Raw genomic sequence first — 57671 nt, 5'->3', positions numbered from 1 at the left:
CCAAGTAACGGAGAAGTCCCAACCACGGACATTCGCCGATAAAGGAAAAAGATCTTATTCAGGATTATCGGGATCTGCCGATATGAAGAGTAAGATCTTTTTTATTACCGGAAGGATGGTTCCTTATGCTTAAGCGATTGCGATTCAATAACATGCCGCTCAGTTTCAAAATGTTCCTGCCTCTTGCCCCTCCTCTGCTTGCGCTCATCTTGTTGGCGGCCCTATCGGTCAGCCTGGTCTCGCAGCTCTCGGACCGCCTGATCGATCGGTTGTACAACGAAGCGCATGAGAGCATCTCCTGGCTGCTTAATGCGGACCGCGACTTCTATCAGGCGCTGACCGAACAGCAGAATATGGCGGCCTCCGCCGGTGAGCCGTCTGCGGATCTGCAGGCGAGCTTCGACGAAAATGTAGCCCAGACCGAAGAACGCGTCCTTAAAGCGGAAGCGATCATGAAAGCGAATGCGCAGCGGTTCGAAGGCTACACGCACCCGGATTCCGGCAAGACCGCTTTTGCCTTGTTCGACGATTTCAAAACGCAGTTCGCTGCCTGGAAAGCAAACGGTGCGGCAGGCTCGATGGAGCAGTTCGACGCGGCCCGCGACGATATCAACCAGATCGAAGAAATTCTGGATCTGTACAGTGTCGATATCATTGCCGAGAGTACCGCGTATCAGCAGCAGATTCAACGGACGATCTGGATTGTTCTGGCAGCGGCCATGGTTGTCTCGGCTGCCGTAGGCGCTCTGGTTATCCGCAATGTCCGTCTGCGCACCCGGATTGCCGTCGGTCTAATCCGCAAGACGGCGGATCTCGATCTGAAGTACGATAACAGCTACGAACGCTTCCTGGAAGAAGGCGACGAGTTCGCCGTGCTGATCCAGGCAGAAGCCGAAGCGCGCAAACAGTTCCGCAGCATCATCGAAGATGTACGGCGGGAAAGCCACGACATCGAGCATGTGATGGAAGGCGTCGCGGTGCGGATGAGTCAGCTGGACGACAGCGTGCAGGATATTTCCGCGACGACGCAGCAGCTGTCGGCAGGGATGGAGCAGACGTCGTTCTCGACGCAGAACATGAGCGGAACTTCGTCGGAGATCGGACGTGCCCTGGAATCGATTGCGGTCAAAGCCCAGGAAGGCGCCCGTACCTCGGAACAGCTGAGCGTCCGTGCCGCAGAGCTCAGGGCGACGTTCCAGCAGTCGTACCAAGAAGGCACCTCTTCGTATGAAGAAGTCAAAGTCAAACTGGAAAAAGCGATGGAAGAGTCCCGGGCGGTCGAGCAGATCACCCTGCTGGCCGAGTCGATTCTCCAGATTACGGCCCAGACCAATCTGCTGTCGCTCAACGCTTCGATCGAAGCGGCAAGAGCGGGCGAAGCCGGGCGCGGATTTGCGGTCGTAGCGGCGGAAATCCGCAAGCTGGCGGAAGATTCCAAGCAGGCGGCCGACAAGATCCAGGAAGTGACCGGAGCCGTGCTTCATTCGGTTGGAAGCCTGAAGTCGAACTCGGAAAGCCTGCTGGTCTTTTTTGCCGAGAGTGTCCAGCACGATTATGCCCTGATGCTGCGGGCGACCGAAGAGTACGCCGAAGGAGCCGTCGATACAGAGGCCTCTTCGACCGATCTCAGCGCCACCACGGAAGAGCTGCTCGCGTCGATGGAAAGTCTGGTCAAATCGACGGACGAAATCGCCATGTCCGCAAGCGAAGGCGCGAGCGGAACCGGTATTATTGCGGAAAAAGCAAGTCTGGCCGCAGGCAATGCTTCCGATGTGCTGGGCGGCGTCCGTTCTTCGAAAGAAGGCATCGAGGCGTTGGCGCGTTCGGTCGAGAAGTTCAAGCTGTAGAAATGATTCGGCTGCGGGGAACGGGGAATCCGAAACCGGCAGTGATGGAAAGAGCGCCTTCGGGCGCTCTTTTTTGTGCGAACGGTTCGTTTTGTTCCCACCAATCTTTTAGAGGCGTCATAATAGAAAGATTATAGTTATATTTAGCTAGAATAGAGGGATAAAAAGACCTTTCACAACGTATAAGCAAAATTAATACGATAATAATACGTCATATATGTTTCATTTATATGATTAATGTCGCATTATATAACTACGCAGAGAGGCGCTTCGATTCTCCCGCAAGAACGGGAGTGAAAGTTCGAAGCCGCTTCTCGAAGCGAAAGCAGGAAAGCGGAGGGTAGCCGTGATTGAATTGACGGCAAGACAACTAAAGATCGTAGATATCGTCAAAAAGCAGGCCCCGATCACCGGCGAGCAAATCGCGGAGAATCTGGGGTCGTCCCGTCCGACGATCCGTTCGGATCTGTCGCTGCTGGTGATGCTGGAGTATATCGACGCCAAGCCGAAAGTGGGATATTTTCCGGGCCGTAAAGCGGCCGGCGGCGGAGACGGCGGCGACCGGATCAGGGAAGCGAAAGTCAGGGATATCCAGACCGTCCCGATCATTATCCGGGAGACGACGACCATTCAAGATGCGGTCGTCACCCTCTTTTTGCAGGATGTGGGGACACTCATCATCTGTGACGCGGAAGGCCGGCTGACGGGCGTGGCTTCGCGCAAAGACTTTCTCAAGGTGACGCTCGGCAATCCGGGTTCGGCTTCGATGCCGGTGAGCATGGTCATGACCCGTATTCCCAAAGTCGTGACCACGTCGCCGGATGAACCGGTGCTGGAAGCGGCGCACAAGATGATTATGCACGAGGTGGACAGTTTGCCGGTGATCAAGGCCGACCCGGAAGAAGCGGGCGGCAGGCCGGCTATCGTAGGACGACTGACGAAGACGGCCATCGTTCAGCTTCTCCTCGACATCGAAATGACAAGATAACGGGAGGATATGCACACGATGGGACAGGATGCGCCATTCATTACAATCTGCTCGGACTCCGTCGGCGACACGGCGGAAGCCGTCGTCCAGGCGGTTATTCACCAGTTCGAGCACCGGGACGTTTCGATCAAGCGCTATGGCAACGTCCGGCATGAGGACGAGCTGCGCAGGCTGATGGAAGAAGCGGCCGAGCACAAAGGCTTTGTGGCCTATACGCTGGTTCAACCGGAACTGCGCGAGACGATCCGGGAAGAAGCGGTCCGGCTGGACGTACGCATCGTCGATATTATGGGGCCCATGATGCAGGCGTTTATCGACACCTTCAGCGGAGCGCCGCCGACGCGGCGTCCGGGCGTGCTGCGCCGAATGGACGAGAATTATTTCCGCCGGATGGAAGCGATCGAGTTTACGGTTGCCAGCGACGATGGACGGGATCTCGGCGCGATGCTGGAAGCCGATCTCGTGCTGATGGGCATCTCGCGGACTTCCAAGACGCCGCTGGGTATTTTTCTCGCCCATCGGGGCCGGAAAGTCGTGAATTATCCCGTTGTCCCGGAGATCGCGCCGCCGCAGCAGCTGCTTGCGCTGCCGAGGGAGCGACTGGTCGGTCTGACGATTGCGCCGGAAGCGATGCTCAAGATCCGGTCCGAGCGTCTGAAATCGATGGGTCTGCCGGTCGGTTCGCAGTATGACAGCCTGGAGCGGATCAAGGAAGAGCTGGAGTACGCCGAAGCGCTGTACGCCCGGCTCGGCTGCCTGGTTGTCGATATCACGGACAAAGCGATCGAAGAAACGGCCAGCCTGATTCTGGGCCATTTATAAACATTTATAAAGAAGAATCTATTTTTAAACGCGGGATACGGCTCAAGGCTGCCCGACGAACCGACTGGAGGGAATAGGAAATGGAACGTGAATTGACACTGGAAATTGTACGCGTAACGGAACTGGGTGCGCTGGCGGCGGCAAAGTGGGTAGGCCGGGGAGACAAAAACGCGGCGGACGGTGCGGCCACGACCGCGATTCGTTCGATGTTCGATTCCGTCTCCATCGACGGTACGGTCGTCATCGGCGAAGGTGAAATGGACGACGCTCCGATGCTGTATATCGGCGAGAAAGTCGGCAGCAAAGACGGCCCCGCCGTCGACGTCGCCGTCGATCCGCTCGAAGGCACGGAAGTTGTGGCCGCAGGGCTGCACAACGCGCAGTCGGTTATCGCTATCGCGGAGAAAGGCAGCCTGCTGCATGCTCCCGACATTTACATGGAGAAGCTGGCCTGCGGGCCGGAACTGGCCGGCAAGTTGAGCCTGAACGATCCGGTCGAACTGACGCTGCAAAAAGCCGCGCATTATACCGGCCGCGCTTTGTCGGACTTGACCGTCATGGTGCTCGAGCGCGAGCGCCATGCCGATCTGATCGCCCGCCTGCGCGGCGCCGGCGTTCGGATCAAGCTGCTCGGCCACGGCGATGTGGCCGGCGCGATCGCGGCCGCGCTGCCGGACAGCGGCGTGGACTTGTACCTGGGCTCCGGCGGCGCGCCGGAAGGCGTGCTGGCCGCCGCAGCCATGCGCTGCCTCGGCGGCGACATGCAGGGCCGTCTGCTGCCGGACGGACCGCTTGAAGAGCAGCGCTGCGTCTCGATGGGGATCGAAGATCCGTCCCGCGTCCTGACGCTGACGGATATGGCGGGCACGGGCGATGTGCTGTTCGCGGCTACCGGGGTGACAAGCGGCGAGTTCCTCGACGGCGTTCGTCTGATCGGCAAAGACCGCGCCGAGACGCATTCCGTCATCATGCGCGCCAGCAGCCGGACGGTGCGTTATATCCGCAGCATGCATTATCTGCCGCTCAAGCAGTTCCCGGCCGGATTGGCCGAACTGCCCGAGATCGGCCGGGCCGCTTCGCTGTAACGTTCCGCTGCCTCTTGCAGGATTCAAGAGCGGCCGCATATCCCCTTCGTCCGCGGGGCTCCGCTTCGTGCGAAGCTCCGTCAAGCCGCCCGCGCGGCATCTCTGTGGTCGACTTTATAACCCCGCATTCCGATGCGGGGTTTTTCTTTTGGGATGAACCGAGGTATCGCTCCTTGCATCGTTGCCCAGAGTCAACAAAGTTTGGCCGCTAACAGACTATTAGACCGGGCTTACAACGTTCCCCCGCGGCTATAATGTTTCTCTAGACCCACTGCAAACCGGCTTGTTATGATGGAACAGGTTCAGGAGAAGCGGGTTTGGAGGCTGTGCGCATGGTAGATGTATACGAGAAAATCAAAGAAGGCGAGCGGGGAGCCTGGGTCAGTATTTTTGCTTATCTGATTCTGGCCGCACTCAAGCTGTCGATCGGCTATCTGTTTCTGTCCAGCGCGCTTCAGGCGGACGGATTAAATAATCTGACGGATATCGTGGCTTCGGTTGCGGTGCTGATCGGACTCAAGATTTCGCGCAAGCCGCCGGATGCCGACCATGCGTACGGCCATTTTCGCGCGGAAACGGTAGCGGCGCTGATTGCGTCGGTCATCATGGTTCTGGTCGGATTCGAAGTGCTGCTCGGCGCGGCCCGAACACTGACAGCCGGAAGCGGCGAAGCGCCGCAGGCCTGGGTGGCCGCCGTAGCCTTGGTGTGCGCGATTGCGATGTACGGCGTCTACCGGTATAACCGGGACCTGTCGCTCAAGACGGGCAGTCAGGCCTTGATGGCGGCGTCCAAAGACAATCTGTCGGATGCGCTGGTCAGTCTCGGAGCGGCGATCGGGATTCTCGGTTCGCAGCTCGGCATGCCGTGGCTGGATGTCGTGACGGCGTTTGTCGTTGGCCTCATCATCTGCAAGACGGCCTGGGAGATTCTGCGCGATTCGCTGCACCGCCTTACCGACGGCTTCGACGAGAACGAACTGGCCGAGATTCGAGGCACGATCGAAGCGGTGAGCGGCGTGGAAGAAGTCCGCGAAGTCAAAGCGCGTGTCAACGGCAGCCAGACCGTATTGGACGTTGTCGTCGAAGTCCCCCGCGATCTCAGCCTGGTCGAAGGGCACGATATTGCCGACCGGATCGAAGCGGAGATGAAAGACAAACACGAGATTAATTTTGTCAGCGTGCACGTCGAGCCTATGGATCGGCGCACCGACAGAGGAGATCTCGGCGAATGAGGGCTTCTCCATTGCCGTGGGATTCTTGTTGGGCAGCCGTTTGGCGGTGCCAGGTGGCACGATATAGCAAAAGGCTTCCGATTCCCCGCCGGGTTGGCAGGGGATCGGAAGCCTTTTTGCTTGGAAAAGCGGGGCAGCCCGCCGTCATTCATGGCAGACCCGGCGCCGCAATCGGACCGGGTGCTGCCTGCGATCCGTCTTGACCGGCTGCCGGGTCTTAGACGTTCTCGACCGATTTGACTCCGCTCAACCGTTCGGCCCGTCTGCGGTCGCTTCGTCCGACGTACAGGACGAGCAGGAAGCAGAGGAAGAGCACGATCGCGGCGGAGGCGTACGGATAATTGATATTCACATCGAACAGCGTACCGGCTACGATCGGTCCGGCAATATTGCCGAGACTGCTGTAAGAGGAATTCAATCCGGCGGCGAATCCCTGCTGATCGCCTGCCCTGCGCGAGATCTGCGTGCCGATCGCCGGACGTAGGATATCGATTGCCAGGAATACGATAAAGGTCACGGTAACGATCAGCCAGTACTGATGCACGAACAAGGTCAGCAGCACGAACAGCGAAGCGGCAGCCAGACACAGCGAGATAACGAGCTGTTCGCCGAAACGGTTCAGCAGCCAGCCAAAAGCCGTGGCCTGGACCACTGCCCCGGCAATCGAACCGAAGGTAATGATAATGGCGATGTCACGCGCGGTGAAGCCGAACTTCTGGTCGACGAACAGTCCGAATACGGTCTCGTAGTTGGCAAGTCCGAAAGCGCTGACGAACACGATGACAAGACTCAGGAAATAAGGCGTCCGGTAGGAAGTCAGAAGCTGCTTGAGCATGCTGTCGCGCGGACCGGCCGAAGAAGCGGCAATCTCGGCGCGGCGCTCCGTACTAAGCGACTCGGGAAGCACCAGCAGGGTGACCACGCCGGAGATCAGAGCGGCAATACCGGCGGCGAAGAACGGAACGCGAATCCCGAATTCGACCAGAAATCCGCCGATGCCCGGGCCGATAATAAAGCCGGTCGTGATCGCGGCGTTGATGAAGCCCATGCCTTTGGCGCGTTCTTCATCCGAGGTGATATCGGCCGTGTAGGCCATAACTGCGGGCATAATCAAGGCCGCGCCCACGCCGCCGAGAATACGCGAGACGAACAGCAGCCACGGCGCATTCGCCATGCCGAACAGGAATTCCGATATGGCGAAGATCAGCATACCGGCGATAATGACTTTTTTGCGGCCCAATTTGTCGGACAGGCGTCCGGCCATAGGCGAGCAGATCAGCTGGGACACCGAGAAGGTGGCGACCAGCAGTCCCACGATACTTCCGCCGATATGGAGGGTGTTCATGTAGGTCGGCATGATCGGCACGACAAGCCCGATTCCGGTAAAGACGAGGAAAATATTGAACATGAGCAGCAGCAGGGCGGCCCGGTTGCGAAGCATCAAAGACATGAGAAAGGTTCCTCCGTATTCATTGTGTGGGTGATGCAGGGGTAATCAAGTTAAAAATTTGAAAGACTGAACGTTCGGTCTGTAAAAAAGCGGGCAGCTGCCAACGGTGGATTCGATAGGCTCGCGCGCCCGACTCCGATCCGTCGACTCAAGCCGCAGCTGCCCGGCCGAGCCTCGCCGCGCTAGGTATGCGGAGCCTTGGCCAGACCGTTCAGCAGAACATCCACGGCGAGGCGGTACGTACTCAGCGCTTCATCGATGTTCGAATTCGAGCGCCGCGAGAGGCGGCTGAGTCCGATGACGAGTCCTTCGAGCACGATCGCAAGCTGCTTGGCGTCGCCGGCTCTGAATTCGCCGCTGTCCATGCCCGACTGGATCAGCTCCTGGTTGAAGCGCAGATGGTCGGCCGTCATGACGGACAGTTTCTCTATGATGTCGCTCTCGAACTCTCCGCCAAAAAACTCGTCCGCCGCCTGGGTCAGCGGATGGTTGAGATCTTCGATGACGAGCAGCTCGGCGAAGCCGTGCATTTTCTCGGCGGCGCTGCCGTACAGATGCTGCTTGTCCCGCCATTTATCGAACCAGTCCCGATCCCACTCGTCGAGCAGGTAGAGGAACAGACCTTCTTTGCTTTTGAAATGGTAATAAATATTGCCTTTGCTGCTTCCCGTCGCGGCGGTGATATCTTCGATCGAAGTCGCTTTATACCCTTTTTGCACAAAAAGATGCCGGGCCGCTTCGGCGATGCGTTTGCGTGTCTGCTCGCTCTGAAGCTGTTTTTTATTCAAATCCGCTAACCTCCGTTTACTGAACTTTCGTTCAGTATCTTATCATATCCGCTTCGGATTTGGCAATGGCCCGAACACCCGGAGTTTTGCCGAACCGCCGCTTTTTTTCTATAATGGACAGAATGGACGGCCGGCTGCGGCAGGTCAACGAGCGATTCAACAGGAGGGTAACGGGAATGAAGCTGCTGCACCGCGAACAAGACAAGGGAAGCGTGATTACGGTCCGCGAGACGGAAGAGTTGTATGGGGAACAAGGCCGCTTCCGCGTGCTGGAGTTCGCCAACGGAGACGCGCAGGGGGCGCTGGATCTGAACGACCCGGGGCGGATTGTGCTTGAATACCCGCGCGCGATCGTGCATCTGATGGAGCATAACGACCCTTCGTTTGAGCGGGCGTTCGTGATTGGGCACGGGATCGGCACGATCTCGCGGCATTTTGCGGACAAGGCGATTCGCACGGCGGAGATCAGCGGGAAGATTATCCAGCTGAGCCGCCTGTATTTCGGATACGACGGACAAGCGGAGGTCGGCGACGGACGCGATCTGCTCTCGCGGGAACCGGACGGCCTGCTGGATTATGTCGTGCTGGATGCCTTTACGGAAAAAGGCGTGCCGTGGCATCTGTTTACGCGGGAATGCTTCCAAACGGCGGCGGACAAACTGGATGAGCACGGCGCGATTCTGATCAACATGTTCGGCCGGGGACGGCGCGATGTGCATACCGAAGCGGTCTGGGCGACGCTTGCGGACGTGTTTCCCCATAGGAGGGGATTCGCGCTGCCGCAGGAAGATCCGCGCGATCCGATGAACCGGATTCTGGTCGGATCGAAACGGCCGATCGAAGCCAAAATGCGGCAGATGGCAGGTTTTGTCGAAGACGAACCGGAGCGCGGGACGATACTGGATGACGATATGTTCGGCTGAAAGGAGGAGTAACCGTGACGAGGAAGCGCGAGAACCTTGGACATGCGGGCAGGCAGATCGCAAGACTCGAGTTGCACGATCCCGAATGGAGGCTTCTCATTACGGCTTATGGAGGCGGGGGCGAGGCGGCCGAGGAACTTGGACGCATGGAAGCGGCGAAGGACGACGCTGAACTGCGGCAGGAGCTGTTCGGACTGCTGCTGCATCAAGAGACGATCTATACCGCTGCTCTCGCTGCGCTGCCCCATCTGGCGAATCTGGCGGAGAAAGCGGAAGAGCGGGAGACGCTGACCGACCTGTACATCACCTGCGGGTGGATGGAAGCGGCGAGAGAAGCGGGAGCCGATCTTAGGGACATCGCGTCTTCCGGGGAGTTTCGCAGAGAGCGGCAGTCGGAACTTGCGGCGGATACCGTGCAGCGGATCGCGGAGGGATACCTGGACGGACTTGGGCGACTAAGCCGATTGTACGGGCGAATAGTCGATCTCGCAGCCGCGGATTTGGAGATAAGCCGGCAGGAGGGGGAGGACGCCGACTCCGTTTATCTTCTGGCCGCCTATGCGGCTTATGCCGGGAACCGCGCCGCGGCCAGGCTGTTGTTCGCTTATCCGGAAGGCGACGAATACATGGGCACCTGCCCGAACTGCGAAGCGGATTGGTATCTGTGGCCGAAGGAGGATTCGCCCGGAGCCTATGTCGTCTACGGATCGGATCCGGTAACGGAAGCACAGACGGACGCTTCCCCGTCAGCCGTGCTTCCGGCGACAGATTCCGCCCTCCGCTGGGAACTGCGTACGCTGGAGCGCGAAGCGCGGCGGTGCGGGTCACTTCGGTTGGCGGCCGCGATTCCTGCGCTGGACGGCCGAACCTTTTGTCCATCCTGCGGACATGAAGGTTCGGTATGGGAAGCGCTGCAGGCCGGCCTAGGCTGTAGGAAGTCGGAATAAGCGGCGCTGCGGGCAGAACCAACGGAACCAACGGAAAAAGCGGGAAACCAAAAAGCCTTTCCCCTCGGCAGGAGGGGAAAGGCTTTTGCCGGTTATGGACACGCTGCCTGGATCGACCGACCTTGCGGCCGGAAAGGATGGCGGTGCCGAACTTCGGATTATTCGATTTCTTTGGTGCTGACCAGCTTGTGGGCTTTGAGCATGCCGTCGATCACGCTCAGCGTGTAGACGGAATTATAACTTCTTGCCTTGCCTTTCATGTCCTTGTTGTAGATGATGTACGATTCCCGTGTGTTCACGGTGTAGGTCGAATCGCCGTTGTCTTTGAAGCCGGTGACAACCGCGTTCTCGAAGCTTTCCGTAATGCCTTTCGATTCCAGGTACGGAATGTAATCCGACGACTCTTTGGCAGCCGGACCGTCCGGATCCATATAGGGCGCGGCATAACTGAAATCCCTGGAATTGATGGCTTCGACGGAAGCGCTCAGGTAATCGACCATGAACGACTGGGCCTCATCCTGCGTAAACGCGGCGGAGCCGGAAGCGGCTGCGTCTGCGGCTTCGCTGCCTTCGTCCGTGAGAGCGGCTTCTTCCGAAGCTTTTTGGGCTGCGGCATACAAAGCGGTGCTTTCTTTTTTGAATTCGGCATTTTCCCGCGTGATATCGGCATCCGATTGCTCGACATAAGCCGAGTCGTAACCTGTGATCCACCAGGTTTCTTTGCCGCTTTGCGGAGCGATTTCAAGACGGAACGCCATATCCTGTTCTTCTTCCGAATAATTGGCGTCCACATAGGTATAACTGATATCTGCGGTCAGATAGTCTTTTTCGAAACGAATAGTGGACGGGTTGACGACGACTTTGTTCAAGGCGAAGCGGCTGTCCGGACTATTTTCTATCGCCCAGGTCAGATACTCGGCGAATGTTCCCTGCGGATCGTAACCGGTCAGCAGATTTGCACGGCCAGCGTTCGTGGCTTTGGCCCAACTCTCCAGCGTTTTATACGCCAGATCGGCCACTTTCTCCGAAGCGGTCTGCTGCAAAAGGCCTGCGATTTCATAATCCGTGTCCTGCGCGGTATCCACAGTCGTTTTGCCGCTTAGGGAAGCGCCGTAAGCGTCGGTGGATGCGGTCAGTTCGACCTTTTGCGGAACCGGGCGGAACGTAGAGTATTCGCCTGGCGTTCCGGTTACTTCCTTACCGTTCAAAGTCACTTTCGTCTCGACGGAAGGGAAACGCAGTGTCAGGGCATTTGTCTTGGACACGTCGAAGACGACATCGGCAGGCTGCGGGTACTGGTAAGCTTCTACCCATCCGTCGTAAGCGCGGCTGCCGTAAGCACCGGTCAAAGCGCCCGTATAAGCATAGGAAGACGGCCAGAGATTCTCAAGCAGCCCATTGTCCGACTTCAGATTGCCGATCTGGATCGAGCTCGTGACGCCTTCGGCCGAATCGGAGCTTCGGGCGGAGAGACCGACCGGAATAACATGGGCGCTCCAGCGGCTGCCTCGCCAAGAACGTTCTTCGGCAAAAGTAATCCAGTAAGGCGCGAGAGCGGCATCCGATTTCTCGAGTTCCTGTCTGAGCCGGCTGCCGAACGAACCGTCGTCCCCGGAGGTTTCGGTCGTCTCCGCCAGCTGGATCGCATTCAAAATGCCTTCTTTGTACGTTCTGCGTACGTCTTCGTCTTCGAGGGAAGTCTTGAAAGCCTGGAGGCGTTCTTCATCCAGAAGCGGTGAATCCGAATCGTCCAGGTAAGAGGCCAGGGCTGCCGGATCCTGCGCATCGACGGCCGCATTGAGCTTCTTGGCCAGCTCGTCGGGCGTGGACGGTCCGTAGGTCATGCGCAGAATCAGGAAAGCCGCGGCGAGCAGCAGTACGGCTCCGCCGATGCTGCCTGCCCAAATTTTATTCTTTTTGGACAGGGGACGCTTCGGCTTGGCGGGCACAGCCTGCATGCTCTCGTCCGAAGCGCTTATAAAAGGCGCAGGGCTGGCCGGAGCGGCTTGAGCGGAGGACGCTTCGAGCGGCGCTCCGCATTTCTCGCAAAATTTCCAACCGGGATTGGCTTGGGTTCCACATTTTTGACAGTACATGGATCGATCATTCCTTTCCTTGAATTAAAGTTACAGGAAGTCGCCCAAAGTCGATCCCAGCAGATTTTCGATTCCGGCCTGAACCTGGAGATTGAACGTGATTGCAATCGCGGCCACCATGACCAAAGCGAACAAAGCGACCATAGGCAGCATCCGTTCGGAGGAGACGCGGAACAGTTGAACGGAAGCGAGCAGGGTGAGCGCCCATGCGGACAGCAGGGCAACGATCAGCAGCAGCAGTCCCAGACGGAGCGAGACGAACATCATCAGGGCGCAGGCCAGGAAACCGGCACCGATTGCCAGTTGGACCGAACCGAGTTTGGCCAACGCTTCTTTGCCGGATATTTTGTTCGTGCCGAGCCAACTGCCGAGCCCCAGGGCTCCGACGATCAAAGCGATCAGGGAAACGAGGCCGATGACGAACAGCGGACTCAAAATGGCGAACTGCTTACTGATTTCGCTGTAGCCGTCCCGCCATTCGGAGCTCGAACCGCCGCCCGACATTTCGAACAGCGTGTGCAGCAGGTTGCGCTTGAAGGACCAGGCCCAGAGCATGTACCCGATCAGCGAAGCGGCGAGTCCCATCAGACCGTAGCGCAGATCCGTTTCGCCGCGCAGCTGCAGAGCCGACATCGGATTTTTGAGCAGGCCGAGCAGCGTGCCTTTTTCGAACTTGGACAATTCGCCTTTGACCAGGGTGCCGTAGTCTTTGGCGGTACTGCCGGCCGAAGACGGGGGCGTGTGCGCAGGGATCGGTTCCGAAGAAGGAATCGGATTCGGAGCCGGGCTTGGAGATGAAGAAGATGGAAGCCCCGTAGAAGAAGCCGGAGCCGCCGGGCAGACGTGCGTTTCGCCTTCTTTGATTGGATTTCCGCAGTTCGTACAAAATAACATGAATTTTACCCTCCCGTATTAGGTTACATAGACCGGATGAATTTGCCTTTTTTTATGTATTCAGGCACCTTGTTCATATTATCATATGACTTGGTAGGCGGCTAGCGGGTTTTTTATTAAAAACAAATCAAAAAAACGAACAAATTCCGACAGAAAAAAGCCGGAATTTGTTCGTTTGGATAGAAGATGGCGGCGATAGGCCGTATTTCCGTATTGCCTAATTACACGTTCGTCTGAAGTTTCGCTTCTTTGCGCTTGCGCGCCCGGTCGGCCGATGCGGTAAAGAGCACGTCCGAAGAAGAGTTCAGAGCCGTTTCGCAGGAGTCCTGCAGCACGCCGATGATAAAGCCGACGCCGACGACCTGAATCGCGATTTCGTTCGGGATGCCGAACAAACTGCAGGCCAGCGGGATCAGCAGCAGGGATCCCCCGGGGACGCCCGATGCGCCTGCGGCGGCCACCGCGGACAGAACGCTGAGCAGCAGCGCCGTGCCGAAATCGACGGGAATTCCGAGCGTATGCACCGCGGCAAGCGTGAGCACGGAGATCGTGATCGCCGCGCCCGCCATATTGACCGTAGCGCCGAGCGGAATCGAAACGGAATAGGTTTCTTTGTCCAGTCCCAGTTTCTCGGCCAGTTTCATATTCACCGGAATATTGGCGGCGGAGCTGCGGGTGAAGAAGGCCGTGATTCCGCTCTCTCTCAGACAGCGGAGTACGAGGGGATACGGATTGCTGCGGATCGTCGCATACACGATCAGCGGATTGACGACCAGCGCCATAAACAGCATGCAGCCGATCAGTACGGCGAGCAGCCTACCGTAATCGGCCAGCGATTCCAGACCGTTCTCGGTGATCGAAGAGAACACCAGGCCCAGAATGCCGAATGGAGCCAGGTTGATGATCCAGCCGACGATACGTGTCAGCGCATCGGACAGGCTTTCGATGACATCCTTGACGCCTTCCCGCGAATGGCGGAGCGCCGCGCCGAGCAGTACCGCCCAAGCGAGAATCCCGATATAGTTCGCGTTAATCAAAGCGTTGACCGGATTGTCGACCAGGTTAAGCAGCAGAGTCCGGAGGACCTCCGTGATGCCTTGGGGCGGAGTAAGTCCTTCGGTCGCTTCGACGAGGGACAATCGGACCGGAAACAGGAAGCTGATGGCGACGGCCGTCAGTCCCGCCAGGAACGTCCCGGTCAGATACAACACAATAATGGACTTCATATTGGTTCGTTGACCCTGGCGATGCCGCGATATAGCGGCCGTGACCAGAAGAAGAACCAGAATCGGAGCGATGCCTTTGAGTGCCCCGACAAACAGGGAGCCCAGCAGCGAGATCCATTTGGCGCCCGGGAACACCAGAGCGAGCAGGATGCCGATCGCCAGACCGATCAGGATACGTTTTACCAGACTGATTCGATTCCATGTTGAGTACAAGCTGCGCATAAGTTCCCTCCGCTATCGAATAATGCCATGCCCCGTCTTTTTTTCGGTTCGTTCCGAAAGAGAGCGAGTTATAGATTTCATAGTTTAACACGGAAAAGCGGTGGTGTCTGTATGCAAAAACGTTTCGACTGAAAAAAAGAAGGTCTGCTGCCTGCGATCAGTTCTTGAAGCTGTGAATCGGAGCCGGTACCCGTCCGCCCCGGTTGATAAACGGCGCACAGTCGAACCGGTTGACCGGCATGACCGGCGCATAACCGAGCAGGCCGCCGAATTCGGCGATTTCGCCTACGCCTTTGCCGATCACGGGAATCAGGCGAACGGCGGTCGTCTTGTTGTTGACCATGCCGATCGCCGCTTCGTCGGCAATGATGCCCGCGATGGTCGAAGCGCTTGTGTCGCCCGGAATCGCGATCATGTCGAGACCGACGGAGCAGACGCAGGTCATGGCTTCCAGCTTCTCGAGCGTCAAGGCTCCGCGCTGGACGGCTTCGATCATCGCCTGGTCTTCGCTAACCGGAATAAACGCGCCGCTGAGACCTCCGACGTACGAAGAAGCCATGACGCCGCCTTTTTTGACATTGTCGTTCAAGATGGCGAGCGCCGCCGTGGTGCCCGGGGCTCCGGCTTCTTCGAGGCCCATCACCCGGAAGATCTCCGCGATCGAATCGCCGACGGCCGGCGTCGGCGCGAGCGACAGATCGATGCTGCCGAACGGTACGTCCAGACGTTTCGCCGCTTCCTGGGCGACCAGTTGGCCGGCGCGCGTGACCTTGAACGCCGTCCGTTTGATCGTCTCGCACAGCGTCTCGAAATCGGCATCCTTTACTTCTTCGAGCGCCCGCTTGACCACGCCCGGCCCGCTGACCCCGACATTGATCTCGCATTCCGGTTCGCCCGGCCCGTGGAAAGCGCCCGCCATAAACGGATTGTCTTCGACCGCGTTGCAGAAGACAACCAGTTTCGAGCAGCCGATCGAATCCCGCTCCGCCGTCAGTTCGGCGGTCTGCCGGATAATTTCGCCCATTTTTTTCACCGCGTCCATATTGATGCCGCTGCGCGACGATCCGATATTGACGGACGAGCAGACGCGTTCGGTAACCGCCAGCGCTTCCGGAATACTGTCGATTAGAATGCGGTCGCTGTTGGTGTAGCCTTTCTGCACAAGGGCGGAGAAGCCGCCGAGGAAGTTGACGCCGACTTCTCGCGCCGCGCGGTCGAGCGTCCGGGCCACTTCGACGTAGCTGCTCGCTTGGACCGGACCGGCCGCAATCGCGATCGGCGTGACGGAGATCCGCTTGTTGATGATCGGAATGCCGAATTGGCGCTCCAGATCTTCGCCCGTTTTGACCAATTTTTCGGCCAGTCGGGTGATTTTGTCATATACGTTTTGATTAAAAATCTTGAGATCCGGGTGTCCGCAGTCCATTAAGCTGATTCCCATGGTAATCGTTCGGACGTCGAGCTTCATTTCGGAAATCATCGTATTCGTTTCTTGTACCTCGAATTTTGAAATCATGTACAGGCGGTCCCCTTTCTAAATCCGGTGCATGCTGTTGAATATGTCTTCGTGCTGCAGCTTGATCTCCACTCCGATTTCGAGCCCCAGCTCATGCAGGTCCGCGATCAGATCTTCGAACGCTTTGGCCGGCTGCGAAATGTCCACGATCATCATCATATTGAAGTAATCCTGAACGATGGTCTGCGAAATATCGAGAATATTCACGTTCTGCTGGGCGAGATAGGTACATACTTTGGCGATAATGCCGACCTGATCTTTGCCGAGTACCGTAATAATGCCTTTCAACGAAAAGCCCCCCTTGTTCAAACGCGCCCAAGCCTGCGGAATGCGGGAAGGATCGAGCATCCGGTGATGCGTCAGCGCGTTAAGTTATGCCCCATTATGTCAGATCGCGGAGCGGGGTTCAAATGGAGATTTTGTGTAGGGAATAAAGAAGAGATCGAAGGGAAGGATCGAAATAAGAGATTAAAAAGAAGAGATTAAAAGAAAAGATCATAAAGAAGAGATCGAAAGAAAAGTGACTTCGCTGCGCGGACTCCTTTTTTTTGCACACAGCTGTGAGGCCATAAAAAAGGAGTCTATTGTTCAGAAAATGTTCATTAGGGGGTGATACTGTGAAAGTGTTGCACCCGGTGGAGCCGCTATACGTTTCTCCGCCGGGCCCCTCAAGGCAGACCATTCCCCGCGATCCATCCTTTCGTTACGGCCGAAGGCATTCGCGTCCCCTTCTCCGCGCGGATGTCTTTTTGCTGTGCGGATTCGAAGATTCTTCCCGGATCGACGATCTTTTTCCGGAAGCTTGCTTGCCAAGATGCGCAGATGCGGGTAATGAGGAGTAGAGCCGCTGCCGCCTGAGCGGGAACCGGCTGATCCGACCCTTCCCCCCATTCCCAGAGAAAGGTGTGACCGCCATGACCCGCGTTTCCCGAGTGCTGCTGCTCGTCGTCTGGCTGGCCTTCATCGTGTACGCGCTGTTTTTTGCGCCCGGAGCGGGCGGTGGGGAAGATCCGTGGCTTCGTTCCCTACTCAGACTGCAGTCCGATGAACCTTCGCTGATGGCCATGTTTACCCTGCTCGGTCTGTTTCCGCTGACGTTTGCCTGCATGCTGCTGCGCCACGATGACCGCAAGGTACCGGCGTGGCCGTTCGTACTGCTGTCTTTCGCATTGGGCGTGTTCGCACTGCTGCCTTATTATATGCTGACTTCGGCGACGCATGCCGGTTCGCACGATCTGCGTCTGCCCGAGAAGCTGCGCCGCACAGCCGAATCGTCGGTCACGCACGCCATTCTGTTCGTATTGACGCTCTCCGTCATGGTCTGGGGACTTGCCCTGGGCGACCTGAACGTATATGCGGAAGCGTTCCGTACGTCGCATTTCGTTCATGTCATGACGATCGATTTCGGTCTGCTGACCCTGCTGTCCGTCTATGCGATCTATACGGGCTCGCGCCGGCGTTCGCTGCCTCAGGCGATGGCGCTGCTCGGCTTGATCCCGATTCTCGGTCTGCTCGTTTACGTCTGGATGACGCGCATGGATGAGAGCGTGTCGCCGTATGTGCCGTCCGAGACCCGCATGAAGAGCCGCCGCCGGGCCAAGAGCGGATAAGCGCAGCCGCTCCCGAGGCGCTGACGGCATCGATCGAATCCGAATTTTCCCTGCTTACGCCGAAACTTTTCCGGTAAAGCGGGGTTTTTGGCATGTCCGGATTCCCTGCACGCCTGCCGCTTACGTATCCGTTTCGCTTCGGTTGGCGCCGCCGGTGCGGTATACGACTTCCGTCGGCAGACTGCGGATATACTCCAGCAGCTGCCCGGCCATATGCTCCGGCGTATAGGCGTAGCCGCTTTTGATCCACTCCAGAATCATGCCCCAGATCGCGTAGGCCTGATACCCGGCGTACAGTTCGCGGTTGATCCGGGGGTTGTCGCCTTGGGCTTCGAGGTCGTGCAGGCTCAGCTCTTTGATGACGCCGCAGATCCGGTCCGCCAGGCCGGGCAGCGCCTGCGATTCGACGATCAGCGTGTAAAAAGCGGCGTGGCGGTGCACATGTTCGAAAATTTTGATGCCCGGCGCGGTCAGTTCTTTTAAGGCAAAAGAATCCGATCGCAGATAGGGTTCCCGGAACGAGGCGATCAGGTCGACCATGGCGTCTTCGACCGTCTCGGCCAGCAGCTGTTCTTTGTCCCGATAATGGTTGTAAAAGGTTCCGCGATTGAGGTCGGCGCCGCTTACCAGATCGGTAATCGAGATTTCCTTGAAGTCGCGTTCGTGCATCAGGGCGATCAGCGTTTCTTTGAGCGCCTGCTTGGACTTGCGAACCCGGCGGTCGGTCTGAGAAAGAGACCCGCTGCCCGCGGAATCCGTAAACCGATTTTTCATCGTTGTGCCTCCTTGATTGTATGGATGCCATCGCGCCCGTCTTCTAATGAACATTTGCCTGCCGGACTGTCCATTAATGTACAAAAGCGCTTTCTTTTACCGATTGTAGGCGCTGTCTATGATTGATTATACTGAATTTGCCGACATTTAATGAACATTTGTTGACGAACGATACTCACACAAGGAAACGGGAGGCCAAACGATGAAACTTCAGGGCAAAACGGCAATCGTAACGGGCGCGGCATCGGGCATGGGACGCAGCATCGCGATCTTGTATGCGGCAGAAGGCGCCAAAGTGGCGGTATCGGATATCAATCTCGAAGCGGCGGAGACGGTTGCGCAGGAGATCAAGGATGCGGGCGGCGAGGCGTTTGCGATCAAAACGAACGTCACTTCCGAAGACGATATCCGGCAGCTGATCGACCATACGGTAGAAAAATACGGCACGCTCGATATCCTGGTCAACAACGCGGGCATCATGGACGGCTTCACGCCGGCAGGCGACCTGACCGATGAGCTGTGGGAGCGCGTCTTCGCGATCAACACGACCGGTCCGATGCGGGCGATCCGCAAAGCGCTGCCGATCTTCCTCGAAAAAGGCCAGGGCGTCATCGTCAACGTCGCTTCGGCGGGCGGATTGAACGGCTCGCGCGCGGGAGCGGCGTACACGGCGTCCAAGCACGCGGTGGTCGGCCTGACCAAAAACGTCGGCTTCCAATACGCGGTCAAAGGCATCCGCTGCAACGCGATCGCTCCGGGCGGCGTGGCGACCAACATCTCCGCGACCATGGGCCAACCGAATGAATTCGGCATGGAGCGCGCCATGATCGGCATGGGCCTCAACCCGCGGATCGGCGAAGCGGACGAGATTGCCAAAGTGGCGCTGTTCCTCGGCTCCGACGATTCGAGCTTCGTCAACGGCGTCACGCTGACGGCGGACGCGGGCTGGACGGCTTACTGAGCTTAAGTTCGCCCACCCTTCCTTTAACAAGCAGGATGCAGGCTAAAAATCTCTTTGATCCGGGCAGGAGCTCCGTACAGGTCTCCTACCGATCAAAGAGGTTTTTTTGCGTAAAACAATATTATTCGATAATTATTTATTTCAAAACGATAAATATTGCGCTAAACTCAAAGCAAATCCAATCCAATTGACAAGTGAGGGAAAGGTTATGCAGCGAGGAATCACACTTTTTCTGAAGGCGGCCGTCATCCTGATCGGACTGCCGATTCTGGCCATTTATATTTTCGTGGTGCCGGAGATCGGGAATTTTGCGGCGGAATTGTATCCGGAGAGTTCTTCGATCCGAATCTGGGTCTGGATCGACCTGTACGCAACGTCCATTCCTTTCTACTGGGCGCTGGTCGAGTCGTTCCGGCTGCTGGTCCATATCGAGCGCAGGCGAGCGTTCTCGGATCTGGCCGTGCAGGCGCTCAAAAAGATCAAGTACTGCGGAATGGGCGTCGGCGGACTGTTTACGCTGGGCATGCCGCTCTTCTACCTGATGGCGGAACGCGACGATGCGCCGGGAATCATCGTAATCGGGATGGTGATCGTATTCGCGTCGCTCGTCATTGCCGTGTTTGCGGCGGTGCTCCAGAAGCTGCTTCAGGAAGCGATCGCGATCCAGCTTGAAAATGAATTGACGGTCTGAGGTGAAACCTATGGCGATTATTATCAATATCGATGTCATGCTGGCCAAGCGCAAGATGAGCGTCACCGAACTGTCGGAACGGATCGGCATTACGATGGCCAATCTGTCGATTCTCAAAAACGGCAAAGCCAAAGCGGTCCGGCTGTCGACGCTCGAAGCGATCTGCAAAGCGCTCGACTGCCAGCCCGGCGATGTGCTCGAGTACCGGGCGGACATGGACGAAGAAGCGGAATAAGCGAAATAAGCGGAGTAACGATCGGGGCGGCTGCCCCGTTGGATTTCAGCGGCCGAGTTTTTCCTGAAGACAGACAAGTCCCTTTTCGCTCGGTGGCGGAGGGGGCTTTTTTGCGCAATCCTTTTTTTACCTGCAATCCGTACGCCTGCCAGCCGATAAGTGAAGTAGGACAAGCTCAAGTATCAGGAGGGTTAGGGATGAATATTCACGAGGAATTGGCGGCCGTCACGGGACGGGAAAGCTTTATCGAGTTCGTACACCGGCTGACCGGGGATCTGGAACGGAATTCCGAAGATTGGGCGAACCTCACACTGAAAGACTATCTGTCGGGGATCGCTTCCTGGGTCGAAGACGGCGCGCACGGGCAGGAGGAGTCGGAGACCGGGGCGCCGGGATCGTCCGCAGCGCGCCGTTCGGAAGTGGAATGGGAGCGCTTGGCGTTTCTGCTGTTCGCGGCGGGACGTTACGAGTAGGCAAAACGGCGGCCGGGGATCCGCAAGAGGTACGCGCCGCCGTTGACCGAATAGGGCGCTTGGAGAATCTTTTTCGCAGGAGTACATACGCAAACGAACCGGACTTTCTCGGAAGGCGGGCAGCTTGGAGTTTGCGCATGTGCGGCGGAAACAGGTTCTTTTTTTGCGGTAAAATGGTATAGTGAACACGGAAACGATGCGGACGGACGTTGGACAAGCGATGCGAGCAGTATCCAATTTTAATATAGATGGAGAGTTAACTATAATGAGCGAAAAAAAAGAAAAATCAACAACCCCAAGCCGTAAGGAACGCAGGATTCTAACGGCCAAAGAAGAGAAGAAAAACAGCGGATCCGGCAAGAAGAAGAAACCGGCAGTCAAACGCAGCGCCAAACCGGAAAGCGCTAGAACGGAAAGTGCCAAACCGGAAAGTGCCAAGAGCGCTTCCGCGGGCAGCCGTCCGGCGCAGGGCGAGCGTACGGAATTGTCCGGCGCACAGCGACGGTTAGCCGGGGGCGCGGGAAGCGCCCGCGGCAGTTCGGCAGGCGGAAGCCGTTCTGCAGGACCGCGTTCGGCCAAGCCGGCGGACTCGGGCCAGCGCCTTACGCCAAGCGAGCGCTACGAGAAGCGTCAAAGCGAGCGGACCGCGGGCGCGCCGGTGACCGGCAGCACATCCGGCAAAGCGTATGCGGGCGACAAAGGCAGAGGTCCGACATCGGGCCAACCGTATGCGGGCGGCAAAGTGAAAGAAGCCCGCAGTGCGGCGCAGCGCGGCGAGAAACCGTCTACGGCAGCGGGCACCCGTCCGGAAGCGAGCGGATTCCGGGGTTCGGCCGGGGCGAGAGTCCAGGGCCTGCCCAAACCGGCGCAGCCGCACAGCGCGGCCGCCGTGCCGGGCAAGAAACCGTACGCAGGCGGGGCATCCAAACCGATGTCCGCTGCGTCGGATGCCGAGCAGGTGAAGTTGGGTGACGTCATCGTCGTCACGATCAAGCGGATCGGGATCAACGGCGAGGGCGTCGGTTACTTCCGCCGCAAAGCGGTATTTATCGACGGCGCGATCACGAACGAAGTGGTCAAAGCGGAAGTGCGGGAGACGCACGAGAAGTTCCTCAAGGCCAAGCTTGTCGAAGTGGAAAAACAATCGCCTGACCGGGTAGAGCCGCCTTGTCCCGTATTCGGGATCTGCGGAGGCTGCCAGATCCAGCATATTTCGTATCCGGGCCAACTGCGCGCCAAGCTTGAAATCGTGCGCGAAGCGTTCAGCCGTTATGCCAATCTGAAAGATCTCAAGATCAAGCCGACGCTTGGCATGGACCGTCCGTGGGACTACCGCAACAAAGCGCAGCTGCAGGTGGAGCGCCGCGACGTGAAGGGTTCCAAGAGCGAGATCGTCGCCGGCCTCTATGAGATCGGCAGCCACGAGATCGTCGATATCAGCGGCTGTCCGATCCAGCATCCGCAGGTCAACCGTGCGATCGACCGCGTGAAGGCCGTGCTCGGCGAGCTGAATACGCCGCTGTCCAAAGGCGACAGCCGCGGCGGTCGCAGCGATATCAAAGACAGCGGCACGCGCAAAGGCGTCCGCACCATCGTGGTACGCAGCGGCTTCCAGTCCGGCGAGATCCAGGTTACGCTCGTCACCGAGACGGCGGATCTTCCGCGTCAGGACGAACTGATCGAGCGCTTGCGCCTCGAACTGCCGGAAATGAGCGGTTTGTCGATCAACGTGAATCCGCTCAAGACGCCGCTGATCTTCGGCGAGCGCATGATCCATCTGTGGGGCAGCGAAGCGATGAACGAATCGCTCGGCGACCTGAACTTTACGCTGTCGCCGCGCGCGTTCTTCCAGCTGAACCCGGAACAGACGATTAAGCTGTATGAGACCGTCCGCGCCGCGGCCGCGCTCACCGGCAAAGAAACCGTCGTCGATGCCTACTGCGGCACCGGCACGATCGGTCTGTGGCTGGCGCCTTACGCCGCCGAAGTTCGCGGCATCGAAGTGCTGCCGGAAGCCGTCGCCGACGCGGCGCGCAACGCCGAGCAGAACGGCCGCGATAACGCGACCTTCTTCGAAGGCGAAGCCGAAGAACTGCTGCCGCGCTGGGCGAAGGACGGCCTGCGTCCGGACGTGATCGTCGCCGATCCTCCGCGGGCCGGCCTGGACCGTAAGTTCCTGGAGACGATTCTGCGCGCGAAGCCGAAGAAATTCGTCTACGTGTCGTGCAACCCGTCCACGCTTGCCAAAGACTGCAAAGTGCTGCTCGACGGCGGCTACGAGATCCAATCGGTACAGCCGGTGGATATGTTCCCGCAGACGAGTCAGGTGGAATGCGTGACGGTGCTGGTGCAGAAAGAAGCGTAAGGAGACTCGATCTTCTTGCGCAGGCACTGACGATCCGGAAGTATAAGCCCAAAAAGGAGCGTCCTCTAATGGACGCTCCTTTTTGGTTCGTTATAAAGTTAATCGTAGAGGGCTGCGGACTGCCAAGCCAAGAGGGCTTCTTCTAAAGGATCCTAATCTTCTAAAGGATCGTATATCCCTTAGAAAGGGATTTTGGGCACTGTCCGGATTTTAACGGATCGCAGCGACACTTAGCCGCCCAAACTCGGCTAAAACGATCGAAAATCACGATTTTTCACGCCTAAGCGCCGCCTCGTTCCGTTAAAAATCGAAAAAGGCCCAATTTCGATTTTAAGAGTCGTGTCGGTCCGTTAAATTTCAGGAAGCAGCCGGCACAGCGGTGTCGATCCGGATGACGAGAGATTACTATGATCCTTCTTTGATCATTCTTCTATAATCCTTCGAGGAACTCTGTTCTCAGGAAAATTCGGGAACGAATTCCCTTCGCAGCTTCAACAAATATTCTGTGAACAGGAACTTCTCAATACACCGCAATCGGCCCGTAAGGCCCCTCGATAATCTCGATCTTCGTCTCGAAGATATCCGTCAGAATCTCCGGCTGCATAATCTCCGCCACCGTTCCGTAAGCCGCGATCTGCCCGTTTTTCATCGCACAGATCCGATCCGAATATTTGGCTGCGAAGTTGATATCGTGCAGCACGGTCAGGATCGTTCGCCCGAACTCGGAAGCGGCGTACTTCAGATGCTCCATCATCTGAACCGAACGCGCGACGTCCAGATTGTTGAGCGGTTCGTCGAGCAGCACGTATTCGGTCTCCTGGCAGAGCACCATCGCGACATAGGCCCGCTGGCGCTGGCCGCCGGACAGTTCATCCAGATAGCGGTGTTCCAGCGCCGTCAGATCGAGAAAATCGATGTATTTGGAGATGATCTCTTCGTCCTGCTGCGTCAAGCGGCCTTTGGAATAGGGGAATCTGCCGAATCCGGCCAGCTGCCTCACGGTAAGCCGCGTGACGAAATGGTTCTCCTGCCGCAGAATAGTCAGGATTCTCGCCAGATCCCGTGATTTGGAGGTCGCGATATCCAGGTTGGCCACGCTGATCTGGCCTTCGTCCAAATCGAGCAGTCTGCCGATCATCAGCAGCGTCGTCGATTTGCCCGCGCCGTTCGGCCCGATCAGCGACGTCAGTCCCGCTTTGGGGATTTGGATATTCAGCGGCCCGACCTGGACGTCGGACGCATACGATTTTTTGACATTCTCGATTTGTATCATAGACTGCCCCTTTTTAGAATCACGATTAAAAACAGGATGCCTCCGAACAGCTCGATGATGATAGAGACGACGCCCTGCGCGTGGAATACATGATTCATAATGAAGTACGCGCCCGTAATGATCACAAACGCGATTGCGAACGCCATGGGGAACACATAGCGGTGATCGTAGGTCTGCGCGGCCTGGTAAGTCAGCGTGGCGACCAGGAATCCGTAGAACGTAAGCGGTCCGACCAGCGCCGTCGAGACGGCCATCAGGATCGACACGAGGACAAGCGTATAGATGACGCCGGCTTTGTGCCGGCCGCCGAGGGACGTCGAGACTTCCCTGCCCAGCGACAGCAGATTCAGACGTCTGGCGTGGGTTAGCAGCAGGAAGGCGGCGACCCCGACAATCGGAATCGCAATCGGGAAGTAAGCGGCATCCGCATTATTGACCGAAGCGAATAACCGGGTCTGCAGCAGATCGAATTCGGAGGGGGCCAGCACCCGCCGCATGAATGCGGAGACGGAGCCCAGACCGGTACCGAGAATGATGCCGACCAGCAGCAGAATTTGCAGATTCCCGTATTTTCCCGACAGCAGCCATCCGTACAGGATCAGACACATCACGACCATCGCCGCCACCTGATAGAGAAAAGAATCCACACCGCTGAAATTCACAAAAGCCGCAGCGCCGAAGAAAAAAAGCGTGCCGGTATGGATCGTAGAATACAGGGCTTCGAAACCGAGCAGCGACGGCGTAATGATCCGGTTGTTCGTAATACTTTGAAAAGAAACGGTCGCAAGACTCTGGCAGACGGCCGCGATCAGCATAGCGACGATTGCGACCGTTCTTCTACGCACAACCGGCACAAAAGAAGGGGAGGTCACGGGAACCGGATTGTTATAGACCAACAGTCCGTAAGCGGCAAGAAGGCCCAACAGCAGCAGCGTGACGAGCAGGATCCAATACTGCTTCGCTTCTTTGGGCGTACGAAAAGCTCCGGCCGCTCTTCGCCTGCGGGGCAGGGCGGCATCGGTTCCGACGAGAGGTGGATGGTTGGGTATGAGTTCGCTCATCGCGGGGTTTGTGGGGACCTCCTTTGCTTCAACAAGATCAAGATAAATACGACCGAACCCACCGTTCCGAGAATCAGGGAGACCGGAATTTCAAAAGGCATAATCAGCACCCGCGACAGGATATCGCAGGCCATGATCGTTCCCATCCCCAGCAGACACACCCAGGGCAGGTTGCTCCGCAGGTCGTCGCCTCTGAACATGGATACGATATTGGGCACGATCAATCCCAGAAAAGGCAGATTGCCGATCACCGCCGCAACGATACCGACCGCAAGCGAGATCAGGGCCGTACCGACGAAGATGATGCGGTTATAGTTGACACCCAGACTGGTGGCCACATCCTGGCCCAATCCGGCGAGCGTCAAACGGTCGGCACATACAAAAACCAGCACCGTGACCAGCACGATCAGCCATAGATACTCGTACCGTCCCATTTGAATATTCGAAAAAGAACCGATATACCAGCTCTCGATATTCTGGGTCATCTGGAACAGAAGTCCGATAAACGTAGAGACGGCGGAGATCACCGCTCCGAGCATCATGCCGATAATCGGCACGATCAACGAAGACCGCAGCCGGACTCTTCGCAGCAGCAGGAAGAACAGCATCGTCCCGATAAAAGAGAACAGGATCGCGCCCGTCATCCGCAGCAGCAGGCTTGGAGCCGGGAACAGCAGATATACAAACAAAAGGCCCAGGCCCGACCATTCGATCGTTCCCGTCGTCGTTGGCTCAACCAGTCGGTTCTGCGTGACCAGCTGCATGACGAGTCCGGCCATAGCCATCGCGGCGCCGGTCAGCATCAAGGAGGCCGTTCTCGGAACCCGGGTAGTGAAAAACATCTCCCGGCCGTCGGCTTGTCCCTGTATATCGTAAACGCCGGTGAACAGAGAAATCGCGCCCAACGCGAGTACCGCAATCAGGGCAGCGACAAAAGGCCAAGTCCATAACTTGTTGGAAAGATGCCGGGTTTGAAAAGATTCAAACCCGGCCGTTTGGGGCGCTGCATTTTTTGCCACGAAGCCGTGCTCCTTTTGGTTACTTGGCTAAAGCTGCCGAAAGGTTGTCGAACAGCTCGATATAAGTCTGGATCGACTCGTTGACGTACGTGTCGTTCGGCGCGTATACGATATGTTTTGCCGTAATGGCTTTGGTGTTTTTGAGGGCGGGCGCTTGATCGATAACATCCTGGGCCGGAACGGCATCGGTTTCGCTGGAGATCGCGGCATCGCGGTCCAGTACGAAGATCCAGTCCGGGTTGCTCTGCGCGATCGCTTCGACGGAAATGTCGTCCCCTTCGTGGTCGGAAGACGCGGCATCGACTTCCAACGCCGGAACCCAACCGAACATTTCGTACATCGGTCCCCACACCCGTCCGGAGTGCGGCGCCGAGAATCCGATTTCTCCGGCAGAGACGACAACGCTCATCACCGTGTCTTTTCCGTTGTAAGCCGTTTTGGCTTTTTCGATCGATTCGTCAAACGCGGCATTCAGTTGGTCGGCTTCGGCCGTTTTGTCGAAAATTTTGCCCAGGCTGACCGTCGAATCTTTGAGTCCGTTCACGAGGTTCGTTCCCGGCGTTTCCGAAGCATCGGAGACGTCGAAGCTGAAGTCGACAACGGTCGCATCGGGCACCAGCTTTTTGATGTCTTCGTAGTAGTCGGCGAATCTCTGACCCACAATGACTACATCCGGGTTGAGCGACGCCAGCAGTTCAAGATTGGGTTCCCGGTGATTTCCGATGTTCTGCACGGCTTCGTCTTGGACATAAGACGAATCGGCCGGCATGACGTCTTTGGGCACGGCGGCCAGTTTGACGCCCCAGTCGGACAGCGTCTCGAACGTGCGGTTATCCAGGGCGACGACCGTTTTCGGATTTACCGGAACCTGGACTTTTCCGTGGATATCCGTAATCTCGACAGTAGACGGAGTCTCGGCGGCCGGCGTTTCGGCAGCAGCCTTGGGCTGGGCGGCGGGGGTACTGGAGTTGGAGCAGGCGGTCAGCGTCAGCATAAGGGCAGTGATCAGAATAGACATCGATTTTAATACGGCGGATTTTTTCATCATAAACCTCCAAAGGATAGGGTGTAGGAAAGGCGAATCTCGATCGAATCGGATCGGGATCCTATGTATAGGCACGGATAAGCACAATCAGGACCGAAATGAATAACCCCCCTCTATCATTAACTAAAATGAAATAAATTACATACGATAACGATTATCATTATCATGATAGGGTTTATTATAGCAAAATCTTTCCGCGAATCAACCGATCAGCGCCTATTATTTTTAAAAGGGGTGTATATTTTTTGCGGAATTGATATGATCGTTGAGTCAACGATCATACGATAGAGAGGTTTTTCACATGACATCGAATTTTTGGCAGAACCTGCCTCGTCCCTTTTTTATTCTGGCTCCGATGGAAGATGTTACGGACGTCGTATTCCGCCATGTGGTGAGCGCGGCGGCGAAGCCTGACGTTTTCTTTACGGAGTTTGCCAATACGGAAAGCTATTGCCATCCGGCAGGGCGCCACAGCGTGCGCGGCCGGTTGGCCTTTACGGAAGACGAGCAGCCGATCGTCGCCCATATCTGGGGAGACAAACCCGAATATTTCCGCCAGATGAGTATCGGCATGGCGGAAGACGGCTTCAAAGGCATCGACCTTAACATGGGCTGCCCCGTGCCGAATGTGGCGGAGAACGGCAAAGGCAGCGGCTTGATCTGCCGCCCGGAGCTGGCCGCGGAGATTATTCAGGCTGCCAAAGCCGGCGGCCTGCCGGTCAGCGTCAAGACGCGGCTCGGCTTCAGCTCGCTGGATGAATGGCGGGACTGGCTGACGCATATCCTGAAGCAGGATATTGCCAACTTGTCTATTCATCTGCGGACCCGCGACGAGATGAGCAAAGTCGACGCGCACTGGGAACTGATCCCCGAGATCAAGCAGCTGCGTGACGAGATCGCGCCGCAGACGCTGCTGACGATCAACGGCGATATCCCGGACCGGCAAACCGGACTGGAGCTTGCGGAGAAATACGGGGTCGACGGGATCATGATCGGGCGCGGGATTTTCCATAATCCGTTCGCTTTTGAACCGGTACCGAGGCAGCACGAACCCCATGAACTGCTCGATCTGCTGAGACTGCATCTGGACCTGCATGACCACTATTCCGCAGAGCTGGAACCCCGGCCGTTCAAAGCGCTGCCGCGCTTTTTCAAGATTTATATCAAAGGCTTCCGCGGAGCGAACGAGCTTCGCACGAAGCTGATGGAAGCCAAATCGACAGAGGAAGTACGGGCGGGTTTGGCGGAGTTTGAGAGCCGATAAAGAGATTTTGTTTCTTTTGTCCGAAGATCCATAATTACCAAAAAAATGCTCTATGCGTTTGATACGCCAATTCCGACACTCATTTTCGACTCCGGATCACCAATAAATAGCCTGTTATGCAGCAGAATAGGGGGCGTATTTCAGTGATTGAATTCGATAATCCTTTAGCTTCTCTGACACACTCGATCAGCGGCAGCCATATCCTGTATTTGTATGAAGATGTGCAGCATTATGTGGACAGCGCGGCGGCTTATGCGATGACCTGTCTGAATCAAGGGCATCAAATCCTGATCATCGACAACGACTACTGCATTAAGGCGATCGAACGCAAACTGGCGGAGTCGTGGATCGACGAGAAGCTCGAGTATGTCCATTTTGTCGATAATTTCGATTTCTATCAGCGCCACGGCGAATTTCAGGGTTGTTTGACGCGCCGGCATTTTGAAGCGATCATGCAGCCTTTTCTGAATGACCGGTTGTCGATTCGAACCTGGGCGCATGTTCAATGGAAGCCGCAGCCGCATATTCAGGCCAAGCTGGAAGAGTTTGAAGTCATGGCGGACTGCAGCGTCAAAGAGCAGAACCTGATCTCGGTCTGTGCTTATGATGCCAACGAAATCTCCGCATCGCTGCAGCTTTCTTTGATGCGCTCGCATGAATATGTGATGACGGACCGGGAATTTATCGCTTCGGGTCTGTACCGGAATTCGAATGCCGAACGGAGGATTTCTCCTTCTATGTCCCTTCAGGAGAAGCTGCTGCTCGAGCAAAAACAGCTGCTGATCGACAAGGAAGCGGCCGAACGCGCCAATCAGGCCAAGAACGAGTTTATTGCGACGATGAATCACGAAATACGGACGCCGATGAACGGAGTGCTGGGCATGGCCGATCTGCTGGCCGAGACGGAGCTTGATGAAGATCAAGCGATTTACGTCGAAGTGATCCGCCACAGCGGCGCGTCCCTCCTGCAAATCGTGAACGATATTCTGGATTTCTCGAAGATCGAATCGGATCGTCAGGTGATGCTGGAAGAACCTTTGCGAATCCGCGAATGCGTAGCCGAAGTGGTCGATCTGCTTCAGGTGCCGAGGCTCGACAAGAATCTGGAGATCGATGTCACAGTCGACGAAGAGGTGCCCGACATGCTGATGGGCGATGCGAATCTGATCCGGCAGATTCTGCTGAACCTGCTTGGGAACGGGATCAAGTTTACGGAGCGGGGGCGTATCGGGGTGTCCGTCTCTTTGCTTCCGGGCAGCGACGGGAAGAACCGGAAACGGCTTCAATTCCGAATTCAAGATTCGGGTATCGGGATTCCCAGAGCCCACTGGAGAAAAGTGTTTCAACCTTTCTATCAGGTGGACAAAGGGCTCAGCCGTCAGGCGCAGGGCACCGGGATGGGTCTTGCGATCTCGAAGAAACTGGTAGAACGGATGAACGGACAGATCGGGATCGAGTCTTCGGCAGAAGCGGGCACGACGATCGTCTTCACGGTGGAACTGGACGAAACTTTTTCCCGCCTTCCGCATGAAGAACAGCCGGGAGAGGCTTTGTCGTAAAGCATTCCCCTTTTATTAACGAATATCGGGGTCAACGTACTAGGCAGCCTGAGGACCTTTAATCGAAGGTCCTCAACGTGTCGAGAAAGTCTGATTCTGAGAGAAGTGAGGAGGCGGAGGGAGAAATTCAGTGAAGGAACGATAGTGTTCGCCTTTGTGGTGCAAGTTCATCCAAAATCGGGATATGAACTTGCACCGTTAATCGGGAAAATTCCATTAAAATTTGATCGTTTTTCCTGATTTCAACACGCGACCGAAACGAATTTCTCCCGCAGCCGACGAGCTTCTACAACGAATAGGACTTTCTCGACAGCCTGAGGACCTTTAATCGAAGGTCCTTTTTGTGTTGCGATTTTCGATAAGCTGATTTATGATGAACGTATAATATATCTTAAAGATACATTGGATAGGGAGGTCCCTATGAAAAGAAGCTCTACCACCCACTTCGCCATACTCGGCCTGCTTCGGATCAAGCCCATGAGCGCTTACGAACTCGTGAAATTTTCCAAGGAAAGTATCGGTTTGTTCTGGAACGAATCTTACGGCCACCTCCACAAAAGCATCAAGCAGTTGGAGGCGGAAGGTGCCGTGTCGATCGTCGAAGAGTCCGAGACCGGCAGGCGCAGGATCGTGTACGGCGTGACGCCGCAGGGATGCGAGCAGCTCGATGTCTGGTTGACCCAAACTCCGGAAGAGTCCGTGATGCGAAACGAGCTGTTGATGAAGATGTTTGTCTCGCAGGAGCGGCAGATTCCCCAGTTGATCGCTTTTCTCGAGGCGGAGTTGGAAGAAAGCGCGCGGTCCGTTGCGATTCTTGCGGCGATCCGGGCGGGGGTTCCAAGCGGGCAGGGCAAATCATCGCAGCTCTGGCTGCTGACGCTCGATTACGGCGAACGGTATGTGCAGATGACGATGGAATGGTGCCGGCATGCTTTGGAAGTCTTACAGGCTCCAGGCAAGGAGGACGAACATGGATAAGAGGCTGAATTCGGGCGGCGAAAAAAGGTTGAATTCCAAACGGGTAGGCACGATTCCGATTCTGCTGATTACGCTCGTCGTGATTGCGTGTGCGCCGCTGCTGCTGTGGCTCAGAAGCGCTGCGCCGCTTGCCGTGGATCTGTTCCAAAACGAACGGTACAATCTGGAGACCGGTTATCAAATCACGGTGCTGGCGCTGGCTGTGCTTATGATCGGGCTTGTATACGCGCTGACGGGCAGGGAAGGACTTGCCTACTTGAACCTGAACAGGCGGGACGGGGCGATCCGGCCCGAACCGTGGATCGGCATCAAGCCGAAACAGGCGGAGTCGTGGAGACATCTGGGCCTGAACTTCGCGGTCGTGATTACGCTGGTGACGGCGATCGTTATCTACTTCCAGGTCGTCCATGGCAAAATCGTCAGCCTGGAGCTGTTTCCCGGCCTGCTTCTGATTCCCGTGTTTGCGTTGGCCAACGCGTTCTCGGAAGAGATTCTGTTCCGGTTCACGTTCGTCGCCGTTGTGAGCCGGTACGGCTTCTCTTCCTACTTGGCGCAGGGATTGGGAGCCGCCGTCTTCGGTATCGTACATTATTTCGGGAATCCGGGCGGAATCGTAGGCGTGCTGATGGCGGCCTTTATCGGCTGGTTTCTGGTCAAATCGATGTTGGAGACGCGGGGATTTTTCTGGGCGCTGCTGATTCACTTTTTGCAGGATGTCGTGATATTCAGCGCTTTGTTTGTAGGATAGTAGCAATCTGAAGTTCAAGGGGATTTGACGGTCAAAATTGGTGGCGGAAACTTGCTCAAATCGTTGGGCCGTCAGTCTTTTACATTGAATTTTCCGATCTTCACTACTATAATTATCCTACAAACAATTCAATGCAAAAGGAGTCGTGCTTGAACACGACTCCCGATGCAATAGCCGCTTTTAAGGGCGGTTGGCTTCAAGGATGAGATCCACGTTAATAGACCGCTACCTTTGGTGAGGGCGGTCTATTTCTTTTTGTGGAAAGAAAGAATCAGCACGACCAACGTTGCAAATGAGATCATCAACATTAGTGTTTGATAGGTTTCCACGGGCTTCACCTCCCTTCTAGGGAGATTAGCCGGCCGCCCATATAAGCCTTTCTATTGCTTGAACAGTATCACATGCGTCTATGTAAGTTGAATAGGTTAGACAAATAGGAACTCGCTTTCTCCAATTAACTTTGTGAACCTGTCCTCTTCGCAAAACGCCAGTCCTCATTTCTCCCGATCTGTGGTACGCTTATCGGATATCCGCAACAGCACCAGGCGAGACCGAAGGAGTTAAATCAAACATGAACGAGAACCAACCGAACAACGAAACCGTAAACGGAACCCATACAGAAAACGAACCGACGGCCTCGGCCGAAGTTTCCCAGGTCCCTTTTTCCACTTACGGGCTCAGTGAAGAAATTCTCCGCTCGCTCGACACGCTCGGCTACAAATCCGCGACGCCCGTGCAGCAGCAGGTGATCCCGCAGGCGCTGGCCGGCAAAGACGTCACTGTCAAATCCCAGACCGGCAGCGGCAAGACCGCGGCTTACGGGATTCCTTTGTGCGAGCTGCTCGACTGGGAAGAGAGCCGTCCGCAGGCGCTGATCCTGACGCCGACGCGGGAGCTTGCCGACCAGGTCAAGGAAGATATTATGAATATCGGCCGTTTCAAACGGATCAAGGCGGCCGCGATCTACGGCAAGCAGCCGTTCGACCGCCAGAAGCGCGAACTGATGCAGCGCAATCACGTCATCGTTGGCACGCCGGGCCGGGTAATGGACCATACCGAGAAAGACACGATCGATCTGGAACGCATTCAATACCTGGTGATCGACGAAGCCGACGAGATGCTGAGCATGGGCTTTATCGAGCAGCTCGAGAAGATCATCAAGCAGCTCCCGACGGAGCGCGTGACCATGCTGTTCTCCGCCACACTGCCAAAAGACGTCGAGAGTCTGTGCCACCGCTATATGCGCAGTCCGGTCGATATCGAGATCGGTTCGGCCACGGACAAGCGGCAGACGCAGATCCAGCATAAGCTGTACCGGGTCGGCGAGAAATCCAAAGCGGCGCTGCTGCAAAAAGTGACGGTCGTCGAAAATCCGGACAGCTGCATGATCTTCTGCCGGACCAAAGACAATGTGGACGCGGTAGCGATCCAGTTGGAGCGTCTCGGCTATCCGGTCAACAAGATCCACGGCGGCATGGAGCAGGACGACCGCAACCGCGTGATGAACGAGTTCCGCGCCGGGCAGTTCCGCTATCTGGTGGCGACCGACGTCGCGGCGCGCGGCATCGACATCGACCGGATCACGCATGTCATCAACTACGATCTGCCGATGGAAAAAGAAAGCTATGTCCACCGCACCGGCCGTACGGGGCGCGCGGGCCAGAGCGGCACGGCGATCACGTTCGCGACGCCGTTCGAAGACAAATTCCTCGGTTCGATCGAGCGCTATATCGGATTCGAACTGCCTCTCGCCGAAGAGCCTTCCGCTTACGCGGTGTCCGAAGCGCAGGCGGCATTCGATCGCAAACTCCGCGACCGCCCGACAGCCAAGAAAAGCCGGGGCGAAGAACTGAACGCGGACATCATGAAGCTTTATTTCAACGGCGGCAAGAAGAAAAAGCTGCGTCCGGTCGACTTTGTCGGCACCATCGCCCGGATCGAAGGGATCACGACCGAAGATATCGGGATCATCAGTGTCCAGGAGACGGTGACCTACGTGGATATCCTGAACGGCAAAGGCGCGAAAGTGCTCAAAGCGATGCAGGAGACGACGGTCAAAGGGAAGCTGCTGAAAGTGCAGAAGGCGCGGACGTAATACCTGTACCCGGTTTATGGGCAGGCCTTATATCGCTATCGCCGCGGACCAAGCGGCGGAAGCACCCAACCCCGACACAAACAACCTTTCGCCCATGGCGAAAGGTTGTTTTTTGCTGTCTTTGGACGGCGGGGAAGCATGATATAATGAAAGCGAATTCCGGCAGCGCCTTAAGCGCCGAAGACTGTTCAAACCAACTGTAGAGAGGATCGTGGGACGATGAACGTACAGGAAGTTCTGAGTGAACTGGAATCTCTCGGCACGGAACGCACGAAGAAAAGGTATCTGTCCGAAGGCGCGCGGGAGCCGGTGTTTGGCGCGGCGACCGGAGCGATGAAGCCGATGTCGAAAATAATCAAAAAAGATCAGGCGCTGGCCGAAGAATTGTACGCAACGGGCAATTACGACGCGATGTATCTGGCCGGCGTGATCGCCGATCCCGATGCCATGACGGAAGAAGATTTCGAGCGCTGGATCGATGCCGCCTATTTCTACATGATCTCCGATTTCATAGTGGCCGTGACGCTGGCGGAGACGAAGTTCGCGCAGGCGGTAGCGGACAAGTGGATCGACAGCGAAGACGAACTGCGCAGGTCGGCAGGCTGGAGCTGCTACTGTTGGCTGCTCGGCAGCCGCAAAGACGACGAGTTCGACGCGGAGAAGCTGGAGCGTCTGCTGAACCGGGTGGAACGGACCATCCATCAAGCGCCCGAGCGGGCCGTCTATTCGATGGCGAATTTCGTCTATACGACCGCCGTATCCTACACGCCGCTGCACCACCGCGCCCTCGAAACCGCCGACAAGATCGATTCGGTGGAAGTAGGAGGACCGGGAGGCAAACGCAAAGGGATTCAGACCTCGGCAAACATCCGCAAAGCCGCAGAAAAGAACCGGCTGGGATTCAAGCGGAAGTATGTCCGGTGCTGAGAAATTCCGACACTTCGCCAACGCCCGCCAACGCTTCGAGCAGGGCAAACGTCTCGCCGCCCCACTCGCCGTTTGCATCCCAGACCTGCCGTCCGATCCGGATCTGGCCTTCGTCCAGGTAAGGCTTCATGCGTTCCAGCGCCTCTTCCGCGAATCCCGACGGAAGAGGCTTACTGCGCTTCGCGGACCATTCCGTCAGGAAGGCCAGTCCGCGCAGCAGATCGTATTCGAAGAATCGCGGGAAACACGGCTTCAGCCAATCTTCGTGAATGACGTCTCCGCTTGATTTCGAACAGACCAGCCGATGCTCGATCAGGTAGCGCGCGCCTTCATCCAGGAACTCTTTTTCCCGCTCGGTAAACGGACGGTCCGTGTATCGCAGAATCGCTTCGAGCGGAGGAAGGGAGGAGACGATAGAGCTTTTGCGGGAATGCAGATAGGCGTCGGGATCGCAGTTCAAACCGCCGTCCGGCAGCTGATGCTTCAACAGCCATTCGCGAATCCAGGGCATCTCGTCGTCCAGTCTGCACCCGTAAGCCTGCAGGATCTGGTAGAATACGGCCAGCTCGCAGTGGCAGCAGTCCCATTTGCCCAGATCTTGGCCAAGGACCGGTCCGTCGCGGTCTTCGATCACAAATACCGGCCACACGCGGGTACGCAGCAGTGTTTGGGCTTGAACAATGGCGGATTCCGGAATAAGTCGGACTTGGCCTATCTCATAGAGGGCGGCCATATGCCACCAGGCACCGTCCCACTTGTGCCGGCTGCCTTCGTCGTGCGGCGGTTCAAGAGATGAAGTCGTCTTCAGGAAACGGATCGAAGCTTCGATGGCGGCAGAAACGGAGGGTCGTGCGGTCATAGGGATTCTCCTTTGGCGGTTGAAGGTTTTTTTCTCAGTATAAAGGATTTAGACGGAACCGTTTGGGAAGCTTTGTTTTCCAGTCTCTGGATGGGTATGCCAGATGTTGGTTCACTCTTGAAAACATCGTATTCATGAAAAGGTTTTTATTTTTAATAGACGGCTTATTTTGTTTGACAGGGTATGGAGTTTGGCACATAATCAATCCATACTAAATTCGTCAGAATTATGATGGGTACAGAAAAAGGGGGATTCAAGATGTCTCGATTCAATCAAGCGGGAGGAAAAAGATTCGGGTTCGCGCTGCTGTTCATGCTGCTTCTGGCGGTGGTTGCCGGATGCTCGGGAGCGGGCGGGAATTCGACCGCGCAGACCGGCCAGACGGGCGGCGAATCTTCAACCGGAGAACCTGCGGGCAGCGCGGAAACAGGCAAGACCGAGGCCGAACCGGCCCAGGCGGTGGAAGGCGGAACGTTCACTTATGCCCGTCCCGCATCGGTCACCTCGTTCGATCTGCACAACGAGATTACGGCGAACAACGCGTTTGCGATCGACAAAGTGTTCGAGCCGCTTGTCTCATTCGACAGCGAAGGCAAGATCGTCGATTGGCTGGCGGAGTCGCATGAAGTCAGCGCAGACGGCCTCACGTACACTTTTGTATTGAAAAAAGGTCTGAATTTCTCCAATGGCGACGTGGTCACAGCCAAAGACGCCGTGTTCTCGCTCAAACGTCATTTGACGATTGGCGGTCCGCTGGCGATCTCGGCCAAAGTGGACAAGGTCACGGCAAAAGACGACCGGACGCTGGTCGTTACGCTCAAAGAACCCTATACGCCTTTTATTTCGGAGATGTCCAACTTCTCGAACGGCATCCTGCCGGATAACTTCGGCGGCGTGCCGGAAACGGAATTTTTCAAAAAACCGGTCGGAACAGGCCCCTTCGTCGTAGAGAGCTGGGACCCGGCAGGCGACGTCACGTTCGTCAAAAACAAATATTACTGGCAGCAGGGCAAACCGTATCTCGACAAGTTGGTCTACAAGCTGATCCAAGACGACAGCCAGGCGATCAACCAGCTCAAAGCCGGCGAAGTGGACGGCATTGAATCGCTGGCGCTCCAGAATGCGGAAGAGATCAAGAGCGGAGACGGCACCGGCGTGGTAACGAACGGCAGTTGGGTAACGGAGCAGCTGTTCTTCAATACGCTCGATGAACATTTCTCCGATGTCCATGTTCGCCGCGCGATCGCGCTGGCCCTTGATCGCGACGGACTGACGAAGGCGCTGACCTTCGGTTATGCGCAGACGGCGAACTCGCTGCTGCCGACAACGATTCCGTACAACTCGAACGATACGCTCAAGCCTCTGAACTTCAATCTGGACGAAGCCAAGAAAGAGCTGGCCCAGTCCAAATTCCCGAACGGCTTCGAGACGACGCTTCTGGTCGCATCGGGCAACGATACCCGCGCGCAGGAAGCGCAGATCATCCAGGCGGCGGCGCAGTCGATCGGCATCAAAATGAAGATCGAATCGGTCGAACTCGCCGCCTTCCGCGAACGGTTCTTCGCGTACGACTTCTCTGCGATGCTCAACAGCGGACAGGCCGACTCGCCGGAAGCGAACTCGATTCTTGCGTTCCAGACCGATCCGGACGGCTTCAGCAAATCGTACTGGACGCATTACTCGAACAACAAAGTCACCCAACTGCTGCGCGAAGGCCAGAAGACGGCGGACGGAGACGACCGCCAGGCGATCTACGGCGAACTGCTCCAGATTCTCGCCGATGAAGTTCCGTATATTCCGCTGTACTACCCGGATATTCTGAAAGGCGTACGTTCTTCGGTAGAAGGGCTGACCGCTCTGCCGAACGGAAGCCTGCGCTTCGAAGACGTCCATATCGCCCAATGACGAAGACAAGCCCAACAGCCCGCCGAAAGGCGGGCTTTCCGCCTTCTTATCGGTGGCTTGCGATCGCCGCGCTGCGCGCCCTGATCGTCATTGCATGCGTCACGACGGCGGTGTTCTTCCTGATCCGGATCGTACCGGGCGATCCGGCCAAAATGATACTCGGCGAATACGCCACGGCCGAGTCGATCGCCGCGCTGCGCCGTACGCTTGGGCTCGACCTGCCGCTGTGGGAACAGTTCGTCCGTTTTCTGCACACGCTGCTGACCCAGGGCGATACCGGCCTTTCTATCGTATCGGGCGTTCCGGTCCGGCAGCTGATCGCCGAACGGGCACCGGTGACGCTGCTGCTGATCGCCTTGGCCTGTCTGTTGGCTGCAGCCGTATCGCTTGTACTTGCGGTGGTCGCGGCTACGAACAAAGACAAGCTGCTCGATCATCTGATTCGCATTTTCCCCGCGATTACGCTGGGTATGCCGGTATTCTGGGTCGGGCTGCTGCTGATCCTGCTCTTCGGTGTACATCTGCGCTGGTTCCCGGTCGGCGGAATCGGCGAAGGCTGGACCGGGATGCTGTACAGTCTGGCGCTGCCTGCGATTACGGTCGCTTTTTCCCAGATCCCGACGCTGGTTCGTTCGCTGCGCGCCCAGATGCTGGAGGTGCTGGAGTCCGACTTTGTCGTTACGCTGCGCGCCGCCCGGATTCCGCGCCGGGTCATCTTGTTCAAACACGTGCTGCGCAATTCCGCGATGCCGACGCTCATGCTGTTCGGCGTGAACTTGTCTTATCTGATCGGCGGAACCCTGGTGGTCGAGCAGGTATTCGGGATCAAAGGCATCGGGAGTCTGCTGTTCACATCGATTTCAAGCCGGGATTTCCCGGTCATTCAGGGTATTGCGCTGTACTGCGCGTTCGCCGTCGTCGTCATCGGTCTGCTGATCGAGATCGCCGCCTGGCGTCTGGACCCGAGAACGAAGGAGAAGCGATAAGATGAGCCACCGTTCGATATCGCCGGAAGCCGGTCCGCTGCCCGCAGGCCGGGGTTGGAGCCGGGTACGCCGGACTCCGGCGCTGCTTGCGGGCAGCTTCATGATGCTTGTCCTGATTCTGCTGGCCGTCTTCATTCCCTGGATCAGTCCCTACGATCCGATCGCCCAAGACTTAAGTGCTTTTCTCCGTCCGCCGTCCGCCGACCATTGGCTGGGCACGGATCAGCTGGGGCGCGATCTGTTTACCCGTCTGGTCTACGCCGCGCGGACCGATCTCGGAATCATGGTGCTGGCGGAGATTATTCCTTTTTGCCTGGGGATTACGATCGGTATGCTGGCGGGCTATTACGGCGGTTGGGTCGACACGGTCGTCTCGCTGGTCACGGATACTTTTATTGCGTTTCCGTTTTATTTGATTATCATTATTGTCGCTTTTGCCAGCGGGGCGGGCGCGCAGGGGATTTATATCACGTTCATGCTGGTCGGCTGGATCGTGTTCGCCCGCGTATCCCGGGGCCTCGCGGCTTCGCTGAAACGGCAGGAGTGGATCGCGTCGGCGCAGACTCTGGGATTGCCCGGCTGGCGGATTCTGCTGCGCCATCTGCTGCCGAATATTCTGCCGCAGGCCGTCGTGGTGCTGATGACGGACATGGTTGGCATACTGGTCGCGATCGTGACATTGGGTTATCTCGGTATCGGAATCGCGCCGCCCACGCCGGACTGGGGAACGATGATCGCCGACGGCCAATCGTTTATGACGACCGCTTGGTGGTTGTCCGCGATGCCCGGCTTGGCTGTCGTTTATACGGGCCTCGCGCTGTCGCTGATCGGCGACGGCTTGGCGGATCTGTGGAGGAGGAAATCATGAGCGAACGCGAAACAGCCGCTGCGGCGGGCAAAAACGGTGCGAAGATCGGAACAGAGCCGCGCAGGGTAGAGGAAGCGAATGCCGTGCACAACTCGAACTCGGGTACACCGGGAAATGCCGAAGCCCGGCCGGCGGGCCGCCCTGAAATTCCGACTGCGACTGCGGCTGCACAAGTCCGAACCACCGCGGCCGCCGATCCGATTCTTGTGGTTGATCGGTTGACGCTGTCGGTCGCTTCCGGACAGAATCTTGTTCAGGACGTCAGCTTCTCGCTGGGCCGGGGCGACAGTCTGGGCATCGTCGGAGAATCCGGATCGGGCAAGTCGCTGACACTGCGCGCCGTTCTGGGCCTGCTGCCTTCCGGCGTGAAGCGGACAGGCGGCGAAGTGCGGCATACCGTGCGCAGCGCCATGGTATTCCAGGATCCGAGAGGAGCGCTCGATCCGCTGTGCCCCGTCGTCAAGCAGGTGGCGGAAGTGGTCCGCTACCGGCAGGGCAAGAACCGCCGGGAAGCGCGTGCAGAAGCACTCAAGCTGCTGGGCCTGCTCGGACTGCCGGATTCGCTGAAACGGGAAGACCGTTATCCGAATCAGCTGTCGGGAGGGCAGTGCCAGCGGATCGTGATCGCTTTGGCGCTGGCCTGCCGGCCGGATATTCTGCTCTGCGACGAGCCGACGACGGCGCTTGACGTAACGGTGCAGCGGCAGATCATCGATCTGATCGCACGGCTTCAGCGGGAGCTGGGCTTTGCGTTGGTCTTCGTGACGCACAACCTGGCGATCGCGGCGGAAGTATGTACCCGGATTGCCGTGATGCGGCAGGGGCGCCTCGTGGAGGAAGGACCGTCGGTTGACGTTCTGGTCCGGCCGCGCGATCCCTATACGCAGATGCTGGTCGAAGCGGTGCTGCCGCTGCCGGAATTTGTGTCCGAATCCGAAGACCGGACCCGCGATTCCGGAGAAGGAGGCACGCGATGAGCACGGATTTGAAGTTGGAAAAAGTAACCGTTCGCTATGGGGGATTCACCGCACTGGATACGATCGATTTGGATCTGTCCGCGCGTACGACGCTTGGCCTGGTCGGTGAGTCCGGTTCCGGCAAGTCTACGCTTGCCCGTACAGTCGCGGGTCTCCTTGTTCCCGACGAAGGCGTGATGCGGCTCGGCGGCCGGATCCTGGAGAAGCGCAGAAGCCGTGAACAGCGCAAACAGATCCAGATGATCTTCCAGAATCCCGATGCTTCGCTGAATCCCCGGCGTTCCGTCCGGCAGATTCTGTCCGAAGCGCTGACCTTCCACCGGATGACGCGGGGACGGGCCGATACGGAGCGGCGCTGCCGGGAACTGCTCGAGCGGGTGCAGCTGGTACCGGGTTCGCTGGATCGTTATCCGCACGAGTTCTCGGGCGGACAGCGCCAGCGGATCGCGATCGCCCGCGCTTTGAGCGTGGAACCGGAGCTGCTGATCGCGGACGAGCCGACAAGTGCGCTCGATGTTTCGGTGCAGCGCAGCGTGCTCGAATTGTTCCGCGAGATCCAAGCCGAGCTGGATCTGACCCTGCTGTTCATCTCGCACGATCTGGGCGTTATTCACGCGGTCAGCGATAACGTTGCCGTGATGCGGCAGGGTTCGCTGGTCGAGATCGCATCCAGGGAGCGGTTTTTCTCCCGGCCGGAAACGGCTTACAGCCGCGAGCTGCTGGCGGCGGTACCGAAGATGCCTGCGGCCGCTGCGGGAGCGACGAAGTAAGGCGGCAAGGCGAATAGGGCTGTAGAATGATTGGGCCGAAAAAGAACGGAAAAGAAATCGATTCGACCGGGTGCTTGTTGAAAAAGATAGGGTTCAGAGAAGCCAAGACAGAACGGAGGAGAAATATGGATACTTTACAATCTTCAAACGGCGGTTCTTCGGGATTTGTGCCGCTGTCACGCACCGAATACGACACGCTGACGACGCAGCTTGCGAAGCTGCTGCATACCGAATATCCGCCGGTCATTGTGCCGGGCGAAGCGATTCTGGGTATCGAAGCGATTGCGGCAGGCATCGCCGCGCCGGGCAGACGTTTTCTGAATGTGGTCACGGGGCCTTACGGAACGCTGTTCGGCGAGTGGCTGGAGCGCGGCGGAGCCGACGTCGAAGAACTGCGGGTACCGTTCGATGAAGTCGTGACGGTCGAAGCGGTAGAAGAAGCGATCAAGCGGACGTCGCCGGACGCGATTTCATTCGTGCATGCCGAGGTGATCACGGGCGGTTCGAATCCCGCCGGAGAGATTCTGGAACTGGCGCGCCGTCACGATCTGATCACGGTGAGCGATTCCGTGTCTGCGGTCGGCGGCGAAGCGCTGCGCATCGACGAATGGAGCGCGGACCTGGTCGCGATCGGAGCGCAAAAAGCGCTAGGCGGGCCGAACGGCGTCAGTGCCGTCGCGGTCTCGCCGCGCGGATGGGCGTTTATCGAGTCGAATGCCCGTGCGCCGCGCAGCTCGATCCTGTCGCTGCTCGATCTGAAGCCGCCGCGCGCGGGCGAAGCGTTCCGCGTGCCTCCCTATATCCCGACGCTCGAAGCCCGGGCTTTGATCGCGGCGCTGGAAGCGGTCGAAGCGCAAGGGCTGGAACAGGTCATCCGCCGGCATGAGCGGGCCGCGGAATCGGCCGCCGCCGGACTGCGGGTTCTTGGCCTGGAAGGCTGGCAGCGGAATTCCGATCGGCGCTCGACGCTGACGACGACGGTACGTATCGGCGGCGAACCGCGCCTGCTGATTAAGCAGCCGATCGGTATTGTCGCTCCGGGCGACGGCGAATTGAACGGGCAGCTGCTGCGCCTCAATCATTTCGGCGCGAATGCTTCGCAGGCGGCGGTGGAAACGGCTATCTCGACGCTTGCCGGTCTGCTGGAACTTGACGCGGCCCAAGCGCTGGAAGCCGTGCGCAGCGTATGGGAGAAACGGTCATGATTCTCCAGCGGCCAATCCGCAAAAGCTTCCGGAATATCGCGATAGCCGGCATTTCCGGCCGGCGGTTCGATATCAAAATCGAACGCGGCCGATTCGTATCGGTCCGGGACGCCGCCGCGCAGGCTCCGGCTTCGAGCGCCTCCGAACCCGGCACCGCGGCCGTATTCTCGCACGAAGAGCTTCGGCTTCGGACGGCCGCCGAAGAAGTCGACGGTACCGACCTGTGGATCTCGCCGGGGCTGATCGATCTGCACACGCATATGGGCTGGACCGATTTCGATCATGCCGACCAGGCGAAGCGCGACTCCGCCGAAGTCGAAGCCATGCAGGCCGACGCGTTCGAAGCGACGCTTCGCACCGGCGTCACGACGGTGCGGGACGCGGGCGGGCTGCTGCCGGAAGCGGCGAAGCGGCTGATTCGCAAGTATGGGCATCCGCTGCGCGTGCACAACGGCAGCCATATGTTCGGCGCGGCCGATGCGCAGGGCCTTGATTACCTGAAACGGAAGATGGACGAAGTATTGGCTTCCGGTGCGGATTGGATCAAGATTATGGCGACAGGCGGCCTCGGATCGCCGACGGAGCAGGTGAGCGATCCTATTTTGTCGGATAAGGAATTCGCGTTCCTTGTCCGCTATGCCCATGAGCACGGACGCCGAGTCTTCGTGCATACATGGGGAGGGGTTACGGTGGATTGGGCTGCGGAAGCCGGAGTCGAATCGATTGAACACGGCATGTTTGTGACGCGGGAGCAGGCAGAGCGTCTGGCAGAACGCAATGTGGCATGGGTACCGACCGCTTCTATCTACCGAATCGCCGCCGATCCCGACGGAGTGCTTGGACTGCCGCCCGTTATTCAAGAGCGGGCGATGCGCGCAGTCGAAGCGCATGCCCATGCGGTCGGGTATGCCAAGCTTGCGGGTGTACGTCTGGGCTTCGGCACCGATTATGCGACGCCGGCCCTGCATGGGCGCAACCTGCAGGAGATGGACGCGCTGGCTTTGTACGGCCTGTCCCGCGCCGAGATCTGGCATTCGGCGACAACCGGGGCCGCCGAGATTCTCGGCCGCGCCCACGAACTCGGCCGGATCGGCGAAGGCCTGCTCGCCGATGCCGCCTTGTTCGCCGCCGATCCTCTGGCTGCGCGAAGCGAAGAAGAGCTTCGGGGCAGCATCGTATGCGTACTGACCGCTGCAGCCGCGGATGAATGGGCCGGCGGCTGATCGTTCTTCCGGTCCGCTCCGGCGGATAGAGCGGCAGGGTGCAGGGCAAATCGCACAAAACACAAAAAACACAAAAAACGTCTACGGGTTGGCCAAAATAACTGCATGAGAACAGTTATTCCGGCTGAATCCGTTCTTTTTTGCCAAATAGCTGCGCGCGAACACTTAATGGTCGGATAAGAAGCCGATTTTCGCTGAAATTCATCCAATAACGCTCCCTGTGCAGTTATTTGTCAAAGATCGGCGTGTCCGCGAGAATAACGGTTGTCAGGCCGTTATTTGACGGTACGCCTATGCGGGGGACGGCCGGAATCGTTCTCGCTGCTGTACGCGTATACTCGCGAATGCGTATACCGGCTGCCTATGAAGAGACGTTCCGCCGGGCGATCTGTTTTCAGGAAGAGCCTATGCGGGTGACGGGAGCGGAAAAGGGAATACAACTATGGAATACGAAAGAATCGCGCGAGATTCCGGACAGTTTGGATTGAGACCTGCATCATATTGCGCAACAAAAAGAAGCAAACCCGCTGTAGGGTTCGCTTCTCAGGCTGTCGAGAAAGTCCTATTCGTAAGAGAAGCTTGTCAGCTGCGGGAGAAATTCGTTAGCGGATGCTTACGATGTGCCTTTCTTCGAAAGGCTTTAGGTCGCGTGTTGAAATCGGGGAAAGGGATTGGAATTTAGCAGAATTTCCCCGATTTCAAAGGCGAACACTATCGTTCCTACACTGAATTTCTCCCTCCGCCTCCTCGCTTCACTTGGATTCAGACTTTCTCGACACGTTGAGAAGCGAACCCGCCGATGGGGTTCGCTTCTTTTTATAAGATGGACCGATGCTCGGACGAGTCGACCGGATCCAACGGATCGGCGACCGCAAGAGGCAGCGTCACCGTCACGGTCGTGCCGATGCCGTATTCGCTTTCGATCTTGATCCGTCCGCCGTGGAGCCGGACGATTTCTTTGCTGATCGCAAGGCCCAGACCGCTGCCGGACATCTTGGAACTTCCTTTGTAGAAGCGCTGGCCGATGCGTTCGAGATCGGCGGCCGGAATGCCTTCGCCGTCATCCTGCACGCAGACATGGACTTGAAGATCCGAACAAGCCGCGGTCAGCCGGACTTCGCCGTTCAGGTCGGAGAACTTGATGGCGTTGTCCAGCAGGTTGACGAAGACCTGTTTGAGCCGGTTCAGATCGGCATGCATCGGCATAGGTTCTTCCGGCAGCAGGGTATGCAGCTTCACGCCGCGTTTGTTGCCGGAGTGGGTATACTGCAGATCGAGCTGCCGCAGCAGGCTGTTCAGGTCGACGGGAACGGAACGCATCCGGATTTCGCCGGACTGGTATTTGGAAAAGTCGAGCAGGTCTTCGACCAGGCCGATCAGCCGGTCGGTCTCGCTGGTAATGACGCCAAGGCCGAGCATCGTCGTCTCTTCGTCGTCCAAACCGCCGACAAGCGTCTCGCCCCAGCCTTTGATCGAGGTCAAAGGCGTGCGAAGTTCATGGGAGACCGTCGAGATGAAGTCGTTTTTCATCTTTTCGCTTTTGGATAGTTCGTCATTCATATGATTCAGTGAGTCGGCCAGCGTTCCCACTTCGTCGTTATATTTGCGAATGGCTTTTACGGTAAAATCCCCGGTTGCCATCTGCCTGGAGATCACCGTCAATTCCTTGACCGGACCGACGATCCGGCGGGCAATAATCAGACTGAGCGCGACGCCCAGCGCAAGCACGGCCGCTCCGATGGCGATCGACCAGCCGATCAGCTTGACCACTTCCCGGTACAGCGGCTCGGCCGAAACCGAGAAGCGCAGAGTGCCGATCACTTCGCCGTAGCTGACCAGCGGGCTGGAGATCGCCATGATCCGCTGCCGAAAAGCCTGGGAGTAGCCGGAGTAGCTGCCGACGCCGCCCTGCTGGGCGACCCGTACATCCGAGGTGCGAATACGCTGGTTGGAAGAGAACCCGTAGGAGTCGACCACCGTTCGACCTTCGAGATCCAGCACCTCGACCCGGCTGCTCTCGCCCGGCACCAGGTTCTCGAGAATGTAGCGGGCCCGCTCCTGCAGCGTGTAACCTTCCATGAACTGGTTGGACAGCGTAGCCGCCGTAACGGCCCGGGATTGGACGATCTGCCGGGCACTGTCAAAATAGTAGGTCGAAACCGCTGCGGCGAAAATGGCTTCCAGCAGCAGAATAATGGTCAGCAGCAGAAGGCCGATCTGGAGCAGGAGACGCCCTCTAATGCTTTTCAACATGGCTGTACGCCTCCTCTTCCGCTTCGCTGTCGGTATCCAGCCCGGCCAGCGATCCGACTTCGGCTGTACTGAGCCGAAGGCTCCCGTAGATCTCGGCTTGTTCGCCCGTCAGCTGGGGATCGGAGTCCGGGAGCAGGGCGATCGTGATCGGCGACGAGCGGCCCGGGACGACGGAGCCCGTGCCGGCGCCTCCCAATACGACGTAGGGAGTCTGGCGGCTCTCCAGCATAGGCTGCAGGCGGCCCCATTCTTCCGTCGAGAGCTGGCGAAGCGTCAGCAGCACGGCTTCGCCGCCGGTTGCTTCTTCGGCGTTGCCCGAGTCGGATTCGCTCTGCGGCGCATAGACGAATCGCACTTCGTCCGCGGCATCCGGATTGCCCTGAGGCAGTTCGATCCGGTATTTGCCCTGCCAGCGAGCCGGGATACGCAGGTCGTATCCCCACTGCCAGAAACGGTCTTCGACGAAAATCATCCGGCGCTTGCCGTCCCAGCGGTAATACGAATCGCTCCACAGCTGCGGCGTGCCCGCCGCGTCATCGGACACGGGCATCTCGTTCGGCAGAGCGACTTCCAGGATTCCGTCGCTGTCGAGATCCCGATTGGCCGCCGGATAATCGATCCACCATTTTTGCCCGGTGGAAGCGAGGTTGGGAGTGGGGTCGGGCGCTCCAAGCTGCAGATCCTGTCTCGATGTGCGCGTATCGTATGTCTTTTTGGAGATGGAGAGGATATTCGCCAGACGTCCGTCATCCCAGGCCAGCAGCAGCGTATAGCCGGAACGGGTAGTGCCCAGCACCTGGGCGAACAGCCCGGTCCGCGTCTCGGAAGCGAGTTCGATCCGCATATCCAAGATGGCGCCTTCCGTCCGGCGTTCCGCGATTTCGACCAGCTGCCCGTCTTTTTCACCCAGAATTTCAATTCGGGAACGGGCATTTTCGACATTCTCGGCGGGAGGGACGAGGGCAATCTGACTCAAGCCGTTTCCGATCAGATCGCCGGCCGCAATCTGGTCGTAGGATCGGTGCAGAATCGCTTCACTCTTCAGGCCGGAGAACGAATAGACGTACAATTCCTTCGGCAGCCCGGTTCCGCCTCCGTCGTAGCCCAGCAGCAGCTGCGCGGAGGACTCGTTTAGCAGAGGCTTGATCGCCAGGTAATCGAGATTGATGCCGCTTCCGGTAATCAGGTCGGCTTTTTTCCAGGCTCCGTCTTGTTGGCAGAGAATGAGAATATTGACTTCATAGTCGGTATCGGGCTTTTTGTAGGAAACGATCAGTTCCTTGGCTCCGTCGCCGTCCAGATCGGCAAGGCGGATAGCGCTGCCCTGATCGGACTGGCCGGGGGTCGTCAGTTGGTAGCCCGCCGGAAGGAAAGGCTGCACGGCACGATACAGCGACTGCTCTTCTCCCGCGAGGTTGGGCGCATGCAGCAGATCGCCCGGCGAAGCGATCCGGCCGCAGCCGGCAGTCAGCAGAATCAGCAGCAGGCCGGCGATTTTGAGTGCATTCATAGGCGGTTCTCCTTACCATAATGAGGCTATTCTTAGTTATCGGCATATAGGCCGGAAATGCGACAGGTATAAGGGTCGGCGGTTCATTTTCGCAGTTAAAAGGGGTCAGGTCAAGAGGAAGCCGAGAAAAAAACGGAAGCGGAAAAAAAGGAGGAAAATAAAGCCGCCCAGCGCGGAAAAAGGTCTGCGGCATCCCGCGGGATACCTCGGCCGAAAACAGACAAAAACCGGGGCCCTCCGCTGTGGAAGGGCCCCGGTTTGGGTGCTGCTTATCGTTCGCTGCGGCTCTGTCCGCGGAAGACAGCTGCCGGAGCTATTTGAGATTCTTCACGAACTCCGCCGCTTTGACGCCGGCTTCGCGGCCGAAGATTACGATCTCGGCAACCGAGTTGCCGCCGATCCGGTTCTGTCCGTGCAGGCCGCCGGTCACTTCGCCTGCCGCATACAAGCCCGGAATCGCTTCGCCGGCTTTGTTCAATACTTCGGTATTCGTATTGATCCGGATGCCGCCCATTGTATAGTGGATACCGGGGCCGATCTTGACCGCATAATAAGGGGCGCCGGACAGATCGTGATCCATCCCGGTCGTCCGGCCGAATGCTTTGTCCTGTTTGGCCGTGATCGAGTTGTTCCAGGTTTCGAGCGTCGACTGCAGAGCTTCCGCCGGAAGTCCGGTCTCCGCCGCCAGCGCTTCGATGGTTTCGCCGCTTTGCACAAGACCCATTTTCTCGTACTGCTCGATCGCTTTGGCGCGCGATTTGACGCCGGATTCGAAGATCAAATAGGCTTCGCGGTTATCGAGCTTGGTGATTGCCGCCGTGACATGGTCGCGGGTATCCATTTCGTTCACGAAACGCAGAGCGCCCTTGTCGACCAGGATAGCGCCTTCGCCGCGGACCGCTTCGCCGATCAGATACGAATGTTCCTGATTGACGGTGGGGTGGACCTGGATTTGATCCATATCGACCGTCGTACCGCCAAGCGCTTCCGCCATCACGATGCCGTCGCCCGTGCTGCCCGGCTGGTTGGTGGTCACATAACCTTCGAGGTCCGGTCTGTACTGCTTGATCAGTTCCTGATTGGCGCCGAAACCGCCGGTAGCGACGATGACCGCACCCGCAGCAATCGTCTTTTCTTCGCCGTCTTCAAAAACGACTTTAACCCCGTTTGCTTGTCCGTCTTTTTGGGTGATTTCTTTTACGTGGGCCTGCACAAACAGCTGAATGCCCTGCTCCTGGACGTCGGCGACCAATCCGCTGACCAGGTATTGGCCGACCGCGGAACCGTCTGTCGGACGGTGCGTGCGTTTTTCTTTCATGCCGCCGGTGATCGTAAGATTGTCGAGCGTAATTCCCTGCGAATCGAGCCAATCGATGGCATCCGCCGAATGGTCGACAAAGTAGTGCAGCATTTCTTGGTCGTTCGTATCGTGTCCGCCTTTCAGCGTTTCTTCGAAGAACAGCTTATTGGTGTCCGCAATTCCCTGCTCTTTCTGGAATTTGGTTTCCGAAGCATTCATGCCCGAAGAAGATTTGAGCGTATTGCCGCCCGGTTTTTCCATCTTTTCGAAAATGACGGGGTTCATGCCGGCCGCTTTGGCTTCGAGCGCCGCTGTCATACCCGCGCCGCCGCCGCCGATAATCACAAGGTCGTAGCTTGTCTTCAACTGGTCGAGCGGCGTGTACCCGACCGCTTCCGATGCGCCGGAAGTCGCTTCGGTCTGATCGGACTTTGCCGCTGCCGGTTTGTTGTCGACCGCTGCGGTTGGCGCGGCGCTGTCCGTTTCGCTGCCGGCGGCCCGGTTGGTCTGCGCGTTTGCGCAGCCGGCCAGAACCAGCAGGATCGACAAAGCGAGCAGGAGCAGCATCGCCGCGTTTTGTTTGGTTTTTTTCATCTGTGTGTACCCCCTGAAGATCTCTTTTTCGGGAACGCCGGAAGACGGGTCTGCCGTTTCCGCGGCATTCAACGGGTCGAGTATAGCATCGATAAAAGATGTAAATTGTGAATTTTTTCACTAAAATATCAACTATAGAACGGTCGCGGGATTGATTAAGTAATTAAAGACTTTTTAAACTTTTGTAAGCGAAAAGGAGGAATTCCAATGTATCAGGATCCGCATACGATTGGGGAACAGGTCAAACGGGCCTATGGCGGTGACCTCCAAGCGGCCGAACAACTGGATAGGATCGAAGCGCCGCATGCCTCTTCGCCGGACCGTTCCCAATTTATCCTGTTCCAACCCAAATATGCGACCCGGCTGCCGGACGGTCGGATCTGTATATTGAACCGGCAAGCGCAGGAAGGCGAAGAGACTTGGCCGTGTGCCGATATTTATCGCCATTTCGCGGAGGGCGGTTCGTCGTGGATGCATATTCCGATTCCCTGTTCTTTTCGTCTGGCGAAGGTGGAATACGAAGCCGACGGGGAAGGCGAAACCGGCCGTTTTGTATTCGTGTCGGTCGAAGGCCGCCGTGTGAAGGCTTCTGCGATACAGATGGGGATAGCTTTTCGGGAATTGGATCTTGTGATGGGCGGAGCGGAGGAAGCCGCAGTCGAGGAGGCATTCGGGCGCATGGAGCAGATTGTGGCTCCGCCGCCTCCGGTCAAACGGACCGCGGCCGAGAACCCGCCGATCGAATGGAAAGAAGGAAGCGTGCTGGTATTCGAACCCGAGCTGCAAAGGTTCACAGGCCTGCTGAAGCTTGGCGAACGCAAGGTCGGAGTGAGCCTGTACTTCTCCGAACGGCAAGAAGTGCTGAAGCTGCTGCCCGCTTTGGACGAACTCGCCCGCAATCTGCCTGCTCTGGATGAAGCGGCCCGTTTGTATGCCGCCGAAGAGCTGCTGGATACGAGAAACGATTTTTGGATGGACGAGGAGGAAGGCGAAGTTCTTCTGACTGCCGAAGAGTTCGCGTCGCAGGTGAGTCTGGAGTCGGTTGAACTGGGAGAAAAAGGATGGTTAACGTTCTGGTACGACGACGGAGAACTGTTCGCGGGTCATACGATCAGTGTGGAACGAGGAGCGGACGGCGCGTTTGTCTCGGCGGATATGATGGGCTGAACAAAAAACGAATAGCAAACTCGCTGGCCGATTCGTTTTTTTTACCCTCAAAACGGTTAAAAGAATGGAAGAGGCAAGACGTTCGGCAGCAAAGCCGGCGTAGAGGGGGATACCGATATGTACAGAATGAAAATGACAGCTTTGATCGTTATGCTCCTGCTCGCCGGCTGCGCAAGCGCACCGGATAATACCGGTGCGCTTGCACCCAAAGCGGCTTCGTCGAATCCGGAAGTCCCGCCGGAAGTTCGCGAATACGCGGGTTCCGGCGACGCCTGGGCAGCGGAATATTCAATGTATGTACCCGAACAGGGCGGCAAGCTGCGTGCCCGGTTGACGGCCCGTTACGAAGGAAGCGGCCCTTCTCCGACCGGAGAAGTGAAATATTCGTATTACGGAGCGGATATCGAAGCCGGCAGCGGCGGCACGGTCGTCAAGAGCGTGCCGGAGAACGGCGTCTATCTCCTGCGGGATCTGGTTACGACCGAATATGTACAAGAAGATGCGGGGACGGTGGAACTGCTGTTGATCTGGGACGGAGGGGACCGTTCCGAGACGATCCGGCTTGAACCGGCGGACCCATTTTGAACCGGAATACCGGCCTAGCTGCTTGATAACAGGAACGGGCCGGAGGCATAGCTCGGTGGCTATCCGCCAATCATTAGACAATCCAGCACCTTTCCGGGCAGACCGGGAGGTGCTTTTTTGCGCGGCGTGCGGGTTCCGGCTTTCAGCTTATTTTCAGGGGGCTTCTTTATAATGGGCGCAGACCTTTCCGACAGGAAAGAATATGCCGCGAAGGAGCCGGACCATGCCGCAAGCTTTAAGCAAACTGTTTTATATGATTCTGACGGCTTTTTTTGGTTTGTTTGTCGCCTCGTCTTTTTGGGTGCGGGCCGAATACAATTATGCCGCCTATGGCGATAATCCGATCCTGCAGCCGCAGCGCCCGCTGTTCCTTGTTCTGCTGCTTGCCGGGCTCGCCGCCCTGGCGTTCGCTCTCGAACGTTTCTGCCGTAGGTGCAGCCGCTATCGCCCGGGTGTGTTCGTTCCCGTCATCCTGGGCGCCTCGGGTCTGCTGCAGTTTGCGCTGATGCTCCTCCTGCCGAGGCTGCCGACGGACGATTCGAAGACCGTGCTGTCGTTGGCGCTCGATATGCTGTACAGCGGCGATTACTCGACATTCGAGCCGGGCGGGTATCTGCATATGTTTCCGTTCAACTTCTCGATCGTGATCTATCTGAAGACGCTGCTGGCTGTTTTTCCGGAGCATTATATGACCCTCAAGCTTTTCAATATCTTCTTCTCGCTGCTGACGACGCTGATGATCCATCTGATCTATCGGGAGCTGACCGGACGGCGCAAAGAACAAGATTATACGGCGTTGGTATTGGCCGCGTTCTATGTACCGTCCCTGCTCATGCCGAATCTGATCTATAACGATGTGATCGGGACGGCGCTGCTGACCTCGTCGGTCTATTTCGTGCTCCGATTCGTACGTACCCAATCGTTCGCGTCCGTCTTGTGGGCTGCTCTGCTGCTTGCGGTCGGCAATTATTTCCGGAGTATCGGCGCCATCATGCTGATGGCTTCGGGGATCTGTATCCTGCTGGGCATCCGCCGGATCGGCGTTTGCCGAAGTCTGCTGGCGTTGATGGTCCTGGCCGCCCTGTTCAACGTACCCGCCTGGACACAGAACGCGGTCCTGCAGGCAGCCGGCATTACGGAAGGCTCCGCGTCCGAGCAGTCGGCCCCGGTCTACATGTGGCTGAATATGGGCATTAACTTGGAGCGCTTCGGATTCTGGGACAATATGCAGAGCTACCGGATCTACCAGAACGAAGCGAATGAGGACCAAGCAGCCAGCACCGAACTGTACAAAGCTTCGATTGCCGGGAAACTGTCGGAGGCTTCGGCTGGCGATCTGCTCGGTATGTATGCCAAAAAGCTGATCTGGACCTGGACCGAAGGGACCTACCAGATCGACCGCTACGGCATCGGCAACGAATCGTCGCCCGGCCGGGGGTTCAGGGCGTCTTCCCTCGCGGGGAGTTACAGCTACGATACCTGGCTGACCCGGCTGTTCCAAGGCGATTCCGCCGCTCGTTCAGGTCTGCTGTGGCTGGTCTACGCTTCCGGTATTCTGATATACGCATTCTCGGCTGTCCGTCTGGTCACGGGAATCCGGTCACGCCGCTACGGGGAGACACTGCTTGTGCTGGTACTGCTGGGTTTTGTCGGTTTCTATCTGCTGTGGGAGATCAAATCCCGCTATCTGTACCCGGTCTACCCGCTGCTGCTGGTGCTGTCGGTTCTGGGGTTCAAAGACACGCTGGCCCTGCTGGAAAACGGAAAAAGCGCGCTTCCCGCGATCTGGAGGCGCGCTTTGTAAAGATAAAAGGGGGTGGGTCTGTTCGTGGTTCGCCAGACGGCCAAGGTCAGCTCGAAGAAGCGGAAGTATTGATCGCCGCGATCGCGGCTGTGCTGGCGAGCATGGTTGCCTGTTGGGCGATGACCAGATTCGTAAGCGCAGCGGAGATCGCCGGCGCTGTCAGATTCCGCTGCGCTTCCCCGACGCTGCGCGAGATCACCACGCCGGAAGCGAGCAGCAGCAGTTCCTGCTGCAGGACGGACCAACTGCCGAATCCTTTTTGATCGCGCAGATACGTGCAGGCTTCTTCGATTTCGTCGACGATCGTCCCCGTTTCGGCCGGCAGCAGCGCCAGCAGGCCAAGCGAAGGCAGCAGATACTCTTTGTCCATTCGCAGTTTGCGCCCGCGCAGCCCTTCCTGCAGCTCGGCCAGGCGCCGCGTCGTATCCAGGCCCGCGTCGCCCAGAACAAGGACCTGGGTCAGCGCCTGCAGCCGGTTGCTGGCATGGAATTCCGGCTTCAGTTCGGTGTAAAACTGCTCCATGCGCTTCAGGGCGGGACCCGGTTCGAGCGTCGACAATCCGAGCATGGCGGCAAAGATGTAATCGTCGTGCGACGTCAGAAAAGGATGGTTTTCTTTCATGCCGTCGTAGAAAGTCTTCGCGCGCCCGATCGTTTCGGTCCGCCGCGAAGGTTCCGTATTCCTGGCGATTTCGTAAGCGGCGACCACCAGATAATCGGAGGCCGTGAATTTATGGCTTTTCATTTCTTCATAGACATCAAGCGTTTCGTTCAGCAGAGCCTGCGGATCATTCTCCAGCGACAGCATGGCGGCAATGCCCAACGCAAGATTGCCCCGGAACATGGAGAACACGCCGGTGCTCTGCTTGATTTGTTCCTGACAAGCGCGGATGGCTGCCGGATCGGCTTCTTTTTCCTCGGCGGCATACAGCATGGCGGCCAGACGGGAAATATTCGCACTCTGCCAGGCAAATTCCTTTTTGATCGCGTGCATGTTCGACACAAGCAGTTGAAGACGATTCTGATCGATTGGATTCATTATGACACCTCTCTTGACAGAAATAGGATTGGAGCGAGCCCTCGCCTAAAGTGTAACATATTCTGTCCGGGGAAAAGGCGAAGGCCTGCTTGGAGAAGGTCTTTGCGTACAGCCGCTCCATGGGCGTAGGGGCGAACGGATCGATTTTCTCAAAAAATTTTGGCGGCCCTGCGACCGCTGCGGAGTCTTTCGGGTAATGAATAAGTGGAACTTCGGATAGAAGCTTGGCATTTTACGGAGAAAGGAAGATGGAGATGAACGAGAAACAGCTGGAAGTGATGCGCAGCGGCAAAGGATTCGTGGCGGCGCTCGATCAAAGCGGAGGCAGTACGCCAAAAGCCCTGCTGCAGTACGGAGTCGCGGAGGATACCTACTCGGACGAGGAAGGCATGTACGGCGCCGTACATACGATGCGTACGCGGATCATCAAGAGTCCGGCCTTCAACTCGGAGCGTATCCTGGGTGCGATTTTGTTCGAGAATACGATGGACCGCGAGATCGACGGCAAAAAGACCCCGGATTATTTGTGGGAAGAAAAAGGCGTCGTGCCTTTTCTCAAAGTCGATAAAGGATTGGACACGGAGCAAAACGGCGTGCAGCTGATGAAACCGATGCCCGATCTGGACGGACTGCTGGAGCGTGCGGTTGAGCGGCATATTTTCGGAACCAAAATGCGTTCGGTCATCCATAAGGCAGACGCAGGAGGCATCAAGCAGGTCGTCGAGCAGCAGTTCGAGTTCGGACGCCGGATCTTCGCGGCAGGGCTTATTCCGATTATCGAACCGGAAGTCGATATTCTCAGCGCCGACCGTGAAGAATCGGAACGTCTGCTCAAAGCGGAACTGATCGAACAGCTGGCGAAACTGGAAGACGGCGTGCTCGTGATGCTCAAACTGTCGATTCCGTCCGTAGACGGCTTCTACAGCGATCTGATGAACGATCCGCATGTGGTTCGCGTCGTTGCGCTCTCGGGCGGATATACGCGCGAGGAAGCGAACGAACGTCTGACCCGCAACCCGGGTCTGATCGCCAGTTTCTCCCGTGCGCTGGCAGAAGGCGTCAGCTTCGGACAAACCGATCAGGAGTTTGACGAAACGCTGTCGCGTTCGATCGAATCGATCTACGCAGCGTCGATCAAGTAACAGCGAAGAACCGTCCCTGAGTACGTTCAGGAGCGGTTCTTTTTTAGCCGCCGTATTCGCCCGTTTGGATCAACGGGCGAATACGGCTTTTTGCCAATCCCATTTTTATAATGCGCAAAATTAAAACGATAAAAATCGAATTTGGAAGGATTTAAACGTACCAGGTACAAAACACAGGAAAAAGGGCGAATAAAGTAGAAATATTTGCCTATAGGCGGCGTGACGGCTGCTTGCTTATCGTTTATAATAGGCTTATATACCCAACACGAATGTACCCCAAGACCTATGGAGGCCCCTTATGAAACCGATGAAGGAACAGCGGGAAGACCTGATCCGAATCACATCCAAGACGCTGTTCTCACTTCTGCACTCCGTCATCGACGCCAACACCTTTTTTACGGCTTATAACAATGGCAAGCAGAATATGATTCTGAGTGCCTGGAACGCCGAAGAACAGCTTGTTCAAGAAGGCAGCGTCATTCCTTATTCCATCTCGTACTGCAGCCTGGTGGGTCATCTCGCAGGCCCGGTCATTATTGAAGATACCCTGTTATCGCCGCTGACCCGCGAAATGCCGATCACGTCCAACATCGGCAGCGTCAGCTTTGTCGGGGTGCCGATCCGGCTGAAGAACGGCGACCTGTACGGGACGATCTGCGCCATGGATCGGGCCCATACTTTTACCGCGGAAGATGCCGAACGTCTGATGCATGTCGCTTCGGTCGTTGCCGGCCTGATTCAGCTGGAAGAGACGACGTATTTCGACGATCTGACCGGATTTTTGCGGTACAGCGCTCTGGAATCGATTTATGAACGGGAACTGGATGGAGCGCCGAAATCGGTGATCTTCATGGACCTGGATAATTTCAAGGAAGTGAACGACGATTACGGACACACGGCCGGAGACCTTGTCCTTCAATCTCTGGCGGAAGCCATTCGCAAAGCGGCGGACGAAGATTGGCTGCTGTGCCGATACGGGGGAGACGAGTTTGTAATCGTGCTGCCGACCGACGACCCGAAGCAGGTTCGGGCGGCCGTAGAGCGCCTGGTCTCGGCTTTTCGCAGCGAAAATATGCCGTTCTCCGCTCAGGAAGAACCGCTTACGCTGTCGATCGGGGCTTGTCTGGAAGCCGGATCGCTGCGCGAATATATCGAGCGGGCGGATACGGCCATGTACCGGATCAAGAAAGGCGGCAAAGCCGGAATGGGCATCTTCCGGATCGAAGACCAGCAGGCGGAGCTGGATATGCGCCAGGCGCTGCAGGGCGGCGAGCTTGAGCTGCATTTCCAGCCTATTGTCGGAGCGGAAGACGGGATTGCCCGGTCTTACGAAGCGCTGCTGCGCTGGAACCATCCGCAGCGGGGCATGGTCTCTCCGGTCGAAGCGATCGCGGCGGCCGAAGAAGCGGGCTTGATCGAGCAGGTCGATCTGTGGGTACTGCGGGAAGCTTGCATGGCCCAGCGGATTCTGCAGCCGGAGAAACGGATCCACGTCAACATTACCGTCAAATCGCTGCGGGATCCTTATTTTGTCGAGCTTGCGGCCGAAGTGTTTGCGCAGACCGGCTGTCCGCCCGGCAAAATCGAAATCGAATTGAACGAGACTACCCAGCGCCTGGACGCTTCGCATATTCTGCCGCAGCTGAATACGCTCAGCCAGTGGGGCGTCACTTTCTCGCTGGACGATCTGGGCAGCAGTTCTTCTTCGGGAATCGGTCTGCTGCAGGAACTGCCGGTTCATACGCTCAAGATCGATCGCGGACTGATCCAGAACGCGCAGACGAACCGAATCAGCCGCGCGATGATCCGCGGCGTGGTCGCGATGGCGAATGAATTGGGTTTGTCCGTCATTGCGGAAGGCATCGAGACGCAGGAGCAGCGCGAAATGCTGCTGTCTCTGGGCTGTTCGCAGCTGCAGGGGTATTACTTCTCCCGTCCGCAGCCGCTGGATAAGCTGCTTGAGGATGAAGCCTATTCCTGGAAGCCGGCCTGCGGGGAATAAGAGCCGAGGGCGTAATCCGGCATCGGTCGGCGTTTCGCAGAATCGGCAGCAAAAAGGATTCCCGTATCGAGCGGGAATCCTTGTTTGACGTTTCGTGATCGTCTATCCGACTGCGTTATCGCTCGGCGGGAGTTGGGTCCGCTCTCAGCCCTGCGGCGAGTGGGGAGCCGATTCCAGATCGACCGTTTCGTTGAGGCCGGGTTCGGACTTGGGATCAGAGCCTTTGCCAACGGCTTTTTTGAGCAGATGGCTTATCATCTTGACCGCGCTGCCGCTTTCCCAATACTCGGCCGTATCCGTCGTGACGCGGATCAGTACGAGATTCGGATCGTCGTACGGCGTATCCAGAATCTTCTCGTACATTTTGT

General features: G+C 57.4%; 51 protein-coding genes (2 of these 51 cut by a window edge). 32 read left to right on the top strand and 19 right to left on the bottom strand.

Going from position 1 to position 57671, the window contains the following annotated elements; translation table 11 throughout:
• The 6 genes from HRQ60_RS11155 to HRQ60_RS11130 form a co-directional block, all read left to right on the top strand.
• Positions 1-8, top strand: partial view of an amino acid permease gene (locus HRQ60_RS11155; RefSeq protein ID WP_172195883.1) — the end only. The gene continues 1375 nt to the left of window position 1, outside the view; 8 of the gene's 1383 nt are visible here — the last part of the coding sequence; the start codon falls outside the window, past its left edge; the stop codon is at positions 6-8.
• Between the two features lie 117 nt (positions 9-125).
• On the top strand, positions 126-1847 hold the full coding sequence (locus tag HRQ60_RS11150; protein WP_172195882.1) for a methyl-accepting chemotaxis protein: 1722 nt from the start codon (positions 126-128) through the stop codon (positions 1845-1847).
• A gap of 346 nt (positions 1848-2193) precedes the next feature.
• Complete coding sequence (locus HRQ60_RS11145) at positions 2194-2835, top strand: CBS domain-containing protein (protein WP_172195881.1); 642 nt, start codon at positions 2194-2196, stop codon at positions 2833-2835.
• Between the two features lie 18 nt (positions 2836-2853).
• On the top strand, positions 2854-3657 hold the full coding sequence (locus HRQ60_RS11140; RefSeq protein ID WP_172195880.1) for a pyruvate, water dikinase regulatory protein: 804 nt from the start codon (positions 2854-2856) through the stop codon (positions 3655-3657).
• A gap of 80 nt (positions 3658-3737) precedes the next feature.
• Positions 3738-4742: a class II fructose-bisphosphatase gene (gene glpX / locus HRQ60_RS11135; RefSeq protein WP_172195879.1), complete on the top strand. Its 1005-nt coding sequence runs from the start codon at positions 3738-3740 to the stop codon at positions 4740-4742.
• A 332-nt stretch (positions 4743-5074) separates the two neighbouring features.
• Positions 5075-5974: a cation diffusion facilitator family transporter gene (locus tag HRQ60_RS11130; RefSeq protein ID WP_172195878.1), complete on the top strand. Its 900-nt coding sequence runs from the start codon at positions 5075-5077 to the stop codon at positions 5972-5974.
• Positions 5975-6191: 217 nt separating this feature from the next.
• Here HRQ60_RS11130 and HRQ60_RS11125 read toward each other — a convergent pair whose 3' ends face one another.
• Positions 6192-7424 (bottom strand): MFS transporter, encoded by a 1233-nt coding sequence (locus HRQ60_RS11125; RefSeq protein WP_172195877.1) that lies wholly within the window; start codon positions 7422-7424, stop codon positions 6192-6194.
• A 182-nt stretch (positions 7425-7606) separates the two neighbouring features.
• Positions 7607-8212 carry a TetR/AcrR family transcriptional regulator gene (locus HRQ60_RS11120; RefSeq protein WP_172195876.1) on the bottom strand — a complete coding sequence of 202 codons (606 nt, stop codon included), beginning with the start codon at positions 8210-8212 and terminating at the stop codon, positions 7607-7609.
• A 176-nt stretch (positions 8213-8388) separates the two neighbouring features.
• On the opposite strand from HRQ60_RS11120, the gene HRQ60_RS11115 reads away from it, so the two are divergent.
• Together HRQ60_RS11115 and HRQ60_RS11110 are read left to right on the top strand one after the other, a co-directional pair.
• Positions 8389-9135: a spermidine synthase gene (locus tag HRQ60_RS11115; protein WP_172195875.1), complete on the top strand. Its 747-nt coding sequence runs from the start codon at positions 8389-8391 to the stop codon at positions 9133-9135.
• A gap of 14 nt (positions 9136-9149) precedes the next feature.
• The gene (locus tag HRQ60_RS11110; protein ID WP_172195874.1) at positions 9150-10082 is read left to right on the top strand and encodes a hypothetical protein; all 933 of its coding nucleotides are present in this window, start codon (positions 9150-9152) and stop codon (positions 10080-10082) included.
• Positions 10083-10240: 158 nt separating this feature from the next.
• Here the strand turns inward: HRQ60_RS11110 and HRQ60_RS11105 are convergent, their stop codons facing one another.
• The 5 genes from HRQ60_RS11105 to HRQ60_RS11085 form a co-directional block, all read right to left on the bottom strand.
• Positions 10241-12178, bottom strand: coding sequence for a TcaA NTF2-like domain-containing protein (locus HRQ60_RS11105; protein ID WP_172195873.1), 1938 nt, complete (start codon positions 12176-12178; stop codon positions 10241-10243).
• 30 nt (positions 12179-12208) lie between these two features.
• Entirely contained in the window at positions 12209-13072 is an 864-nt protein-coding gene (locus HRQ60_RS11100) for a hypothetical protein (protein ID WP_172195872.1), read from the bottom strand.
• Positions 13073-13293: 221 nt separating this feature from the next.
• Positions 13294-14520 (bottom strand): serine/threonine transporter SstT, encoded by a 1227-nt coding sequence (gene sstT, locus HRQ60_RS11095; RefSeq protein ID WP_172195871.1) that lies wholly within the window; start codon positions 14518-14520, stop codon positions 13294-13296.
• Positions 14521-14677: 157 nt separating this feature from the next.
• Positions 14678-16033, bottom strand: a complete 1356-nt coding sequence (locus tag HRQ60_RS11090) for a PFL family protein (RefSeq protein WP_425501655.1) — start codon at positions 16031-16033, stop codon at positions 14678-14680.
• A 21-nt stretch (positions 16034-16054) separates the two neighbouring features.
• Complete coding sequence (locus HRQ60_RS11085; protein ID WP_246281269.1) at positions 16055-16324, bottom strand: ACT domain-containing protein; 270 nt, start codon at positions 16322-16324, stop codon at positions 16055-16057.
• 626 nt (positions 16325-16950) lie between these two features.
• Between HRQ60_RS11085 and HRQ60_RS11080 the strand changes: the two genes are divergently transcribed.
• Positions 16951-17646 carry a hypothetical protein gene (locus HRQ60_RS11080; RefSeq protein WP_172195868.1) on the top strand — a complete coding sequence of 232 codons (696 nt, stop codon included), beginning with the start codon at positions 16951-16953 and terminating at the stop codon, positions 17644-17646.
• A 120-nt stretch (positions 17647-17766) separates the two neighbouring features.
• On the opposite strand, the gene HRQ60_RS11075 is transcribed toward HRQ60_RS11080, so the two are convergent.
• The gene (locus HRQ60_RS11075; RefSeq protein WP_172195867.1) at positions 17767-18420 is read right to left on the bottom strand and encodes a TetR/AcrR family transcriptional regulator; all 654 of its coding nucleotides are present in this window, start codon (positions 18418-18420) and stop codon (positions 17767-17769) included.
• Positions 18421-18622: 202 nt separating this feature from the next.
• Between HRQ60_RS11075 and HRQ60_RS11070 the strand changes: the two genes are divergently transcribed.
• From HRQ60_RS11070 to rlmD, 5 genes are all read left to right on the top strand, one after another.
• Positions 18623-19381 (top strand): SDR family oxidoreductase, encoded by a 759-nt coding sequence (locus tag HRQ60_RS11070; RefSeq protein ID WP_172195866.1) that lies wholly within the window; start codon positions 18623-18625, stop codon positions 19379-19381.
• 208 nt (positions 19382-19589) lie between these two features.
• A complete protein-coding gene (locus HRQ60_RS11065; RefSeq protein WP_172195865.1) occupies positions 19590-20072 on the top strand; it encodes a DUF2975 domain-containing protein in 483 nt (160 codons plus the stop codon).
• Between the two features lie 10 nt (positions 20073-20082).
• Positions 20083-20307 carry a helix-turn-helix domain-containing protein gene (locus HRQ60_RS11060; RefSeq protein ID WP_172195864.1) on the top strand — a complete coding sequence of 75 codons (225 nt, stop codon included), beginning with the start codon at positions 20083-20085 and terminating at the stop codon, positions 20305-20307.
• 197 nt (positions 20308-20504) lie between these two features.
• Positions 20505-20780 (top strand): DUF7660 family protein, encoded by a 276-nt coding sequence (locus HRQ60_RS11055; protein WP_172195863.1) that lies wholly within the window; start codon positions 20505-20507, stop codon positions 20778-20780.
• A gap of 931 nt (positions 20781-21711) precedes the next feature.
• Entirely contained in the window at positions 21712-23145 is a 1434-nt protein-coding gene (gene rlmD, locus HRQ60_RS11050; protein ID WP_246281278.1) for a 23S rRNA (uracil(1939)-C(5))-methyltransferase RlmD, read from the top strand.
• A gap of 520 nt (positions 23146-23665) precedes the next feature.
• Here the strand turns inward: rlmD and HRQ60_RS11045 are convergent.
• The 4 genes from HRQ60_RS11045 to HRQ60_RS11030 form a co-directional block, all read right to left on the bottom strand.
• Positions 23666-24418: an iron ABC transporter ATP-binding protein gene (locus tag HRQ60_RS11045; protein ID WP_172195861.1), complete on the bottom strand. Its 753-nt coding sequence runs from the start codon at positions 24416-24418 to the stop codon at positions 23666-23668.
• Positions 24415-25479, bottom strand: coding sequence for an iron chelate uptake ABC transporter family permease subunit (locus HRQ60_RS11040; protein ID WP_172195860.1), 1065 nt, complete (start codon positions 25477-25479; stop codon positions 24415-24417). The genes HRQ60_RS11045 and HRQ60_RS11040 overlap by 4 nt, the downstream gene beginning before the upstream one ends.
• Entirely contained in the window at positions 25476-26399 is a 924-nt protein-coding gene (locus HRQ60_RS11035) for an ABC transporter permease (RefSeq protein WP_343044670.1), read from the bottom strand. Before HRQ60_RS11035 ends, HRQ60_RS11040 begins: the two co-directional genes overlap by 4 nt.
• 118 nt (positions 26400-26517) lie before the next feature.
• Positions 26518-27543 (bottom strand): siderophore ABC transporter substrate-binding protein, encoded by a 1026-nt coding sequence (locus HRQ60_RS11030; RefSeq protein ID WP_172195917.1) that lies wholly within the window; start codon positions 27541-27543, stop codon positions 26518-26520.
• Between the two features lie 301 nt (positions 27544-27844).
• Between HRQ60_RS11030 and HRQ60_RS11025 the strand changes: the two genes are divergently transcribed.
• The 4 genes from HRQ60_RS11025 (at position 27845) to HRQ60_RS11010 (ending at position 32092) form a co-directional block, all read left to right on the top strand.
• Complete coding sequence (locus tag HRQ60_RS11025; protein WP_172195858.1) at positions 27845-28807, top strand: tRNA dihydrouridine synthase; 963 nt, start codon at positions 27845-27847, stop codon at positions 28805-28807.
• A gap of 143 nt (positions 28808-28950) precedes the next feature.
• The gene (locus tag HRQ60_RS11020; protein ID WP_172195857.1) at positions 28951-30366 is read left to right on the top strand and encodes an ATP-binding protein; all 1416 of its coding nucleotides are present in this window, start codon (positions 28951-28953) and stop codon (positions 30364-30366) included.
• A gap of 420 nt (positions 30367-30786) precedes the next feature.
• Positions 30787-31344, top strand: a complete 558-nt coding sequence (locus tag HRQ60_RS11015) for a PadR family transcriptional regulator (RefSeq protein ID WP_172195856.1) — start codon at positions 30787-30789, stop codon at positions 31342-31344.
• On the top strand, positions 31337-32092 hold the full coding sequence (locus HRQ60_RS11010; protein WP_246281268.1) for a CPBP family intramembrane glutamic endopeptidase: 756 nt from the start codon (positions 31337-31339) through the stop codon (positions 32090-32092). The genes HRQ60_RS11015 and HRQ60_RS11010 overlap by 8 nt, the downstream gene beginning before the upstream one ends.
• A 245-nt stretch (positions 32093-32337) precedes the next feature.
• Here HRQ60_RS11010 and HRQ60_RS24115 read toward each other — a convergent pair whose 3' ends face one another.
• Positions 32338-32421 carry a putative holin-like toxin gene (locus tag HRQ60_RS24115; RefSeq protein ID WP_425501654.1) on the bottom strand — a complete coding sequence of 28 codons (84 nt, stop codon included), beginning with the start codon at positions 32419-32421 and terminating at the stop codon, positions 32338-32340.
• A gap of 242 nt (positions 32422-32663) precedes the next feature.
• On the opposite strand from HRQ60_RS24115, the gene HRQ60_RS11005 reads away from it, so the two are divergent.
• Entirely contained in the window at positions 32664-34187 is a 1524-nt protein-coding gene (locus HRQ60_RS11005) for a DEAD/DEAH box helicase (RefSeq protein ID WP_216671550.1), read from the top strand.
• Between the two features lie 219 nt (positions 34188-34406).
• A complete protein-coding gene (locus tag HRQ60_RS11000; RefSeq protein WP_172195855.1) occupies positions 34407-35114 on the top strand; it encodes a DNA alkylation repair protein in 708 nt (235 codons plus the stop codon).
• Here the strand turns inward: HRQ60_RS11000 and HRQ60_RS10995 are convergent.
• Complete coding sequence (locus HRQ60_RS10995) at positions 35089-35973, bottom strand: prenyltransferase/squalene oxidase repeat-containing protein (RefSeq protein ID WP_172195854.1); 885 nt, start codon at positions 35971-35973, stop codon at positions 35089-35091. The genes HRQ60_RS11000 and HRQ60_RS10995 overlap by 26 nt on opposite strands.
• A 258-nt stretch (positions 35974-36231) precedes the next feature.
• Between HRQ60_RS10995 and HRQ60_RS10990 the strand changes: the two genes are divergently transcribed.
• The 7 genes from HRQ60_RS10990 to HRQ60_RS10960 all read left to right on the top strand — a co-directional run bounded on the left by HRQ60_RS10990 (position 36232) and on the right by HRQ60_RS10960 (position 43907).
• Positions 36232-37878, top strand: a complete 1647-nt coding sequence (locus HRQ60_RS10990) for an ABC transporter substrate-binding protein (RefSeq protein ID WP_246281267.1) — start codon at positions 36232-36234, stop codon at positions 37876-37878.
• On the top strand, positions 37875-38864 hold the full coding sequence (locus HRQ60_RS10985) for an ABC transporter permease (protein WP_246281266.1): 990 nt from the start codon (positions 37875-37877) through the stop codon (positions 38862-38864). The genes HRQ60_RS10990 and HRQ60_RS10985 overlap by 4 nt, the downstream gene beginning before the upstream one ends.
• 1 nt (position 38865) lies before the next feature.
• Complete coding sequence (locus HRQ60_RS10980) at positions 38866-39732, top strand: ABC transporter permease (RefSeq protein ID WP_172195853.1); 867 nt, start codon at positions 38866-38868, stop codon at positions 39730-39732.
• On the top strand, positions 39729-40709 hold the full coding sequence (locus HRQ60_RS10975) for an ABC transporter ATP-binding protein (protein ID WP_172195852.1): 981 nt from the start codon (positions 39729-39731) through the stop codon (positions 40707-40709). The genes HRQ60_RS10980 and HRQ60_RS10975 overlap by 4 nt, the downstream gene beginning before the upstream one ends.
• Positions 40706-41479: an ABC transporter ATP-binding protein gene (locus HRQ60_RS10970; RefSeq protein ID WP_172195851.1), complete on the top strand. Its 774-nt coding sequence runs from the start codon at positions 40706-40708 to the stop codon at positions 41477-41479. The genes HRQ60_RS10975 and HRQ60_RS10970 overlap by 4 nt, the downstream gene beginning before the upstream one ends.
• 125 nt (positions 41480-41604) lie before the next feature.
• Positions 41605-42684 (top strand): aminotransferase class V-fold PLP-dependent enzyme, encoded by a 1080-nt coding sequence (locus HRQ60_RS10965; protein ID WP_172195850.1) that lies wholly within the window; start codon positions 41605-41607, stop codon positions 42682-42684.
• Entirely contained in the window at positions 42681-43907 is a 1227-nt protein-coding gene (locus HRQ60_RS10960; RefSeq protein ID WP_172195849.1) for an amidohydrolase family protein, read from the top strand. The genes HRQ60_RS10965 and HRQ60_RS10960 overlap by 4 nt, the downstream gene beginning before the upstream one ends.
• Before the next feature lie 816 nt (positions 43908-44723).
• On the opposite strand, the gene HRQ60_RS10955 is transcribed toward HRQ60_RS10960, so the two are convergent.
• From HRQ60_RS10955 to HRQ60_RS10945, 3 genes are all read right to left on the bottom strand, one after another.
• Positions 44724-46160, bottom strand: a complete 1437-nt coding sequence (locus HRQ60_RS10955) for a sensor histidine kinase (protein WP_172195848.1) — start codon at positions 46158-46160, stop codon at positions 44724-44726.
• A complete protein-coding gene (locus HRQ60_RS10950; RefSeq protein ID WP_172195847.1) occupies positions 46144-47670 on the bottom strand; it encodes a hypothetical protein in 1527 nt (508 codons plus the stop codon). The genes HRQ60_RS10955 and HRQ60_RS10950 overlap by 17 nt, the downstream gene beginning before the upstream one ends.
• Before the next feature lie 313 nt (positions 47671-47983).
• The gene (locus HRQ60_RS10945; protein WP_172195846.1) at positions 47984-49564 is read right to left on the bottom strand and encodes a flavocytochrome c; all 1581 of its coding nucleotides are present in this window, start codon (positions 49562-49564) and stop codon (positions 47984-47986) included.
• A 207-nt stretch (positions 49565-49771) separates the two neighbouring features.
• On the opposite strand from HRQ60_RS10945, the gene HRQ60_RS10940 reads away from it, so the two are divergent.
• From HRQ60_RS10940 to HRQ60_RS10930, 3 genes are all read left to right on the top strand, one after another.
• A complete protein-coding gene (locus HRQ60_RS10940; RefSeq protein WP_172195845.1) occupies positions 49772-50731 on the top strand; it encodes a DUF2262 domain-containing protein in 960 nt (319 codons plus the stop codon).
• A 117-nt stretch (positions 50732-50848) separates the two neighbouring features.
• On the top strand, positions 50849-51316 hold the full coding sequence (locus HRQ60_RS10935; protein WP_172195844.1) for a hypothetical protein: 468 nt from the start codon (positions 50849-50851) through the stop codon (positions 51314-51316).
• Positions 51317-51539: 223 nt separating this feature from the next.
• On the top strand, positions 51540-53120 hold the full coding sequence (locus HRQ60_RS10930; protein WP_172195843.1) for a glycosyltransferase family protein: 1581 nt from the start codon (positions 51540-51542) through the stop codon (positions 53118-53120).
• Positions 53121-53166: 46 nt separating this feature from the next.
• Here the strand turns inward: HRQ60_RS10930 and HRQ60_RS10925 are convergent, their stop codons facing one another.
• Positions 53167-54159 carry a DUF4003 family protein gene (locus HRQ60_RS10925; RefSeq protein WP_172195842.1) on the bottom strand — a complete coding sequence of 331 codons (993 nt, stop codon included), beginning with the start codon at positions 54157-54159 and terminating at the stop codon, positions 53167-53169.
• A gap of 254 nt (positions 54160-54413) precedes the next feature.
• Here HRQ60_RS10925 and HRQ60_RS10920 point away from each other — a divergent pair, with 254 nt between their 5' ends.
• Positions 54414-55301, top strand: coding sequence for a fructose bisphosphate aldolase (locus HRQ60_RS10920; RefSeq protein WP_172195841.1), 888 nt, complete (start codon positions 54414-54416; stop codon positions 55299-55301).
• 298 nt (positions 55302-55599) lie between these two features.
• Positions 55600-57303 carry a bifunctional diguanylate cyclase/phosphodiesterase gene (locus HRQ60_RS10915; RefSeq protein ID WP_172195840.1) on the top strand — a complete coding sequence of 568 codons (1704 nt, stop codon included), beginning with the start codon at positions 55600-55602 and terminating at the stop codon, positions 57301-57303.
• A 144-nt stretch (positions 57304-57447) separates the two neighbouring features.
• Here the strand turns inward: HRQ60_RS10915 and HRQ60_RS10910 are convergent, their stop codons facing one another.
• Positions 57448-57671: the 3' portion of a pyridoxamine 5'-phosphate oxidase family protein gene (locus HRQ60_RS10910; RefSeq protein ID WP_172195839.1), read on the bottom strand. Its footprint extends 313 nt past the window's final position; the window shows 224 of its 537 coding nt (coding positions 314-537); the start codon falls outside the window, past its right edge; the stop codon is at positions 57448-57450.

It is taken from the genome of Saccharibacillus qingshengii (assembly GCF_013185195.1).
Taxonomy (GTDB): Bacteria; Bacillota; Bacilli; order Paenibacillales; family Paenibacillaceae; genus Saccharibacillus; species Saccharibacillus qingshengii.
This window is presented reverse-complemented; position numbering and strand designations above follow the sequence as displayed.

Excerpts from the sequence above, each read along its gene's own strand:
- HRQ60_RS10935 (WP_172195844.1), top strand. The coding sequence starts at position 50,849 with ATGTACAGAATGAAAATGACAGCTTTGATCGTTATGCTCCTGCTCGCC.
- HRQ60_RS11075 (WP_172195867.1), bottom strand. The coding sequence starts at position 18,420 with ATGAAAAATCGGTTTACGGATTCCGCGGGCAGCGGGTCTCTTTCTCAG.
- HRQ60_RS10985 (WP_246281266.1), top strand. The coding sequence starts at position 37,875 with ATGACGAAGACAAGCCCAACAGCCCGCCGAAAGGCGGGCTTTCCGCCT.
- HRQ60_RS10945 (WP_172195846.1), bottom strand. The coding sequence starts at position 49,564 with ATGAAAAAAACCAAACAAAACGCGGCGATGCTGCTCCTGCTCGCTTTG.
- HRQ60_RS11070 (WP_172195866.1), top strand. The coding sequence starts at position 18,623 with ATGAAACTTCAGGGCAAAACGGCAATCGTAACGGGCGCGGCATCGGGC.
- HRQ60_RS10955 (WP_172195848.1), bottom strand. The coding sequence starts at position 46,160 with ATGTTGAAAAGCATTAGAGGGCGTCTCCTGCTCCAGATCGGCCTTCTG.
- HRQ60_RS11030 (WP_172195917.1), bottom strand. The coding sequence starts at position 27,543 with ATGAAAAAATCCGCCGTATTAAAATCGATGTCTATTCTGATCACTGCC.
- HRQ60_RS11010 (WP_246281268.1), top strand. The coding sequence starts at position 31,337 with ATGGATAAGAGGCTGAATTCGGGCGGCGAAAAAAGGTTGAATTCCAAA.
- HRQ60_RS10925 (WP_172195842.1), bottom strand. The coding sequence starts at position 54,159 with ATGAATCCAATCGATCAGAATCGTCTTCAACTGCTTGTGTCGAACATG.
- HRQ60_RS10965 (WP_172195850.1), top strand. The coding sequence starts at position 41,605 with ATGGATACTTTACAATCTTCAAACGGCGGTTCTTCGGGATTTGTGCCG.
- HRQ60_RS11015 (WP_172195856.1), top strand. The coding sequence starts at position 30,787 with ATGAAAAGAAGCTCTACCACCCACTTCGCCATACTCGGCCTGCTTCGG.
- HRQ60_RS11005 (WP_216671550.1), top strand. The coding sequence starts at position 32,664 with ATGAACGAGAACCAACCGAACAACGAAACCGTAAACGGAACCCATACA.
- HRQ60_RS11055 (WP_172195863.1), top strand. The coding sequence starts at position 20,505 with ATGAATATTCACGAGGAATTGGCGGCCGTCACGGGACGGGAAAGCTTT.
- HRQ60_RS10915 (WP_172195840.1), top strand. The coding sequence starts at position 55,600 with ATGAAACCGATGAAGGAACAGCGGGAAGACCTGATCCGAATCACATCC.
- HRQ60_RS11130 (WP_172195878.1), top strand. The coding sequence starts at position 5,075 with ATGGTAGATGTATACGAGAAAATCAAAGAAGGCGAGCGGGGAGCCTGG.
- HRQ60_RS10960 (WP_172195849.1), top strand. The coding sequence starts at position 42,681 with ATGATTCTCCAGCGGCCAATCCGCAAAAGCTTCCGGAATATCGCGATA.
- HRQ60_RS11040 (WP_172195860.1), bottom strand. The coding sequence starts at position 25,479 with ATGAGCGAACTCATACCCAACCATCCACCTCTCGTCGGAACCGATGCC.
- HRQ60_RS11150 (WP_172195882.1), top strand. The coding sequence starts at position 126 with ATGCTTAAGCGATTGCGATTCAATAACATGCCGCTCAGTTTCAAAATG.
- HRQ60_RS11115 (WP_172195875.1), top strand. The coding sequence starts at position 8,389 with ATGAAGCTGCTGCACCGCGAACAAGACAAGGGAAGCGTGATTACGGTC.
- HRQ60_RS10990 (WP_246281267.1), top strand. The coding sequence starts at position 36,232 with ATGTCTCGATTCAATCAAGCGGGAGGAAAAAGATTCGGGTTCGCGCTG.
- HRQ60_RS10920 (WP_172195841.1), top strand. The coding sequence starts at position 54,414 with ATGAACGAGAAACAGCTGGAAGTGATGCGCAGCGGCAAAGGATTCGTG.
- HRQ60_RS10970 (WP_172195851.1), top strand. The coding sequence starts at position 40,706 with ATGAGCACGGATTTGAAGTTGGAAAAAGTAACCGTTCGCTATGGGGGA.
- glpX (WP_172195879.1), top strand. The coding sequence starts at position 3,738 with ATGGAACGTGAATTGACACTGGAAATTGTACGCGTAACGGAACTGGGT.
- HRQ60_RS11105 (WP_172195873.1), bottom strand. The coding sequence starts at position 12,178 with ATGTACTGTCAAAAATGTGGAACCCAAGCCAATCCCGGTTGGAAATTT.
- HRQ60_RS11100 (WP_172195872.1), bottom strand. The coding sequence starts at position 13,072 with ATGTTATTTTGTACGAACTGCGGAAATCCAATCAAAGAAGGCGAAACG.
- HRQ60_RS10950 (WP_172195847.1), bottom strand. The coding sequence starts at position 47,670 with ATGAATGCACTCAAAATCGCCGGCCTGCTGCTGATTCTGCTGACTGCC.
- HRQ60_RS10995 (WP_172195854.1), bottom strand. The coding sequence starts at position 35,973 with ATGACCGCACGACCCTCCGTTTCTGCCGCCATCGAAGCTTCGATCCGT.
- HRQ60_RS11025 (WP_172195858.1), top strand. The coding sequence starts at position 27,845 with ATGACATCGAATTTTTGGCAGAACCTGCCTCGTCCCTTTTTTATTCTG.
- sstT (WP_172195871.1), bottom strand. The coding sequence starts at position 14,520 with ATGCGCAGCTTGTACTCAACATGGAATCGAATCAGTCTGGTAAAACGT.
- HRQ60_RS10980 (WP_172195853.1), top strand. The coding sequence starts at position 38,866 with ATGAGCCACCGTTCGATATCGCCGGAAGCCGGTCCGCTGCCCGCAGGC.
- HRQ60_RS10940 (WP_172195845.1), top strand. The coding sequence starts at position 49,772 with ATGTATCAGGATCCGCATACGATTGGGGAACAGGTCAAACGGGCCTAT.
- rlmD (WP_246281278.1), top strand. The coding sequence starts at position 21,712 with ATGTCCGCTGCGTCGGATGCCGAGCAGGTGAAGTTGGGTGACGTCATC.
- HRQ60_RS11000 (WP_172195855.1), top strand. The coding sequence starts at position 34,407 with ATGAACGTACAGGAAGTTCTGAGTGAACTGGAATCTCTCGGCACGGAA.
- HRQ60_RS10975 (WP_172195852.1), top strand. The coding sequence starts at position 39,729 with ATGAGCGAACGCGAAACAGCCGCTGCGGCGGGCAAAAACGGTGCGAAG.
- HRQ60_RS11065 (WP_172195865.1), top strand. The coding sequence starts at position 19,590 with ATGCAGCGAGGAATCACACTTTTTCTGAAGGCGGCCGTCATCCTGATC.
- HRQ60_RS10930 (WP_172195843.1), top strand. The coding sequence starts at position 51,540 with ATGCCGCAAGCTTTAAGCAAACTGTTTTATATGATTCTGACGGCTTTT.
- HRQ60_RS11140 (WP_172195880.1), top strand. The coding sequence starts at position 2,854 with ATGGGACAGGATGCGCCATTCATTACAATCTGCTCGGACTCCGTCGGC.
- HRQ60_RS11060 (WP_172195864.1), top strand. The coding sequence starts at position 20,083 with ATGGCGATTATTATCAATATCGATGTCATGCTGGCCAAGCGCAAGATG.
- HRQ60_RS11080 (WP_172195868.1), top strand. The coding sequence starts at position 16,951 with ATGACCCGCGTTTCCCGAGTGCTGCTGCTCGTCGTCTGGCTGGCCTTC.
- HRQ60_RS11045 (WP_172195861.1), bottom strand. The coding sequence starts at position 24,418 with ATGATACAAATCGAGAATGTCAAAAAATCGTATGCGTCCGACGTCCAG.
- HRQ60_RS11125 (WP_172195877.1), bottom strand. The coding sequence starts at position 7,424 with ATGTCTTTGATGCTTCGCAACCGGGCCGCCCTGCTGCTGCTCATGTTC.